Below are 56,060 nucleotides of genomic sequence, written 5' to 3'. Positions count from 1 at the left end.
TCATCGCCTTTTCGGTGAAGTTGAAAGTCGCGTCGCTGAGGTTCCAGGCGTTAAGGAAATAGGGCGAGGCGAAGCTGTTGGCGATGAAGATCGCCACGGCGACGAGGAAGAGCAGCAGCTCCCAGCTCTTCAACAGTCGCGCGCCGGGGCTCTGCAGCCGGTCGGGGATGTGGCGGGGGGCCTGGTGGGGGGTGGCGGTGTCGGTCATGCGTGGCCCTCCGCGCGCTTGAGAATGATGCGGCCCTTGCTGCGGGCCGAGCGGCTGTTGAAGGCCACCGCGACGATGATCGCCGTGCCAGAGATGGCGAGCTGCCAGAACGGCGAGATGTCGACCACCGGCAGGGCGTTCTTGACGATGCCGAGGAAGAGCGCGCCCAAGAGCGTGCCGAGGATGGTCCCTGCCCCGCCGGCAATCGAGATGCCGCCGATGACGCAGGCGGCCACGACCTCAAGCTCGAAGCCGCCGGCGATGTCGACATAGGCCACCGAGTAGCGGGCGACCCAGAGATAGCCGGTGAGCCCGGCCAGCATGCCGGAGATCGTGAAGGCCATGAACTGCGTGCGGCCGACGTCGATGCCGGTGTAGACGGCCGCATGCGGGTTGCCGCCCACCGCGTAAAAGGCACGGCCAAGCGGCGTGCGGGCGATGCCGATGAAGAAGAGCCCGGTGACGAGGATGGCGATCCAGGCGAGCACCGGCAGGCCGAGGATATCGGCGCGCGGGAAGCCGGTGAAGGCGGCGCTCATCTCATGCGCATTGACCCAGGCGCCGCCGGACAGGACGAAGATGAGGCCCCGGTAGATGGTCATCGTGCCGAGCGTCACCACGATGGGCGGGATGCTCAGCTTCCAGACCATGATGCCGTTGATCATGCCCATCACTGCGCCCATGGCGAGCGCGAGGACCAGGATCACCGCCACCGGTACGCCCGGATAGGCGGCGTTGAGCATGGCGCAGACCATGCCGGTCAGCGCGAGGTTGGCGGCGACCGACAGGTCGATGCAGCGGGTGAGGATCACCACCGTCTGCCCCAGCGCCAGCAGGATCAGCGGCGAGGTGTCGGTGAACACCCGGGCAAGGTTTCCGGGCTCGACGAAGGCCGGGAACCGACTGGCGATCAGCGCCAGAAGCGCGAGGATCGCAGCCGACAGGATCGCCTCGCGCGATTTCAGGAAGGTTCTCATCGGGCAGCTCCCTGTGCCGGTGGGCGGCTGGGGGCGCTGCCCACTCTTGGCCTGACGGTCAATTCACCCCCGGGATATTTCTTTCCAGACGAAGGACAGGCGCCGGAGGCGCGGATCATGGCTGCGCCCCGATGCCGGCGGCGTGGCGGACGAGGTTTTCCGGTGTGAGCGCCGCACCCTCCAGCTCGGCGGCGATGAGCCCCTCGCGCATGACGATCACCCGGTCGGACATGCCCAGCACCTCGGGGATCTCGGAGCTGACCATGATCACCGACAGGCCCTGCGCCGCCAGCTCGGCCATGAAGCCATGGACGGCGGCCTTGGAGCCGATGTCGATGCCCTTGGTGGGCTCGTCGAGGATGATCACCTTGGGTTTCGTCGCCAGCCACTTGGCGATCACCACCTTCTGCTGGTTGCCGCCCGAGAGGGTGCCGACGTCCTGATCGAGCGCCGCGGCGCGCAGGTCGAGCCGTTCGGTATAGGTGCGCGCGAGGGCGAATTCCTCGCTGAGGCGCAGGAAGCCCCGGCGCGAGGTCTGCGCCAGCGAGGGCAGCGTGACGTTCTGGAAGATCGGCAGGCCGATCACCGCGCCCTGCCGGCCGCGGTCCTCGGGGACGTAGACGATGCCGTTTTCCACAGCCTCGGCGGGAGAGCGGATCACCCGCACCTGCCCGTCGATGCGCACCGCGCCCTTGCTGGGTTTCGTCACGCCGAAGAGCGCCTGCATGAGCTCGGAGCGCCCTGCCCCGACCAGCCCGTAGAACCCGAGGATCTCGCCGCGGCGCAGGGTGAAGTTGATCTCGTCGAACTCGGTGGGATGGGCGTAGCCGACCACCTTCAACACCTCATCCCCGACATTATGGGCACGCTGCGGGAAGATCTGGTCGACCGCGCGGCCGACCATCAGGCGCACCAGTTCGGCCTCGTCCACATCGGCGATCAGGCCCGAGCCGACGTGCTGGCCGTCGCGGAAGACGGTGTAGCGGTCGGCGATGCGGAAGATCTCGTCGAACTTGTGGGAGATGAAGAGGATGGCGCGGCCCTCGGCGCGCAGCCGCTCGACCAGCTCGTAAAGCTCCTCGATCTCCTTGTGCGACAGCGCGGCGGTGGGCTCGTCCATGATGACGACGCGGGCATCGACCGAAAGCGCGCGGGCGATGGCCACGAGGTGCTTCGAGGCGATGCCGAGCTCGCGCAGCGGCATGTCGGGATCGAGATCGGCATCGATGCGCGACAGGATAGCCTGCGCGTCCCTGCGCATCTTCGGCCAGTCGATCAGCCCGAAGCGCCTGCGTGGGGCATGGCCGATGAAGATGTTCTCGGCGACGGAAAGCTCGTCGAAGAGCACCGTCTCCTGGTGGATCGCGGTGATCCCCGCGGCGGTGGCGTCCTGCGCGGTGGCGAACTGCACCGGCTGCCCGGCAAGGCTGATCGTGCCGGCGTCGGGCTGGTAGATGCCGGTCAGCGTCTTCACAATGGTCGACTTGCCGGCGCCGTTCTCGCCCACCAGCGCGGTGACCTGGCCGGGGTAAAGCTCGAGCGTGACGCCGTCGAGGGCCTTCGCCCCCGGGAATGTCTTGGTGATCCCCTCGAGCCGCAGCACGGGCGCGGCATCCCCCGCCGCAGCGGCGACGGGTGGGGTGGTGAGGCTGACTTGCATCATGGCCCCCGGTGTCTGGGTTTGGGTGGGAGCCCGGCGCAGAGGCGCGCCGGGGCCGGGATCAGAGCAAGATCAGAAGATGCTCTTGAACTCGTCGATGTTGCTCTCATCGTAGACGAAGGGGTCGGCCATGGCGCCCTCGTTGTTGTCGTCGAGGGTCAGCGTGCCCATGCGGCCCATGGGGATCTCGGCGCCCGGGGCGGCCTCGGCATCGCCGGTGGCCAGCTCGTAGGCGAGATAGGTCGCCGAGTAGCCCAGATCGATCGGGTTCCAGATGGCGAAGCTCTTCGATGCGCCGCTCTCGATCGCGCCGGCCATCTCGGACGGCAGGCCGAGACCGGTGACGTTCACCTGCCCGACCTTGCCGGCGTCCTCGACGGCGCGGGCGGCGGCGACGATGCCCACCGAGGTCGGCGCGATGATCGCGTCGAGATCGGGGTAGGTCTGCATCAGGCCCTGCGCCTCGCGGTAGGATTTGTCCGCCAGATCGTCGCCGTAGACCGTGCCCACCACCTCGATGCCCGGGTAGTCGCCCATGACCTTGTTCATCTCCTCGATCCAGATGTTCTGGTTCGTCGAGGTGGTGGTGGCCGAAAGCACCGCGACCTCGCCACCCTCGGGCAGGTTGTCGGCGGCAAGCTTGATGATCATGTTGCCGATGAGCGGGTTCGACGAGGGGTTGAGGTGCATCTGACGGCCCTCGGGCGCGACGCCGCTGTCCCAGGAAATCACCGTGATGCCGCGCTGCATCGCCTTCTTCAGGGCGGGTACCAGCGCGTCGGTGTCATTGGCCGAGACGGCGATCGCATCGACGTTCTGCGCGATCAGCGCGTTGATCACTTCGATCTGGCCCTCGGCGGTGGTGTCGGTCGGGCCGGTGTAGATCACCTCGACATTGCCCAGCTCGGCGGCGGCTTCCTCGGCGCCCTTGGCGGCGGCTTCGAAAAAGCCAATGCCGAGCGCCTTCACCACCAGCGCGATGCGCACGTTGTCCTGTGCCTGCGCGGCGCCGCCGGCCAGCAGCATCGCGGCCAGCGCGGTTCCTCCGAAAAGTCGTCTCGTAATGCCCATGGTATCCTCCCTGAATTTATGAGCGTTCACGTGTCGCGCGGTGCGGTCACCCTGCCCCGGCGGTTTTCGCCCGTCCCGTCTGCGCCACGATCAGCCGGATCTCGGCTGCCTCCAGCATCGAGGCGGTGCGGTCGGAAATCCCTTCATCGGTGATGACGATGTCGATGCGCTCGAGCGGGCAGAGCACCAGGCTCGAGCGGTTGTCGAACTTCGAGCTGTCCACGAGCACCACCAGCTCGTCGGCCTGATCGATCAGCTTTTCCTCGGCCTGAATGAGCAGCGGGTCGGCCTCCATCAGGCCGATCGGCCCCAGCGCATGGGCGCCCATGAACATGCGCTTGGCGTAATAGTGGCGCGTCATGTCGCTCGCGAAGGGCGACAGGATGATGTTCTGCTCGCGGTAGAGCGCGCCGCCGGGCAGCATCACCGTGTTCTTGGAGTTCTTCAGCAGGTGCTCGGCGATCGGAAAGCTGTTGGTCAGGACCTGCAGCCGGCGGTTGGCCAGCGGGTGCACCATCTGAAAGGTCGTGGTGCCGCCGTTGATGATGATCGCCTCGCCGTCGTCGCAGAGCGCGACGGCCTCGCGGGCGATGGCCTGCTTCTGGTCGATGTTGATCGACTGGTTGACCGCGAAGGGCCGCCCGGCCAGCCCCGGCAGCGGCGGCGGGGTCAGCGCCTCGGCGCCGCCGCGCACCCGGCGCAGGCGCTTGGCGGCGTGCAGCGTGGCGATGTCGCGGCGGATCGTCGCCTCGGAGGTGCCGGTCAGCGACACAAGTTCCGACACCGTCACGATCGGCCGCTCCTGGACGGCGGAAAGTATGATCCTGTGGCGTTCCGTTTCGTGCATCTGGTCCTCCCGTTCGGTTCAGATTGGACGAATCCCCTCTCAAGTCAATCATCATTTTTCATCTTCAATCATGCTGCGTCGCCGCATGATTGTTTTTGATCGTTTCTGGTTGACAGATCGCAGGCCGAGCCGCAGCTTTCTGGGCGAGGAGGCGGCCATATCGGACCGCGACAACGGAGGATCACCATGCTGGCAAAGCCCAAGGACCGCCTGCAAAATCTGTGGGATAGCGGCAAGGCTGCGGGGATGAGCGAGCCCGAGAAGCTGCTCTACCGGTCCAACCTTCTGGGGTCGGACAAGCGAATCACCAACTACGGCGGCGGCAACACCTCGGCCAAGGTCATGGAGCACGACCCGCTCACCGGCGAGCAGGTCGAGGTGCTCTGGGTGAAGGGCTCGGGCGGCGACGTCGGCTCGATGAAGCTCGATGGGTTTTCGACCCTCTACATGGACAAGCTGCGGGCTTTGAAAGGGGTCTACCGCGGGGTCAAGTTCGAGGACGAGATGGTCGGCTACCTGCCGCATTGTACCTTCAACCTGAACCCGCGCGCCGCCTCGATCGACACGCCCCTGCACGCCTACGTGCCCCGCGCCCATGTGGACCACATGCACGCCGACGCGATCATCGCCATCGCCGCCTCGAAGGACTCAAAGGCTCTGACCCGGGAGATTTTCGGGGACCGCATCGGGTGGCTGCCCTGGAAGCGCCCCGGCTATGAGCTGGGTCTCTGGCTCGAGCAATTCTGCCTCGAGAACCCCGAGGCGGACGGCGTCGTGCTGGAAAGCCACGGGCTCTTTACCTGGGGCGACACCGCCGAGAGCTGCTACGCCACCACCATAGACATCATCAACGAGGCCATCGCCTGGCTTGACGCGAAGACCGAGGGCGTGCCCGCCTTCGGCGGCGCCAAGCTGCAGAGCCTTGCCCCCGAGGCGCGGCGCGAGGTGGCGGCGGCGCTGATGCCGGCGATCCGCGGCTTGGTGTCGGGCAACCAGCACATGGTCGGCCATTTCGACGACCAGGAGGCGGTGCTGGACTTCGTCAACTCGAACGCGCTCGAGACGCTGGCCCCGATGGGCACCTCCTGCCCGGATCACTTCCTGCGCACCAAGATCGCGCCGCTGGTGGTGGATTTCGACCCTGACAAAGCGGATCTGGACTCCGTACTGGCCGGCCTCCCCGCCCAGGTCGAAGCCTACCGCGACAGCTACGCCGCCTATTACGCCCGCTGCAAGCGACCTGGCTCCCCTGCCCTGCGCGACCCTAACGCGGTGGTTTATCTCGTTCCCGGCGTCGGCATGATCACTTTTGCCAAGGACAAGGCGACGGCCCGCATCTCGGGCGAGTTCTACGTGAACGCCATCAACGTGATGCGCGGCGCCTCGGCGGTCAGTGCCTATCAGGGCCTGCCCGAGCAGGAAGCCTTCGACATCGAGTACTGGCTGCTGGAAGAAGCGAAGCTGCAGCGCATGCCGAAACCGAAGTCGCTGGCCGGTCGCGTGGCGCTGGTTACGGGCGGCGGCGGTGGCATCGGCGCCGCCACCGCAGAGCGACTGCTGCGCGAGGGCGCCTGCGTGGTGCTGGCCGATATCGACCTTGCGGCAGCGGAAAATGTGCAGAAGCGACTTTCCAGTGTCTATTCCAGCGATGTCGTGCGCGCGGTGGCGGTCGACGTGACGCAAGAGGACGCGGTTGCCAGAGCCTATTCAGAGACTGCCGTAGAGTTCGGCGGAGTCGATGTTCTTGTCTCGAACGCGGGGATCGCCTCCTCAGCGCCCGTCGAAGAGACCACTCTGGCGCTCTGGAGCCGCAACATGGACATCCTCTCAACCGGCTACTTCCTTGTCTCGCGCGAGGCATTCGGGCTGCTGCGCAAGCAGGGTCTGGGTGGCTCCATCGTCTTTATAGGGTCGAAGAACGGCCTCGCGGCCTCGCCCAATGCCTCGGCCTATTGCACCGCCAAGGCGTCGGAGCTGCACCTGGCGCGCTGCCTTGCGCTGGAAGGCGCCGAGCTCGGCATCCGGGTGAACGTGGTGAACCCCGACGCGGTGCTGCGCGGCTCGCGCATCTGGGAGGGAGAATGGCTCGACCAGCGCGCCTCGACCTACGACACCGACAAGGCGGGCCTCGAGGAAATGTACCGCAACCGCTCGATGCTGAAGCGGTCTGTGCTGCCCGAGGACATTGCCGAAGCCGCTTATTTCCTGGCCTCGGACCTTTCGGCCAAGTCGACAGGCAATATCCTCAACGTCGATGCGGGCAACAAGGAAGCCTTCACGCGATAAGTCTCTAATTCGGCGGCACGGGGATCCCGCGCCGCCTTTTTCACGCCGCCCGGGAGAGGCGGCACGGGAGGATTTCATGATCGACAACGATCTCATCGCCGCGCAGAACGCGGAGCGCGCCGAGGCGCTCACCTACGACTATGAGGCCCTGGGCGCGCAGCTCGCCCGCCGCGGCGTCGATATCGACACTATCACGCGCAAAGTCGCCGCCTATGGCGTGGCCGTGCCGAGTTGGGGCGTGGGCACCGGAGGGACGCGCTTTGCCCGGTTCCCCGGTGGCGGCGAGCCGCGCGACATCTTCGACAAGCTCGACGACTGCGGCGTGATCCACCAGCTGACCGCGGCCACGCCCACCGTCTCGTTGCACATCCCCTGGGACAAGCAGGACCCTGATGCGCTGCTTGAAAAGGCCGCCTCGCTGGGCTTGGGGTTCGATGCCATGAACTCCAACACCTTCCAGGACCAGCCTGGCCAAAACCTCAGCTATAAGTTCGGCTCTTTGTCGCACACCGACGCCGCGGTGCGGGCACAGGCCATCGAACACAATCTCGAATGCATCGAAATCGGCTCGAAACTGGGGTCAAAGGCTCTGACGGTCTGGATCGGTGATGGGTCGAACTTCCCTGGTCAGACCGATCTGACGGCCCAGTTCGAGCGCTATCTCTCGGCGATGCAGGAGATCTACAAGGGTCTGCCCGAGGACTGGCGGCTGTTTTCCGAGCACAAGATGTTCGAACCCGCCTTCTATTCCACCGTCGTGCAGGACTGGGGCACGAACTATCTCATCGCCAGGGAACTCGGTGAGCGCGCCTTCTGCCTTGTCGATCTTGGCCACCATGCGCCGAACACCAATATCGAGATGATCGTCGCCCGGCTGATCCAGTTCGGCAAACTTGGCGGCTTCCACTTCAATGACAGCAAGTATGGCGACGACGATCTCGACACCGGGAGCATCGACCCGTTCCGGCTGTTCCTCGTGTTCAACGAGTTGGTCGCGGCCGAGGGCAAGGAGGGCTTTGCGCCCGCCCATATGCTCGACCAGTCGCACAACGTCACCGACCCGATAGAGAGCCTTGTCTCCTCGGCCAACGAGGTCCGCCGCGCCTATGCGCAGGCGTTGCTGGTGGACCGCGCCGCTCTGAAAGGCTTCCAGGAAGAGAATGACGCGCTGATGGCCGCCGCGACGCTGAAGGCCGCCTACCGGGTCGACGTGGAGCCGATCCTCGGCATGGCCCGCCTCGAGGCCGGCGGGGCAATCGATCCCGTTGCGACCTACCGGGCGTCGAACTACCGCGCGAGGGTCTCCGCGGAGCGGCCCGAAGTCTGTGGTGCGGGGGGCGGGATCGTCTGATCCGGAAAAACCCCGCTTCTGAAGCAAATTTCCCGTCCCGGCAGCGAAATCTGTCGGGATTTTTCGTTCTGAGTCATGCAGTTAGAGCAGAGTCGCGCCAGATTTTCGCGCCTAAACCCCTGATTCGGAGGCAAATCCGGCCGAATCACCCTCAAAAATCCGGATTTTGGCACGCACCCGATCATCAGCTTTCTGAATCCGCGTCGCGTGGCTCTGGCATGGACACCGCAACGCGTTCAGCTTGGTGAAACCCGCTGGTCCCCTGCCCCGGCGTCTGCGCTGATTCCCACCAAGTCACGCTGAAATTGCGCATCCTGCGACGAAGGCCCGGCCGATGCTGCGGCACTTGCGCGGTCTTGGCAGAACGACTCTGGGTAACCCATGGGTTACCCAGAGTCGCTCTGCACTCGTCCGGGGAGCGCCTCCCGGTGGATCGTGCCGAACATACCTTTGATTTGGGCGGTGGCATCTCACGCCACACGGGAGCACCAGAAGCGCGCGTCATCGCCCCGAGATGGCCGCCAATGCTGACGTGGACCCTCCCAAGCAAAAGGCCGGTAACCCATGGGTTACCGGCCTCTCATCCCCTTTGTTTTCGGGTCGGGTTACCACTCCCAACCCCGTAACCCATGGGTTACCCGTCGCGCAGTGCCGCCTCGAATGCCTCGACTGCGCGCTGCAACCGCTTGCGGTCCACGGAGGAGAAATCGATCTCCGACAGGATGCGGCACTCGCCCTTTCGCGCGGTGACTTTCGACAGCCCGACATGGAATTCGTACTTCACGCTGCGCTGCCGCGGCGTGTCCTGGGACTTCGCCTCGGCCCGCTCGGCGCTTTGCACGAACTTCTTCAGGATCTCTGCCTGTTCTTCGGCCGAACTCACGGTGGACAAAACGCTGCGCAGCGCCCCTACCCGCTCCGGCGCCGCCTGCAATTTGCGCGCCACGTCGACGCCGAGGTTCCGCGAGACCGACTTGGGATACGGCAGTGCCTCGTCGAGCTGCTCGAGCAGATAGACAAAGCTTCGGATATAGGAGCGCTTCATCTTGTGCAGCGAAGCGTAGATGCGCCCGACGAGTTCCTCGGCGCCCATGCCGTCGAGGCCGGAATCCTGCGCTGCGGTGATCGCGACCTGCGCCATCTCGGCAAAGCTCAGGTCCTCGCGGATCACGTTCTCCTCGACCATGTCGATGTAGAGATCGATCCGCGTGCCCGCCTCTTCCGCCACGCGCGCGACCGCCTTGGCGAAACGGGCGTCGCCGGTCTCTGTGAGAAGCTGTTCCAGAGCGGTGATCCGGCGCCACCCCTTTTTCAGCTGGTAGCCGTTCTCGGTGCGGTAGACCTCAATCGGCTCCTTCTGGCCGCGCTCGCGGATCGAGGCCTTGAGTTCCTCCATCTCGTCCGAGGTCGCCACGCCGGTGAGGTCGAGGCGGTCGCGCGGAAGATCGTCGGTGCGGATGTCTTCGAGCGGGATCGCGACCAGCACGCGGCCTTCTTCCTGCGCAAGGCGGAAAGCCTTGGCATCGGTCGCGTTCTGGCGCCGCTGCTCCACGAGGTTCTCGGTGCTCTCGGTCATGCTGCTGGCCGCCTCACGCACCGCGGCCCCCATCGGGCCCACGTCGCGGCGGCGCGGCTTGACCTCTGCGGTCTCGATCGGGCCGAAGCCGAACTTGTTCTTGCTGCTCATGCTTCAACCTCTTCCTTGGCGTTCTTCGCTTCCCAGGCGCGCAGCACCACTTCCTTGAATTCGTCGTAGGCCGAGTCGAAGCTCTGGCGCGCCCGCTTCCAGGTCTCGCGGGTCATTTGCCGATAGTCCTGCTCGTAGACCGACTGCTGGAAGCGGCCGGACTGTTCGACCGCGCGGGTCATCTCGATGGCGTGCTTGCAGACGTCGGCGCCGAACACGTTGCGGAAGGCATCCATCATCGCGACGTGAAGCGGGTTGGACTGCTCGAAGCGGGTCATCAGGAGGCGCACGTCGTCGAAGCGCTTGGGCAGACGGATGCCGGCATCCTCGGCGACCTTGGCGAAGCCGTCCGAAATATCCTCGAGCGCGTCGCCGAGCTGGCCGAGGAAGCTGGTGGTCGAGTCATATTCCCAGTAGCCGGGGCCCGACGGGATATAGAGGATGTCGGCGGCGAAGGCTGCGTTCAGCGACTGGTAGCCGATGGCCGGCGGGCAGTCGAAGATGATGAGGTCGTATTGATCCTCGGGCAGCTCGTCGAGGTAGCGCGACACGCAGCCGAAGAAGCTCCAGGCCTTGTGCATGGCGCGGTACTGCGCCGATGCGAACTCGACGAAGGCGGCGTTGGCACAGGAAGGGATGATGTCGATGGTCGGCCAGGCGGTCTTCTGGATGAAGTCCTGGATGCGCTGCGCGCCGATCGACTGCACGTCCTCGGGCAGCTCGTCGGCGGTGGGGTAGGGGCAGTCGGCCGGATCGTCATAGGCCGCGGCGATACGGTCTGCCTCGCGGCAGAGGTCGCGGCACATGATGCCCCAGACCGTGTTCCATTCCTTGACCTCGGTGAGCCCCATGGAGTGGGTCATCGTGGCCTGCGGGTCGAAGTCGATCACCAGCACGCGGTAGCCGTCGAGCGCCGCTGCGTTGGCCAGGTGCTGGGCCACAACGGTCTTGCCGACGCCGCCCTTGAAGTTGGAGACCGCAACGCGCATCGCCCGGCCGCCGGGGCGGTGGGGCAGGAGCGGCTTGCCCCGGAAGCGCAGGCGCCGGCGCAGCTCGTTGATCTCCTGCAGCGAGAACCAGCGCTGGCGCCCGTCCTCTTCTACGGTGCCCTGCGGCAACGAGGGGTCGTCGGCCAGCTTCTTGCGCAGCGTGTCCGCGGGCACATCGAACATGAAGTGGCTGATCTCCCAGATGGAGAAGGGGCGCAGGATCTTCTCCTCGGCCGGGGAGAAGGTCGCGCGGCGCACCGCAGCCTGCTGCGCAAGGCTGCGTTCGTTCATGGATTGAAGGTCGGAATGATCTCTCATGAGCCTGCTCGTGTTTTCTGATACTGTCCCTTCAATAACGCGAATTGCGGAAAGGGCAAAACCCAGAGTTCGCATTTCTCGTATTTTGGCGAAGATTTTCAGGATTACGGGATTTCTGCACCGTCCAAGGCGTGGACTCGGTGACAGCTCTGGGGCCAAAATGGTGGATAAGGTGACAATCCCCCCCCATAATGGTGTCACCATGCCTGTCACCCATTACCAATAAACCGATTTTTTCCAAATAAATTTGGATAAGGGTTCCGGTCCCGCTTTTTTGTCCACATTGACAAACGACGGGAAAATCGAGCAGTCTCGAAGCCAATGGGGAATCGGCCAATGAAGCCGGACCCGAAGCGGCGGCAGAGCAGACGAACATGGACTTCAAACGATTTACGGGACCTCAGGCAGGATCCCAGAAATATGACCTGTTGACGGCCTTGGCCCTTGCCGGGCTGAACGGATCACCGGGATTCCAGACCTCGATGCTGCGCCTCGTGGCGCTTGTCACGGCGCGCTACAACTGGCGAAACGACGAGCTGACAGTCGGCCAGCGCGAGATGGCGCGGCTCTGGTCGGTCGATGAGCGGACGGTGAAACGTGAGATCAAACGCCTGACAAAAACCGAAATCCTGCTCCAGCTCAGGCCCGGCGTGCGGGGCAGGGTGGCGGCCTACCGGCTCAATTATTCCGAGGTCTACCGGCTTTCGGCGCCGCATTGGGAGAACGTCGGCCCCGATTTCTCTGCCCGCATGGAGGTCCAGCACCCCGAGCCTGCCGCCACTGGGGAAAAGGTTGTCCGCGTCGATTTCGGTGCCCGTGCGGCGGAAACCCCTGCGCCGAGCGCCGACAGCGGCCCCTGGTCGCGCACGCTGGCACGGCTGGCGCAGAGCGATCCCGGGTTGCACCGCAGCTGGTTCTCGGGGCTCGTCTTCGACGAGTTCGAGCAGGGGCTGCTGATGCTCAAGGCGCCCTCGGCCTTTGCGGCGCAATACGTGCTCACCCACCACCTGCGCCCGCTGCAGGGCATGGCCGCGCAGGAGTTTCACGGCCTGCGCCGCATCGAGATCACCGGCTGACCTCAAGGCGTGTCGAGGCGCTGTCTTCCAGGGCCAGGTGTCTCGGGGGTGGGGCCTCGCTTCTCTCGGCGCCCGTCGCGCGCGTCCGGTCTTCCCCGAGTCGCGCCCCCGCATCCAAGATGCCCCTGCGGCATCTTCTCAACCCACTGATAAATAAAGCTCCTTTCGGTCACCCACACAGGGCGCTTTACAATAGTAATAAAGTAATACTTAATATTCCAAGGACCTGAGGAGAGGTCCATGGGAGGACATCATGAACATTCTTAAGAGCTTGCTCGCAAGCGCCGCTATCCTTGTGCCCGCCGCCGCCATGGCCGAGGGCGAAACCATCGGCTTTTCGCAGATCGGATCCGAATCCGGCTGGCGCGCCGCCGAGACCACGGTCACCAAGCAACAGGCCGAGGAGCGTGGGTACGACCTGAAATTCGCCGACGCGCAGCAGAAGCAGGAGAACCAGATCAAGGCGATCCGCGGCTTCGTCGCGCAGGGGGTCGACGCGATCCTGCTCGCGCCCGTGGTCGCCACCGGCTGGGAGGACGTGCTCGAAGAGGCCAAGGACGCCGATATCCCGGTGATCCTTCTCGACCGCAACATCGATGCGCCGGAAGATCTCTACATGACCGCTGTGACCTCGGACCAGGTGCACGAGGGCATGGTGGCCGGCAATTGGCTCAAGGACGCCGTCGCCGGTGAGGAATGCCCGATCGTGGAGCTTCAGGGCACCACAGGCTCGTCGCCCGCGATCTCGCGCAAGAAGGGCTTCGAAGAGGCCATCGCCGATGCGCCCAATCTCAAGATCACCCGCAGCCAGACCGGCGATTTCACCCGCGCGCAGGGCAAGGTGGTCATGGAGAGCTTCCTCAAGTCCGAGGGCGGCGAGAACATCTGCGCGCTCTATGCGCATAACGACGACATGGCGGTGGGCGCCATCCAGGCGATCAAGGAAGCCGGGCTGAAGCCGGGCGAGGACATCAAGATCGTGTCGATCGACTCGGTGCCGGACATCCACCTTGCCATGCAGGCCGGCGAGGCCAATGCGACGGTCGAGCTGACGCCGAACATGGCAGGCCCGGCCTTCGACGTGTTGGAAGCCTACTGGAAGGACGGCACCATGCCGCCGAAGTGGATCCAGACCGAGTCCAAGCTCTACACGAGCGACGACGACAATGCGGCCATTTACGAGAGCAAGAAGAATCTCGGATACTGACGCTGCGCGGCGGGGGCAGGACCCCTGCCGAACGCGCCTTCCGGAGGGGGTCCGGGAGGCGCACAACCCTGTCTAGGGGAGGGGACTTCGGGATGGCCATGCCAGAACCGGTGCTGCATGCGCGCGGCATCAGCAAATTCTTTCCGGGCGCCATCGCGCTCGATGACGTCGAGCTGGCGCTCTATCCCGGCGAGGTGCACGCGCTTCTGGGCGAGAACGGCGCGGGGAAATCGACGCTGATCAAGTGCCTCACCGGTGCCTACACCCGTGACGGCGGCACCATCGAGCTTTCCGGGGCCGAGATCGATCCGCGCGATCCTCTGGACAGCCAGGCGCTCGGCATCGGAACAGTGTATCAGGAGGTGAACCTGCTGCCCAACCTGACGGTCGCCGAGAACCTCTTTCTTGGCCGGCAGCCGATGCGCTGGGGCATGGTCGATCACCGCAGGATGCGGGACGAGTCACGCGAGATCCTGCGCGACTACGGGCTCGACATCGACCCAAGCCGACTGCTCGACAGCTATTCCATCGCCATCCAGCAGATCGTCGCCATCGCCCGGGCCGTCGAGCTTTCCGGCAAGGTGCTGATCCTCGACGAGCCGACGGCCAGCCTCGACCACGACGAGGTGCAGTTGCTCTTCTCCGTGATCGAGAGGCTGAAGGGCAGGGGGCTCGCCATTGTCTTCATCACCCATTTTCTTGACCAGGTTTTCGCCATCTCGGACCGCGCCACGATCTTGCGCAACGGCCGTGTCGTGGGCACGCGGCGGCTCGCCGAGGTGAGCCAGACCGAGATCGTCACCCTGATGCTCGGCCGCCAGCTCGAGGCGGCGACCCATCATCGCGCCCATTCCGAGCCGGGCGACGTGCTGCTCTCGCTCAAGGGATACGGCAAGCGCGGCAGCATCGAGCCGTTCGACATGGAGATCCGCGAGGGCGAGGTTGTCGGCCTTGCCGGGTTGCTCGGTTCGGGCCGGAGCGAGACCGCAAACGTGGTCTTCGGAGTGGTCGCGGCGGATCAGGGCAAGGCCGAGCTGCGCGGCCAGCCGCTGCGCATCACCAACCCGCGCGAGGCGATCCGTCACCGCTTCGCGCTCTGCCCCGAGGACCGCAAGACCGACGGCATCGTCGGCGATCTGTCGGTGCGCGAGAACATCATCCTGTCGTTGCAGGCCCGGCAGGGTTGGCACCGTCCCATTCCCCGCGCCAAGGCCGAGGAGATCGCCCAGCACTACGTGAAGGCGCTGGATATCCGCCTTGCCTCGCTCGACATGCCGATCCGGCTGCTGTCGGGCGGCAACCAGCAAAAGGCGCTTCTTGCGCGCTGGCTGGCGACCGAGCCCGAGCTACTGATCCTCGACGAGCCCACCCGCGGCATCGATGTCGGTGCGCACGCCGAGATCATCGCCCTCATCGAGGACCTGCGCGAGAAGGGCATGGCGCTGATCGTCGCCTCGTCGGAAATGGAGGAGTTGGTGGCTTATTCTTCGCGCATCGTCGTGCTGCGCGACCGGCGGCAGGTGGGGGAACTCACGGGCCAGGAGATCTCGACCAAATCCATCGTCGAGGCCATCGCGGCGGAGGACGCGGCATGATCAAATCCACGCTGAAACGGGTCATGCCGCAGATCATCATCCTCGCTCTGGTGCTGGCGGCCAACTTCCTGGTCTTCCCGGGGTTCTTCAACATCGAGTTCCAGCACGGGCGGCTCTTCGGCAACCTTATCGACGTTCTCAACCGCGGCGCGCCGACGGCGCTGCTGGCAACCGGCATGACGCTGGTCATCGCCACGCGCGGGATCGATCTGTCGGTCGGGGCCGTGATGGCCATCGCCGGGGCTGTCGCAGCCTCCGCCGTGGTGGGCGGCGCGCATTGGACGCTGGCGGTGCTGCTGGCGCTGACGGCGGGCGCGGCCTGCGGGCTCTGGAACGGACTTCTGGTGGCGATCTTCCGCATTCAGCCCATCGTTGCCACGCTGGTGCTGATGGTCGCCGGGCGCGGCATCGCGCAACTTCTGACCGAGGGCGCGATCCTCACCTTCAACGACCCCGGGCTGATCCGGCTCGGCGCGGGCACCATCGCCGCCGTGCCGACACCGATCTGGCTGTGGATCGCCGTGGCCTGCGCGGTCGGTCTGGTGATCCGCCGCACCGCGCTCGGCCTGCTGATCGAGGCGGTGGGGATCAACGAGACCTCCTCGCGCCTCGCCGGGATCAACGCCCGGGTGCTGCTGATCGCGGTTTACCTTGTCTCCGGCCTTTGCGCCGCCCTCGCCGGTGTCATCGTCGCCGCAGACATCAAGGGCGCGGATGCCAACAACGCCGGGCTCTGGATGGAGCTTGACGCGATCCTCGCCGTGGTGATCGGGGGGAACTCGCTGCTCGGCGGGCGCTTCTCGATCACCGCATCATTGCTCGGTGCGCTGATCATCCAAGGGGTGAACTCGCTGATCCTGCTCTCGGGCATGCCGGTCGAATTCAACCTCGTCATCAAGGCGCTGATCATCATCGCCATCCTCGTCATCCAGAGCCCGCGGGTCCGCCACAGCCTCTATCTGCTGCGCGCTTCGACCGGGCCGGTGCTGCGGGAGCGGCCCAAGCCCGCGCCCCGGACCCCCCAGGAGGAGGGCCAGTCATGAGCCAGTCCACCAAGCTTCCGCTCTACATCACGCTCGCGACCTTCGTGCTGGCCTTCGTGCTCTGCGCCGCGCAGTACCCGGCGATGGCCTCGACGCGGGTGGTCGCCAACCTGCTGACCGACAACGCCTTCCTCGGCATCACCGCGGTCGGCATGACCTTTGTGATCCTCTCGGGCGGGATCGACCTCTCGGTCGGCTCGGTGATTGCCTTCACCGGAGTCTTCCTTGCGGTGATCCTGCGCGACACCTCGATCCACCCGCTGGTCGCCTTCGCGCTGGTGCTGCTGATCACCACCGGCTTCGGCGCGGCCATGGGCGGGATCATCCATTATCTCGAGATGCCGCCCTTCATCGTCACGCTGGCGGGCATGTTCCTGATGCGCGGGCTGGCCTACGTGCTGTCGACCGAGTCGGTGCCGATCACCCACGAGTTTTACGACTGGCTGCAGTCGCTCTACTGGAAGGCAGCGGGCGGCGGCCGCTTCCGGCTGACCGGCGGGCTCATGCTGCTGACCTATCTGGCGGCGATGATCGTGCTGCACCGGACAAGGTTTGGCCAGAACGTCTATGCCATCGGCGGCTCGGCGCAGACGGCGCAGCTCATGGGCGTGCCCCGCGCGCGGACCACCATCGGCATCTACGCCGTCTCGGGCGGTCTGGCCGGGCTCGCGGGGATCGTCTACACGCTCTACACCTCTGCAGGCTATTCGCTGGCGACCGTCGGCGTCGAGCTCGACGCCATCGCCGCGGTGGTCATCGGGGGCACGCTGCTGAGCGGTGGCAGCGGATTTGTCGCGGGCACTTTCTTTGGCATTCTGATCATGGGGCTGATACAGACGTACATCGTCTTTGACGGCACGCTTTCGAGCTGGTGGACGAAGATCGTGATCGGGGGCCTGCTCTTCGCCTTCATCATGCTGCAAAAGGGTTTGGGTTGGGCAACGACGGCGCGCATAAGGCATCTGACCGCATCAGACGCGCGATCATGACATTGACGGCGGGCGGCGGGTTCTCGGACCGCGCCCAGAGCCATACCACCCACGTGGTGGACCAGCTGGGGCTGGCCATCGTCGCGGGGGAATACCCCGAGCGGGCGATGATCCCGCTCGACCCGGATCTCGAAGAGATGTTCGGCGTCTCGCGCACGGTCATCCGCGAGGCCAAGAAGACGCTGATCGCGAAGGGCATGCTGGCCTCGAAGGCGAAAGTCGGCACGCGGGTGCAGCCCTCGTCCGAATGGAACATGTTCGATCCGGACGTGCTACGCTGGCATTCCGAGCAGAAGACGCCGGGGCGCTTCGTGGCCGACCTCAACGAGATCCGGCTGATCATCGAGCCCTCGGCGGCGGCGCTTGTGGCCGAGCGGGCGGGACCGGCAGAACATGCGCGTCTCGAGGCGAGCTGCGAGGCGCTGGCACAGGCCCCGAGCCGCACCGCCTTTGCCATGGCCGACCTCGAATTCCACAAGCTCATCCTGCATCTCTCCGACAACCGCTTCCTGCAATCGCTGGGGGATCTGGTACAGGCGGCGCTTTACTCGCAGCTCATCGCCGAGGCCGAGGAAGCGCGCGATCCCTGCGACCTTGCGCGCAGCGTCGACAAGCACCGCGCCATCGTCGATGCGATCCGCGCCGGGGCGCCCGACCGGGCGCGCGCCTGCATGGAGAAGGTGGTGATGGACGCGCCCTCCGGCGACGTGCGCCGGGCAAGCTGAAACATGCCCGGGAAATTTTCCCGGAACCGGGACCAGCCTCAGAAACTCCGAATGCTCTCCTGCACCATGCCGAGCAACCGCTCCGCGGCCTTCGAGATGTGCCGTCCGCGCGCCTGGATGATCAGGTAGGGTTCCACCGTCACCAGCCGGTTCAGCTGCAGTCGCCGCAGTTCGGCCGAGACCGGCGGCTCCAGCATCAGGTCGATCACCTCCTGCGACATCGGGGCGACGGCATCGGAGTCCTTGAGCAGCGCGATGATCGCCAGCAGCGAAGAGGTGGTGATCACGTCCGGCGGGGCGGTCATTCCCTCGTCGTGAAAGGCGGTCTCGATCGCCGCGCGGATCGGCGCGCCGCGCTGCTGCAGGATCCAGCGGGTGCCGTGCAGGTCGGCGATGGCCACTGGGCTGCGCCCGAGCATCGGGTGTCCCTCGCGTACCAAGAGTTGCACGATCTCGTCCCGAGCCGGTTCAAGGATGAACTCTCGCTCGTTGACCTGTGGTGGCAGGCGAGCGAGGGCGAAATCGAGCTCGCCGCGCTCAAGCGCCTGCACCAGCGCCACCGAGGGGGCGACCTCGATAGAGACATCCACCGAGCTCGACAGGGCCTTGAGGCGCTGCACCTGCGGCACCAGCTGACCGAGCGCCGGGCCTGTCACCGCGCCAACCCGCACCGCGCCGCCGAGGCCGGAATGCAGATCGTCGAAATCCTCGGCCATGCGGCGCAGGTCATGCTCGATGCGCCGCGCATGCTGGGCGAGGAGCGCGCCGGTGGGTGTGGGCTCCATTCCCTTGGGGGTGCGCTGGAACAGCCGGGCACCGATGGCACGCTCCAGTTCCGCCAGCATCCGCGAGGCGCCGGGCTGGGTCATCCGGCAGGCGGTGGCGGCAACCTGCAGCTGCCCGTGTTCGGCAATCGCGGCGATCAGGCGGATTTGCGCGGGGCGCAGGTTTCTCAGCAGCTCGGACATAACACATACCGATCCAGTTATGCAGATGACGGATAATGGTATTTGTTCGGTATGTCACCATTAAGTAGGACTTTTGGCGTCCCCACAGGGGAACAGCGGGGTGCGGGAGACGCCCCCTCAACGGGAGGATACCGATGAAACTGACGAAACTCGCGGGTGCGCTCGCGGTAAGCCTCGTTGCGCTTTCCAGCGCCGCCTTCGCCCAGGACAAGGGCACCGTGGGCATCGCCATGCCGACCAAGAGCTCGGCGCGCTGGATCGACGACGGCAACAACATGGTCAAGCAGCTGGAAGAAGCCGGCTACGAGACCGACCTGCAGTACGCAGAGGATGACATCCCCAACCAGCTCGCGCAGATCGAGAACATGGTGACCAAGGGCGTAGACGTGCTGGTGATCGCCGCCATCGACGGCACCACCCTGTCGAACGCGCTGGCCAATGCCGCCGCCTCGGGCGTGCGTATCGTGGCCTATGACCGCCTCATCCGTGACAGCGGCGACGTCGACTATTATGCCACCTTCGACAACTTCAAGGTCGGCGTGCAGCAGGCAACTTCGCTGGTTGAGGGGCTCGAAGAGCGCTTCCCCGACAGCAAGCCGTGGAACGTGGAACTCTTCGGCGGCTCGCCGGACGACAACAACGCTTACTTCTTCTACGACGGCGCCATGTCGGTGCTGCAGCCGATGATCGACAGCGGCGACATCGTCGTGCAGTCCGGCCAGATGGGCATGGACAAGGTCGGCACGCTGCGCTGGGACGGCGCGGTGGCGCAGGCGCGCATGGATAACATCCTGTCGGCCAACTACACCGACAAGGACGTGCACGGCGTGCTCGCTCCCTACGATGGCCTGTCCATCGGCATCCTCTCGTCGCTCAAGGGCGTCGGCTACGGCTCGGGCGATCTGAAGATGCCGATCGTCACCGGACAGGACGCCGAAGTGCAGTCGGTGAAATCGATCCTCGCCGGCGAGCAGTACTCGACCATCTTCAAGGACACCCGAGAGCTGGCGCGCGTCACCGTCGGCATGGTCAACGCGGTGATGGAAGGCTCCGAGCCCGAGATCAACGACACCGAGACCTATGACAACGGCGTGAAGGTCGTCCCGTCCTACCTGCTCGAGCCGGTTCCGGTGGACGCCTCGAACTGGGAAGAGGTCCTGGTCGGCTCTGGTTACTACACCGAAGACCAGATCAAGTAAGCACTCCTCCCGAGCGCCCCATTTGCTCCCGGGGCGCCGAACAGGGGGAGGCCTTTGGGCCTTCCCCGACCTTCACTTCATACAAGGCAGGTACGGGTCATGACTCTTCTGCTCGAGATGCGCGGTATCACCAAGGAATTCCCTGGTGTGAAAGCGCTCGACCAGGTGAACCTTCAGGTCCGCGAAGGCGAGATCCACGCGATCTGCGGCGAGAACGGTGCCGGCAAGTCGACCCTGATGAAGGTGCTCTCCGGGGTCTATCCCGTGGGCAGCTACGACGGGGAAATCCACTACGATGGCGGGCTCGCCGAGTTCAAGACGCTGCGCGACAGCGAGGACAAGGGCATCGTCATCATTCACCAGGAACTCGCGCTGGTGCCGCAACTCTCGATCGCCGAGAACATCTTTCTCGGCAACGAGCGGCAGACCGGTGGCGTGATCCAGTGGCAGGAAACCTTCCGCCGCACCGAGGAGCTGCTGGCCAAGGTCGGGCTGCGCGACGCGCCGGGCACGCTGGTCGACAGCATCGGGGTGGGCAAGCAGCAGCTGGTCGAGATCGCCAAGGCGCTCAGCAAGGACGTGAAGCTGCTGATCCTCGACGAGCCGACGGCGGCGCTGCAGGAGAACGACAGCCGCAAGCTGCTCGACCTCATGCTCGAGCTGAAGGCGCAGGGCGTGACCTGCATCATCATTTCCCACAAGCTCAACGAGGTGCGCTACGTCGCCGACACGGTGACCGTGATCCGAGACGGCATGGCGGTCTCGGAGCTCGACGCCTCGCAAGGGCTCTCGGAAGACCGCATCGTCCGCGACATGGTGGGCCGCGACATGTCGCAGCGCTACCCGGACCGCACCCGGCGCGCCGGTGAGGTAGTGATGGCGGTGAAAGACTGGAACGTCTGGCACCCCGAGCACGCCGAACGGCAGGTCATCAAGAACATCAACTTCAACGTCCGGGCCGGCGAGGTCGTCGGCATCGCCGGCGTCATGGGGTCGGGCCGCACCGAGCTTGCCATGTCGATCTTTGGCCAGAGCTGGGGGCGGAACATCTCGGGCGAAGTCTCGCTGCACGGCAAGCCGATCGACGTGTCGAAGGTGGACCGGGCCATCGAGAACGGGCTCGCCTACGTCACCGAGGACCGCAAGTCGCTGGGACTGATCCTCGATGAGAGCATCCGCTTCAACACCACGCTGTCCAACCTGAACGGCGTGTCCGAGAAGGGCGTGCTGAACGAGGCCGAGGAAACCGAAGTGGCAGAGCGCTACCGCAAGGCGCTGGCCACGCGCACACCGACGGTCATGCAGAAAGTCGGTAACCTGTCGGGCGGCAACCAGCAGAAGGTGGTGCTGGCCAAGTGGCTGTTCACCGAGCCCGAGGTGCTGATCCTCGACGAACCCACGCGCGGCATCGACGTCGGCGCGAAATACGAAATCTATTCGATCATCAACGAGCTCTCTGCCGAAGGCAAAGCCGTGGTGATGATCTCGTCGGAGATGCCCGAACTCTTGGGCATGTGCGACCGTATCTATGTCATGAACGAAGGCGCTTTCGTCGGGGAACTCTCTGCCGAGGAAGCCAGCCAGGAGCGCATCATGTCGCTCATCGTCAGCGAGTGAGAGGGGAGGGGACATGTCCACTCAAACGGCAGAAACCGCAGGGCAGTCCGAAGGCCAGGGCCTGAAGCACTACCTGCGCAACCACATGCGTGAATACGGCCTGCTTTTCGCGCTCATCGCCATCATGGTGTTCTTCCAGGCGGTGACCGGCGGCACGCTGATGCGCCCGGTGAACATCACCAACCTGTTCCTGCAGAACAGCTACGTCATCATCATGGCGCTGGGGATGCTCATCGTCATCGTCTCGGGCAACATCGACCTCTCGGTCGGATCGGTGCTCGGCTTCATCGGCGCGCTGGCGGCGGTGATGATCGTGCACTGGGGCTGGCCCGTGCCGCTGACCATCCTCGCCTGTCTCGTCGTCGGCGGCCTCATCGGCGCGGCGCAGGGCTATTGGGTGGCCTATTGGTCGATTCCGTCCTTCATCGTGACACTGGCCGGGATGCTGGTGTTCCGCGGCGCCTCGCTCTGGCTGCTGCAGGGGCAGTCGGTGGGGCCGTTCCCGCCGGGCTTCCAGATGCTCTCGACCGGCTTCGTGCCGGACCTCTTCCCGCGCGAGATGACCGCCGGATTGGCCGAGATCGCCGGATCGCGCAACTTCAACCTGCTCGCAATGGGCGTTGGCATCATCGCCGCCGTCGCCATCGTCTGGCTCGGCCTGCGCGAACGTGCCCGTGACAAGGCCTATGGCATCGAGGGCGAGCCCGCGAACTTCTTCTGGGTGCGCAATGCCATCGTCTGCGGCGCGCTGCTGTTCCTGACCTTCAAGATCGCCACCTTCCGCGGCCTGCCCAACGTGTTGGTCACCATGGGCGTGCTGATCATCATCTACGCCTTCATCACCCAGAAAACCGTGATCGGCCGCCGCATCTACGCGCTTGGCGGCAACCGCAAGGCGGCCAAGCTCTCGGGCATCAAGACCGAGCGGCTGACCTTCCTCGCCTTCGTCAACATGGGCGTGCTGGCGGCGCTGGCGGGCCTGGTGTTTGCCGCACGGCTCAACACCGCGACCCCCAAGGCCGGTTTCGGCATGGAGCTCGACGTGATCGCGGCGGTCTTCATCGGCGGCGCGTCCATGGCGGGCGGCTCGGGCAAGATCGTCGGCGCGGTGGTCGGCGCCTTTATCATGGGCGTGATGAACAACGGCATGTCGATCATGGGCATCGGCATCGACTACCAGCAGATGATCAAGGGCCTGGTGCTGCTCGCCGCCGTGATCTTCGACGTCTACAACAAATCCAAACAGGGCTGAGCCGCGCGCTCAGCCCCAATACAAGCCGCACCGGAGGCACCCATGTCCGCCAAGGATTTCACTCCCGCCCCCTGGCCGCGCAAGCTGCGCTCGACCCATTGGTACTCGGGCAACTCGCGCGACACGATCTATCACCGCGGCTGGCTGAAGAACCAGGGCTACCCGCACGACCTGTTCGACGGGCGGCCGATCATCGGCATCCTCAACACTTGGTCCGATCTCACCCCCTGCAACGGCCACCTGCGCGAGCTGGCGGAGAAGGTGAAGGCCGGCGTCTGGGAGGCCGGCGGCTTCCCGGTCGAGGTGCCGGTCTTCTCGGCGTCGGAAAACACCTTCCGCCCGACGGCGATGATGTTCCGCAACCTCGCTGCGCTGGCCATCGAGGAAACGCTGCGCGGCCAGCCGATCGACGGCGCGGTGCTGATGGTGGGCTGCGACAAGACCACGCCCTCGCTGATGATGGCTGCCGCCTCCTGCGACGTGCCGTCGATTGTAGTCACCGGCGGGCCGATGCTGAACGGCTATTTCCAGGGCGAGCGCGTCGGTTCCGGCACGCACCTTTGGAAATTCTCCGAGATGGTGAAGGCCGGCGAGATGACGCAGGAGGAGTTCCTCGAGGCGGAGCAATCCATGTCCCGCTCCTCGGGCACCTGCAACACAATGGGTACGGCATCGTCGATGGCGTCGATGGCCGAGGCGCTCGGCATGGCGCTTTCGGGCAACGCCGCGATCCCGGCGGTGGACAGCCGCCGCCGCGTCATGGCGCAGCTTTCGGGCCGGCGCATCGTGCAGATGGTGAAGGACGATCTGAAGCCGTCGGACATCCTGACCAAGGAAGCCTTCGAGAACGCCATCCGCACCAATGGCGCGATCGGCGGATCGACCAATGCGGTGATTCACATGTTGGCGCTGGCGGGCCGGGTCGGCATCGACTTGACGCTGGACGACTGGGACCGCTGCGGCCGCGACGTGGCGACCATCGTCAACCTGATGCCCTCGGGCAAATACCTCATGGAGGAATTCTTCTACGCGGGCGGCCTGCCGGTGGTGCTGAAGCGCCTCGGCGAAAGCGGCCAGTTGCACAAGGATGCGCTGACGGTCTCGGGGCTCAGCATCTGGGATGAGGTCAAGGACGTGGTGAACCACAACGAGGACGTCATCCTGCCGCTCGAAAAGGCGCTGACCCAGCAGGGCGGCATCGCCGTGCTGCGCGGCAACCTCGCGCCCAAGGGCGCGGTGCTGAAGCCCTCGGCGGCCTCGGAGCATCTGCTCAAGCACAAGGGTCGCGCCGTGGTCTTCGAGGACATCGACGACTACAAGGCTAAGATCAATGATGACGCGCTCGACATCGACGAGACCTGCATCATGGTGCTGAAGAACTGCGGGCCAAAGGGCTACCCGGGCATGGCCGAGGTCGGCAACATGGGCTTGCCGCCGAAGGTTCTGAAGAAGGGCATCACCGACATGATCCGCATCTCGGATGCGCGCATGTCGGGCACCGCCTATGGCACGGTGATCCTGCACACCTCGCCCGAGGCGGCCGCGGGCGGGCCGCTGGCGGTGGTTAAGAACGGCGACATGATCGAGCTCGACGTCGAAAGCCGCCTGCTGCACCTCGATATCCCGGAGGCGGAGCTGGAGGCGCGGCTTGCCGCATGGCAGCCGACGCATGACCTGCCGGGCAGCGGCTACGCCTGGCTGCACCAGAGCCACGTCGAGGGCGCCGACACCGGTGCCGATCTCGACTTCCTCAAGGGCTGCCGCGGCAACGACGTGGGCAAGGACAGCCACTGATGGAGGTCTTCGACGCCCGGATTTGCGCGCTTGGCGAGGGGGTGCTCTGGCATCCCCTGCGCGAGGAACTTTTCTGGTTCGACATCATCGGCAGGCGCCTGCTGTCGCACCACCCGGCCTCGGGGCACACCCGCGCCGTGCCGCTTACCGAGATGTGCTCGGCGGCGGCCTGGATCGACCGCGACCGGCTTCTGATCGCCTCCGAGACCGGGCTCTGGACGTATGACCTGACCACCGGGGTCTTCGGGCATCTCGCGGATCTCGAGAAGGACAACCAGGTGACCCGCTCGAACGACGGGCGGGCGGATCCCTGGGGCGGCTTTTGGATCGGCACCATGGGCAAGCAGGCCGAACCCCACGCCGGGACGATCTACCGCCACTATGGCGGAGCCCTGCGCAAGATTGCCGACGGCATCTCGATCCCTAACGCCCTCTGCTTCGATGCGGCGCGCGGCTGCGGCTACTTCGCCGACACCCATGCGCAGCTGCTCTTCCGCGTGGCGCTGGACGAGGCGGGCTGGCCCAGCGAAGCGCCCGAGGTCTTCGTCGACTTCAGCCATACCGGGCTCAGGCCCGATGGCGCGGTGACCGATGCGGCCGGTAATCTTTGGCTGGCGCTCTGGGGGGAGGGCGCGGTGATCGAGATATCGCCGGATGGCAAGCTCGGCGCGCGCCACGAGCTCGCCGCGCCGCACAGCACCTGTCCGGCCTTCGGCGGGCCCGATTTCGCCACGCTCTACTGCACCAGCGCGACGCAGGGCCTCGGCCGCGAGGCGCTGGCAGAGGCGCCGCACTCCGGCGCGGTCTTTGCCGAGCTCGGCGCAGGGCAGGGCAGGGCGGAACCCGCCTTCATCCTCGACACGGGAGACGCCTGATGAGCGATCCGATCCAGCTTGGCCTTGTCGGCCTCGGCACCATTGCGCGCAACCAGCACCTGCCCTCGCTCGAGGATGTGCCGACGCTGAAGCTGGCCGCCATCGCCAGTCGCCATGCCGGGCATGACACGCTGCCCTCTTTTCACGACATCGAAGAGATGATCGCCAAGGCGCCGGGACTGCAGGCCGTGTCGCTCTGTACCCCGCCGCAGGGCCGTTTCGCCCAGGCCGCGGCGGCGATCCATGCGGGCAAGCACGTGATGCTGGAAAAACCGCCGGGCGCGAGCGTCTCGGAGGTCGAGGGGCTGGCCCGGCTCGCGCGCGACAAGGGCGTGACGCTCTTTGCCACCTGGCACTCGCGCGAGGCGGCGGCGGTCGAAGACGCGCGGGATCTGCTGGCCGGGGCCACGGTCAAGCGGGCGACGATCACCTGGAAGGAAGACGTGCGCCACTGGCACCCGGGGCAGGAATGGATCTGGCAGCCGGGCGGGCTTGGCGTGTTCGATCCGGGCATCAACGCGCTGTCGATCCTCACGCGCATTCTGCCCGAGCCGGTGCACCCCGTTTCCGCGCAGCTCGACGTTCCCGAGAACAAGCAGGCCCCCATCGCCGCGAAGCTCGAGATGGAAACCGCCTCCGGCGCGCCAATCGCGGCCGAGTTCGACTGGCGTCAGACGGGCCCGCAGACCTGGGACATCCTCGTGGAAACCGACGGCCCCGACGTGCTGCTGCGCGAGGGCGGGGCGAAGCTCTTCGTCGGCGGCGAGGCGCGGATCTCGGCCGAGGACCGCGAGTACCGACGTCTCTACGCCCGGTTCGCCGAGTTGATCGCGGCGGGGCAGTCCGATGTCGACCTCGCGCCGCTGCAGCTGGTGGCCGATGCCTTCCTGCTGGGCGCCCAGACCCGTGTCGAGGCCTTCCATGACGATCCCTGAGCGCCATTCCTTCGGCCACGTCCGCTCGAGTACCCCGGTCGAGCGCATTGTGCTGCGCGCGGGCGCGGCGCGTGCCGAGGTGCTGACCTACGGCGCGACGCTGAAATCGCTGCATGTGCCCGACCGCGAGGGCCGGCTGGACGACATCGTCCTCGGGTTCGACGACCTGCAGGGCTATCTCGACAACCGCATGTTCTTCGGCGCCTCGGTGGGACGGGTGGCGAACCGCATCGCCGGTGGCCGGTTCGAACTTGACGGGCACAGCTACCAGCTGGCGCAGAACGAGGGAGAGACCACGCTGCACGGCGGGCCCGACGGGTTCGATCGGCGCAACTGGGCAGTGGCCGAGATGGGCGACGGTTCGGTGACGCTCGAGATGGTGAGCCAGGCGGGGGACCAGGGGTTTCCCGGCACGCTGACAGCCCGCGCGACCTACACGCTGCGCGAGACGCCTGCCGGCCCCTGCCTCGGCATCACCTACGAGGCGGAGACCGAGGCGCCGACCATTGTTTCGATGACCAACCACAGCTTCTTCGCTCTGGCCGGGCTCTCGGCGCTGCCGGACCGCCCGCGCTCGGCGCTCGAGTACCGGCTGAAGGTGCCCGCCTCGCGCTACCTGACAGTGGATGAGGCGCTCATCCCCTCCGGCGTCGCACCGGTCGGTGCCAGCCCCTTCGACTTCCGCGAGGGGCGGCAGCCGCTGACCGCGGTGCGCTCGGGGGCCCTGGATGGCTATGACCATTGCCTTTGCCTCGATCCCGGAGAGATCGAGCTGCACGATGCCGCCAGCGGACGGCTGATGCGGATGACCACCAACCTGCCGGGGCTGCAGGTCTATACCAGCAACTTCCTCGACGGCTCGGTGCCGGGCAAGGGTGGCTACGCCGCGCGCAAGCATGACGCCATCTGCCTCGAGCCGCAGATCTGGCCCGACGCGATCAACATGCCCGAGAGCTGGGGCGCGCAGAGTCCCGTGCTGCGCCCGGGCGAGACCCGCCGTGCCGAGATGAGCTTTACCTTCGGCATCCGCTGAGGCGGGAGCCCCTCGCAAGAGCCCCGTGAGCTGTGCCATCCTCGCGCTGGGGGGCGCCCGGACGGGGGCGCAGCCCGCGCAAGGCATCTGCTTGACCCGACGGGACACGCGGTGTCTATGTCACGCGAAGCTTTTGGAGGAGCTGGACAAATGAACTTTCTTGGCAAGGCCGCACTGGCGGCAGGGCTTGCATTGCTGGCAGCTGTGCCGGCGCAGGCGGAAACCCGGGTCACGCTGAAGGCGGCGAAGTCGGGCTCCTCCTATTACCAGATGAGCGTGCAGATCGCCGAGGCGATGAAGGCGGGCACCGATGGCGGCGTGATCGTCACCGTCGAGGAAAGCCAGGGCAGCCAGCAGAACGTGATGGAAGTGCGCGCCCGCGGCGGCGACTACGTCTTCACCTCGCCGCCCGCGCTGGTCGCGGCGGCCCGTGATGGCAAGGGCGCCTTCGAGGGCAAGGAGACCCCCGCCTTCGGCGAGATCCGCGCGCTCTTCCCGCTGCCCTCGCTTACCATGCATTTCGTCATGTCCAAGGCCAGCGGCGTCACCGATTTCGCCGGCATGGACGGCAAGAACATCCTGCTCGGCAAGGGCAGCTTCGGCGCAACAGAGGGCGAGAAATACCTCGGTCTCTTCGGCCTCGACGGCAAGGTTAAGATCGCCGATGTCGAGCTGTCGAACGCCGTGCCGGCGCTGAAGAACGGCCAGATCGACGGGTTCGTCACCGCGGGCAGCTTTCCGGCGCCGAACGTCGTCGAGGCCGCCGCCTCGACCGATGTGACCGTGCTGTCGCTGACCGATGAGCAGGTCGCGCAAACCGGCCGCGCCAAGCTGGTGATCCCGGCGGGCACCTATGCCGGTCAGGACGCGGACATCGTCACCACTTCGCTGCCGGTGGTGACCTACACCACCACCAAGATGGATGACGAGACCGCCTACCAGCTCACCAAGACCTTCTGGGAGGAAAAGGCGCGCATGGGCGAGGAATCGCCCTGGTGGACCGGCGTCGATGCGGCGCTGCTCGAGAACGTGACCGGCAAGCTGCACCCCGGCGCGGTGCGCTATTACGAGGAAGCGGGCATTGCGCTGAGCGACGCGCAGAAGTAACCCGGCGGAAAGACAAGGCAGGCGGGCCGGGCAGTTCTGCCCGGCCCGCGCTCATTGAGACGAGGGCAGGTGATGGGGCTTGAGACGCAAATGCCACAAGCGGCATGGCAGCGGGCGGTGTGGATCGGGCTGGCGGCGCTGGTCGTGGTCTATCACCTCGGGCTGGTGTTCTCGGGGCTCGTGCCCAATCTCGTCAGCCGGCCGCTGCACATGGCGGTGATCCTGCCCTGGGTCTTCCTCTTCGGCGCAACCGGACGTTGGCAGGTGATCTCGGGCGCGGTGCTGACCGTTCTGGGCGTCGGTGCCGCGGGCTGGATCGCGCTCAACCACGAGATGCTGGGCGACCAGTACGGGTTTCTCGAGAGCAATTTCCAGATCGGCGTCGCGGCGGTGCTGCTGCTCTGCGTGATCGAGGCAGCGCGGCGGGCCATCGGCTGGCCGCTGCCGCTGGTCGCGGTGATCGCGCTCGCCTATGCGCTTCTCGGGCAGTACATCCCGGGCGAATTCGGCCACGCCGGCACGCCGATCCAGAGCTTCCTCGGCACGATGACCATCGCCGAGGGCGGGATCTGGGGCTCGCTCACCGCGGTCTCCGTCGGCGTGGTGTCAATCTTCGTGATCTTCGGCGCTGTCCTCAACGCCGGAGAGGCGGGGCAGGGCTTCATGAACGTTGCCGCCGCCGCCGCGGGGCGGCTGACCGGCGGCGCGGCCAAGGTTTCCGTGCTCAGCTCGGCCCTCTTCGGTTCGATCTCGGGCTCGGCCAGCGCCAATGTCGCCTCCACCGGCGCGATCACCCTGCCGGCAATGACCCGGCTCGGCTACCCCAAGCGGCTGGCCGCCGGGGTCGAGGCAGTGGCCTCCTCGGGCGGGCAGATCATGCCGCCGCTGATGGGGGCAGGGGCTTTCGTCATGGTCGAGCTGACCGGCACCCCCTACACGCAGATCATGGGCGCGGCGATCCTGCCGGCGATCCTCTATTTCTGGGCGGTCTGGGTCGGCATCAACGCCTATGCCACGCGCTTCGAGCTCAAGGGCATCCGTGACGAGGACCGCCCGGCGAAGCGCGACGTGGTGATCACCGCGCTGTTCTTCCTCGTGCCCTTCACCGTGCTGATGATCGGCATGTTCGGAGTTGGCTACACGCCGCAATACGCCGCCTGCCTCGCGATCCTCGCGGGCGCGCTGCTGCTTCTGACCAATGGCCGGCTGACCTTCGATCCGCGCCAGACCGCGGAGCGCGTCACCGAGGCGCTGCTCAACTCGGCCAAGCAGGTTGCGATGATCGCCGCGATCATCCTCTGTGCTTCGATCGTGATCGGGGTGCTCGGGGTGACGGGCCTCGGGGTCAAGATCACCTCGCTGATCCTGTCGGGCTCGGGCGGCCTGCTCTGGCCATCGCTGATCCTCACCGCGCTGGCCTGCCTTGTGCTGGGCATGGAGGTGCCGACCACCGCGGCCTATGTGATCTGCGTCTCGATCGCGGGACCGGCGCTGACCCAGCTCGGCCTCGCGCCGCTGCAGGCGCATCTCTTCGTCTTCTGGTTTGCGCTGCTGTCGACGATCACGCCGCCGGTCTGCGGCGCGGTGTTCATCGCGGCGGGGATGATCGGCGAGAACTGGGTGAAGGTGGCGGGCACCGCCATGGCGCTGGGGATCGGGCTCTACATCATCCCGCTCGGCATGATCGCCAACCCGGGCATCCTCGAGCTGACCACGGCCCCGTCGCTGGCGCTCTTTGCCTTCGTCCGGATCGGCCTTGGCCTGGCACTTATCTCCCATGGGCTGATCGGCCGGCGCCCGGCATTTGTCAGGGCGCTCTGCATCGTCTCGGGGCTGGCCGTCGTCTTCGGCGGAATCCTGCTTCAACCTATGCTATAGACGCTACGGAAACTTTCTCTCTGGCCTTTCATGCAATCCCGTGTTCACATTGAGGTGGGATACGCAAACGAAGACGTGAGTGACATGGTTTCGACTCGTTACGCGAAGCTGTTGATCGACACGGCTGACACCCTTGCAGGGGCGCAAAGCGCGCAGGACTCCTGGGATGCGGCGGTGCGGATCGGGCGCAGGATCGGGGCCACGGACCTCAATTGCGGCGCGATCATGCGCGACTCGCGCGAGGTGGCGTGGCTGCGTAGTTCGATGGATATGCGCTGGTTGCGGCACTACCATCAGGCCCGTTTCTACGAAGTCGATCCCGTCCTGGCCGCCTGCAAGGCGGGCGTCAGGAGGCAATTCGTCGATGTCTCGGAGAGGTACCGCCGGTCGGGCGGCACGCGTCAGCGCGACCTGTATGGCTGCCTGATGGACTTCGAGTACCATTATCTGCTCACTCAGACCTGGATCGTCGGTGCCAGCGAGCGCACCATCGTGCTTGGTTGCGCCAGCGACCCGAAGGATTTGTACGGTCCGGGAACGGCGCGCGCGTTCCGCGCGATCTCGGCGATGCTCAACGACGCGATCCTGCCGCCAGGCGAGGAGACCGCGCAGGAATGGATCTGCGAGTCGCCCTGGGCGCAGCTGAGTGCGCGGGAGCGCGACGTGCTTGGCTATCTCGCGCACGGGCTGCGGCTGCATGAGGTGGCCGAGCGCTTCACGATCACCGAGCAAGAGGCCGCCCGCCACCTGCTCAGCGCCTGCAGGACGCTGGGCGTCGCCGCGCCCGAGCAGGCGCTGTCGATGGCCATGGCGCGGGGCTTGCTCTCGCTCTGAGGGCGGCGCCCGATCACCGTCCCTTGATCTGGATCGTGAAGCTCGTCTGCGCCCCCGCCGGTGGCGCGGGGAAGGGCGAGGCGCTGCGCACAACACGCAAAGCTGCCTGGTCCAGCGTCGCCGAGCCGGAGCTGCGCGCCACCGAGGCTCCCGCAAGACCGCCGTTGCCGGAGACCTTGAAGGCGATGACGGCCGCGCCGCGCGCGTTCACCCGGGGCCGCGGCACCCGCGAGAGCTTGCGCATCACCAGCCCGGGGTAATTGCTGACGGCGGCATTGCCGGCCTCCTGCGCCTTGCCGCCGTTGCCCGCGGTGGCCGAGCTGCCTCCGGCGCGACCGGTCGCCGCCCCGGCGGTGGCGTTCTGCTCGGCATTGCCCTGCGGACGCGCGGCCTGACGGCGCGGCTCGGGGGCTGGCTCGGGCTTGCGTTGGGGCTGCGGTTCGGGCTCCCGCGCGCGTTGCGCGACATCGGGTGTGCGCAGTTTCGGACGCGCGGACTGCTCCGGCGCGGTCTCGGTGACGTCTTCGGGCTCGGGCTCTTCGGCGGCGAGCGTCTCGGGTTCCGGGGCCTCGGCGGTGAGCGTTTCCGGCTCGGGCTTCGCGGGACCGGCGATCTCCGGTTCGGGCGTATCTACTGTCTGCGGCGGCTGCGCCTCCAGAAGCTCAGGCTCGGGCTGGTCCTCGGGCTCGACAGGCGCCACCGGCGCGACTGGCAGCACCGGCTCTGCCTCGAGCGGGGGAACCACGGGCAGGGCGGCGGTCAGCTCGGCCTCGCGAGGGGGCTCGGGTGCGGGCACAGGGGCAACGGGCTGCGCCTTTTGGATCTGCTGCGGCTGGATCGGCTCCGGCTGGTCGGGCTCGACCGTCTCGGCGGTCTCCTCGACCGGATCGGCGCTGATCGTACCCACGGCCATGTCGGCGAAATCCGTGCCGAGGGCGAGGTCGCTGCCACCGGCCATGCCCTCCATCTCGGCCTGCATCTTCGGCGGCATCACCGCCAGCAATGCGCCGCCATGAGCAGAAAGCGCCAGCACTGCGGCGGCCAGCTTCACCTTGCGCGAGGATGCGATCATTCAAGCCCCCTTTCGGTGACGATCATCACCTTCTCGGCCCCGGCGGCACGCAGGGCACGGCCGATCTCCACCAGCCTTGCGGCGGGCAGGTCGCGGTCGGGCACAAGACGCGCGAGCGTCATCGCCTCGTCGCCGAGCGCTTCGAGGAAGGCCTCGGGCGCCTCGATCGCTTCGCCGCGGACGGACATGCTGCCATCGGCGTTGATCACCAGCGCGTCGGCGGGCGCGGCACCTTCGAGATCGGCGGTGTGCACGAGGTTCAGCGCCGGATCGAGCGGCCGCGCGACGGTGCCCGCGACGAGGAAGAAGACCAGCATCAGGAAGACGATGTTGATCAGCGCGATCGTTGGTTCGCGCTCGGATTTCTGTTTCCTGCGGCGCATCACGACGCTCCCAGAACCGTGGCGCGGAAGCCGCTGACGCCGCGCAGGGCCACCAGCAGATCCGTCAGCCGTTGCGATGAGACCTCGCCGCGCAGCGCCACGATGAGCGGCTGCGGGGGTGTGTTCTCGGCGACTTCGCCCCGCGTCTCGCCCAGCTTGGCCGGAAGCTCCTCGAGGGTCATCTCGGCGCCGTTGAGCCGGACCGTCTCGGGCCCGAGCTGCAGGAACAGCGGGCGGGTGTCCGCGGCAGTGGCCCCGGATCCGGCGGCGGCGAGTTCCACCTCGGCGAAGCGCGTAAAGGTCGAGGTCAGCATGAAGAAGAGCAGCAGCAGGAAGATCACGTCGATGAGCGAGGTCATCGACAGCCTCCGCCGCCGGCGGATCTTACGCATGGCGTGCGGCACCCTCGGCCAGCCGCGCCTCGGCGGTGCTGCCGGTGGGCGACAGGATGGTGTGCACCGCGCGCTCGGCCAGCACGCGCTCGGATTCCATGCGCGCCTCGAACCAGCTCAGGATCACGGCGGTGGGCATGGCGACAACGAGGCCGACCGCCGTGGTCAGCAGCGCCACCCAGATGCCGCCCGCAAGGATCGACGGGTCGACCTGGCTGCCCGCGTCCTGCAGCGACTGGAAGGCCGAGATCATCCCGAGCACGGTTCCGAAGAGACCCAGCAGCGGCGCCAACTGCGACACGGAGTCGAGCAGTCGGAACCCTTTTTCGAGCCGGGCGAAACGGGTCTCGGCCTCGGCTTCGAGCCGTGCCGGATCGGTCTGGCCGGACATGGCCATATCGATCACCGGGCGCAGGTAGGAGCGCGAGCGGTTCAGCGCCTCGCGCGCGCCGGCGCGGTCGCCGCGGTCCCAGGCGTTGACCGCCTCGCGCAGCGCTGCGTGGCGGCCGACGCCCGAGGCAGCGAACTGCCAGAGTTTGTAGAGCACCACCGCCAGCGTCAGCAGCGAGATGGCGACCAGCAGCAGAACCACCGGTCCGCCGAGGTCGGCGATGCGGCGCAGGCCGTCCAGGATCGTATCGATCATCCGATCACCTCCACGTCGCTGCGCGACCTAAGCTCGAGCCCCTTGGTGCAGAGGTTCGACTCGGTGCCGCCCGCCTCGCACCGGTTGGCACCATTGATGAGAATTTGTCCGAGGCCCTCGCAACCAGTGCCGGGCACCACGAACTGGCGCACGCGCGGACGGCCGGCGGGCAGGGCGCCGAAATCGAAGAGGGTCAGCCGGTCGACTTGCCCTTCGGTGTTCAGCAGCACGGTCTCGTAAACCGCCGCGTCGATGTCGGTGTCATGGCCGTTTTCTATGAGGAAGCTGAGCTGGCAGCCGCTCTCGACGCTCTTGGTGGTGTTGAGCTCGAGCGAGAGCGTTCCGGCGGTGCCGGTCCCGGCCTGCTGGGCGGCGAGCGGCACCGGCAGCAGCATGAGAAGCGGCAGGGTCATGCGGAGAATACGCAAAACTTGGGTCTCCTGACTTTGGCTAGAAGGGCTCGCCCGCGGGGGTCCGGAGGCTGGCATGCACGGGGAGATAGGACTCCATTCTCGCTCTGTCTGGCACGAACGCAAGCGATGCTCAATACCTGACTAAATCAATCCAGAATAAAGCTTCCCTAGGGGCTGGGCTGAACACGCCCATTCCCGGCGAAGCCGCCGCGCCAGCAGGGCGTACTTGCGGCGGCCGGAGGCGCTCGTGCCGCGCGGTGCAATATCTCGCGCAACCGGGGGCTTACCTCCGCCACTTCCGCAGCGTAAGGAGGTTGCAAGTGCCCTCCAGACAGCAGGACAGACCATGGCTGCCCGTATTCCCCCCGCCGCAGAGCCGCGCCGGCCGCACCCTTTCGAGATCCTTGCCGCCCTCTGCGCCGGAAGCTTGCTGACGCTCATGCTGCTCAGCAACGGCATGATGGCCGCGCATACGACGCCGATCTTCGCCTCGCTGACCGCCCATGGCGTCGGCACGGTGGTGGCTGTGGTGCTGCTCCTGCTGTTCCGGCTCCGCAAGCCGGTGCAGGCCCGTGCGTCTGTGGGTCGGGCGCCGCTCTGGGCGTATCTCGGCGGCATCTCAGGCGCGCTGACGGTGGTCGTCTCGACGGTGGTGGTGAACTCGTCCTTGGCGCTGACCGGTACGATGGCGCTGGGGCTCGCCGGTCAGGTGCTGCTGGCGCTGCTCTTCGACGCCACCGGCGCACTGGGGCTCGAGCGGCGGCTGCCGCGGCGCAACGACTTGCTGGCGCTGGCGGCAATCGTCGGGGGCACGCTGCTGATCATCTTCGCACGGGCGGGCGCGGCATGATCTGGATGATCCTTCTCGGCCTCTGCTCGGGCATGCTGGTGGCGCTGTCGCGCCAGCTCAACGGGCGGCTCGCGCTCTCGACCTCGGCCATGCAGTCGTCGTTCTGGAACCACCTTGTCGGCTTCGCGGTGCTTGTGCCCTGCGCGCTGATCGCGGGCAGCTTCTGGCCCGCCGAGGCGGCCTCCGCCCATTGGTTCGCCTGGGTGGGCGGGGCAATCGGTGTGGTCTTCGTGGCCAGCGGCAGCTGGCTCATCCCGCGGCTCGGTGCGGCGCTGACCGGCGGTCTGTTGGTCGCCGGGCAGATGCTCTCGAGCGTCGCTCTGGATTTGCTGCGCGGGGTCGAGGCCGTGCTCTGGATGCAGCTCGCCGGGGTCGCCCTGATCCTGCTGGGGGTCTACCTGAGCCGGAGGGGCTGAAGCACGCGTCAGGGAACGGCGCTGAATTCCCGACTCAAATACACGGGCTTGTAAGTTGACTGTTTTTGTAGTGATTGGTAGCGCAAAGGCGCGATCCGACGCGCGGTGCAGGAACAGTCAGAGGCGACAAGACCATGAGCATCCCCCAGCAGATTTGGCCCGAAGACTTCGCGAAACGCTATGTGGACAAGGGCTATTGGCAGGGGGAGACCTTCGGTCAGATGCTGGACCGGCTGGAGGCGACTCACGGCGCGCGCCTTGCGCTGGTCGCCGGTGAGGCCCGCTGGAGCTACGCCGAGCTGGCCCGCCGCGCCCGCATCGCTGCCGAGGGCTTCGCAGGTCTGGGGCTGGTGCCGGGCGAGCGCGTGCTTGTGCAGCTGCCGAACCGCGCCGAATTCCTCGTCGCGGTCTTCGGCCTTTTCTACGCCGGGCTGGTGCCGGTCTACGCGCTCCCCGCGCACCGCGAGACCGAGGTTCTGCACCTTGCCGCCAAGTCCGGCGCCCGCGCTTATGTGGTTGCCGACCGGCACGACGGTTTCGACTACTTGCCGATGGCGCGCAAGGTACTGGCCGAGATCGACAGCGTCGCGCATGTGATCGTGGCGGGTGAGGCCGCAGAGTTCACCGCCCTCGACAGTCTCGGCGACCAGGGGCTCGCCGCCCCGGTCGCGCGCGACCCGCGCGCGGTCGCCTTCCTGCAGATCTCCGGCGGTTCCACCGGTCTGCCGAAGCTGATCCCCCGCACGCACGACGACTATCTCTACAGCGTCCGCGCCTCGGCCGAGATCTGCGGGCTGAGCGCCGACAGCGTCTACCTGTGCGCGCTGCCCGCTGCGCACAACTTTCCGATGAGCTCTCCCGGCTATCTCGGCACCCTGCATGCGGGCGGCACGGTGGTGATGAGCCCCAACCCGCAGCCCGAGGTCGCCTTCAGGTTGATCGCCGAGCATGGTGTCACGATCACCGGCCTCGTGCCGCCCCTCGCGCTCCTGTGGATGCAGGCCGCGCCGCGCAGCAAGCACGACCTTTCGAGCCTTGAGGTGCTGGGCGTCGGCGGCGCGAAATTCATCCCCGAGGCGGCGGCGAGGGTGCGACCCTTGCTTGGCTGCACCCTGCAGCAGGTCTTCGGCATGGCCGAGGGGCTGGTGAACTACACCCGGCTCGACGACCCCGAAGAGATCATCATCAATACTCAGGGCCGGCCGATCAGCGCCGACGACGAGGTGCTGGTGCTTGACGATGCAGGCAATCCGGTCCCCGAAGGCGAACCCGGCAACCTTTACACCCGAGGGCCCTACACCATTCGCGGCTACTACGAGGAGCCTTCGGCCAACGCCCGCAGTTTCACTGCCGATGGATTCTACCGCACCGGCGACGTGGTGCGCCGCCTGCCCGGCGGCTATCTCGAGGTGCGCGGCCGGGCAGGCGATCACATCAACCGCGCCGGCGAGAAGATCTCTGCCGAGGAGGTCGAGGATCATCTGATCGCCCACGAAGGCGTCTTCGACGCAGCGGTGGTCTCGGTGCCCGACCGCTTCCTCGGCGAGAAGACCTGCGCTTTCGTGGTGCGCAGCGATGCGGTCGAGGTGCAGTCAAAGGACCTCAAGGCCTTTGTCCGCAGCCGCGGCATCGCCGAGTTCAAGGTGCCCGACCAGATCGTCTTCGTGCCCGCTTTCGAGACCACCGCAGTGGGCAAGGTCAGCCGCAAGGCCCTGCGCGCCGCGCTGAAAGATAAATACCTGGAAAAAGGAGAGACCGCGTGAGCCTTACGCAGGACAAGATGCGCGCCGATATCGCCGAGGCGCTGGAGATCACTCCCGAGGAGATCACCGCCGAGGCCAACCTCTTCGATCTCGGGCTCGACTCCATGCGGCTCATGTCGCTGGTCATGACCTGGCAGGAGGCGGCCGAGGAGGCGGATCTCTCAGAGATCTGGGAGCACCAGACCTTCGCCGCCTGGTGGGGCGTGGTCGCGGCCCAGCACGCCGGGGCCTGACATGGCGACGGGGCGCGCGGCTTTCCCGCTGACCGAGGCGCAGGAGGGCCTGTGGTATGCACAGGCGCTCGACCGCGCGAACCCGATCTTCAACTGCGGCCAGTACATCGAGCTGCTCGGCCCGCTCGACGTGGACCGCTTCGCCCGCGCCTTCGAGACGGCGGCGGCTCAGAGCCCGGCGCTGCGTCTGCGCTTCGGCATGCAGGGCGGCGCGCCGCGGCAATGGCTCGCAGAGGTGGGACCGCGGCTCGAAGTGGTGGACCTTTCGGGGCTGGACGATCCCGAGGGAGAGGCCCGGGCCCGGATGATGGCTGACAGTGGCCGCGCTGTGGATCTTGCCGACGAACAAGCCGGGCGCTTCGTGCTCTACCTCCTCGGCGGGGCCCGGGCCTTTTGGTACGAGCGCATCCACCACCTTGCCACCGATGGCTTCGGCATCGTGCTGCTGACCAACCGCGTGGGCGAGATCTATTCCGCAGAGGCGACCGGCAAGACCCCCGCTGCCTTCCCGGCGCTGGACCCGGTTCTGGAGGACGACGCGGCCTATCGTCAGTCCGACCGCCGGGCCGCCGATGCCGCCTTCTGGCTGGCCGAGATGCGGGGCCTCGAGACGGTCGCCGGACCTGCCGAGGGGCGCGCGGTCACCTCGGCGCGCTTCGACCGCGCGCGATTGGACCTGCCGCCCGAGTTTTGCGAGGCGTTGAACTCCGTTTCCAAGGCGGCGGGCGTCGGCTGGCCGGATGTGCTCACGGTGCTCAGCGCGGCCTATTTCTCGCGCGTCTCGGGTGCGGGCGAGCGGGTTTACGGCCTGCCCTTCATGGCCCGCATGGGCACCAGAGCGGCCCGCGTGCCCTGCATGTGGATGAACGTCCTGCCCTATCGCTGCGACCCCGACGAGGACAGGCCGCTCCTTGAGCTTCTGAAAGCCGAGGCGAAGCGGCTCGGCGCGCTACGCAAGCATGGCCGCTATCGGTCGGAACAGCTGCGCCGGGACCTGCGGCGCACCGCCATCGACGCGCGGCTCTACGGCCCGATGATCAACGTCCAGCCCTTCGACATGCCGCCGCGCTTCGCCGGGCTCGAGGCGCATCTGCATATCCTCGGGGCCGGGGCGGTGGACGATATAACCGCCACCTTCCGGGGCGACGCGACCGCCTCGCTGTCTTTGGAGATCGACAGCAACCCGGAACTCTATTCGGCTGACGCGGCGCAGCGGCATCTCGACCGGCTGGCAGCGTTCCTGACGGCGGCGCTGAAGGCTGAGCGGCTCTCCGAGGTGCCGACACTGACGGCGGACGAAGAACGTTGGGCGGTCGAGGAGGTCAACGCCACCGATCATGAGATTCCCGACACCACGCTCACCGAGCTGATCCTCGCGCAGATGCGCGCCGCGCCCGAGGCGCCGGCGGTTGTCTATGGCAAGAAGACGCTCAGCTACGCCGAACTGGACCGCCGCTCCGCCGCGCTTGCCGCCGCGCTGCGCGCGCAGGGCGCCGGGCCGGGCAAGGTGGTGGCCACGGCGCTGCCGCGCTGCGAACATCTGGCCGTCGCGCTGGTGGCCATCCTGCGCGCCGGCGCCGCCTATGTGCCGCTCGACCCCGAGAATCCGCCCGCGCGGCTTGCCGCGCTGCTCGAGCGCACCGGCGCGGTCGCGCTGCTGGCGGAGGGTGATCTTGACGCCGGGGGCATGGCCGCCTTTGCGCCCGGGTCATGGCTCGCGACCGGCGCGGCGCCGGAGCCCGGCACCACGCCGGACGATCTGGCCTATATCCTCTTTACCTCCGGCTCCACCGGCGAGCCCAAAGGCGTGATGATCGAGCACCGCGCGATCGTGAACCGGCTTCTGTGGATGCGCGACCATTACGGTATCGATACCACGGATCGCATCCTGCAGAAGACGCCGACCACCTTCGACGTCTCGGTCTGGGAGCTGTTCCTGCCCTATCTCTGCGGCGGCACGCTGGTCTTTGCCGAGCCGGGTGCGCATCGCGATCCCTCGGCCATCGCCGGGCTGGTGCGCACGCAGGGCATCACCACGATGCATTTCGTGCCCTCGATGCTCTCGGCCTTCCTCGAGGCCCCGGCCTCCGAGGGGCTGTCGCTGACCCGCGTCTTCTGCTCGGGCGAGGCGCTGACCGCCGAACACCGCACGCGGTTCCACGCGCGGGTAACGGCCCAGCTCCACAATCTCTACGGCCCGACCGAAGCGGCGGTGGACGTGACCTATTGGGAGGCCGCCCCCCAGGACGACAGCCTGCCGCTGCCCATCGGTTTCCCGGTGTGGAACACCCGCGTCCAGGTGCTCGACGCGCGCCTGCGCCCGGTGCCGCCCGGGGTGCACGGACAGCTCTACCTCGGCGGGGTGCAGCTGGCGCGGGGGTACCTCGGCCGCCCCGACCTGACCGAGCAGCGTTTCATCCCCGATCCCTTCCGCCCCGGCGAGCGGCTCTATGCGACGGGCGACTTGGCCTATCTGCGGCCCGACGGCGCGGTGGTCTACGCGGGCCGGGCCGATCATCAGGTGAAGATCCGCGGCATGCGCATCGAGCCGGGCGAGATCGAGGGCGCGATCAAGGCGACGGGGCTGGTGCGCGATGCGGTGGTGATCGCCCGCGCCGACGGCGGCGCGGACCCGCGTCTCGTGGCCTATGTGCTGACGGGGGCGCGCTTCGACAGCGCGCCGCTCATGGCGGAACTGGCGACCGCGCTGCCCGCGCATATGGTGCCCTCTGCGGTGGTGGCGCTCCAGAGCTGGCCGATGACCAGTTCGGGCAAGCTCGACCGCAAGGCGCTGCCCGCGCCGGTGCTCGAGATGCCCGTCGGCACACCTCCGGTCGGCCCGGTCGAGGAGCGTCTCGCCGCCCTCTACCGCGACGTGCTGCACCTGCCCCAGACACCGAGCCGCGAGGCGGATTTTTTCGACCTTGGCGGCGACAGCCTGACCGCGCTGACCCTCAGTTTCCGCATCGAGGCCACCTTCGGGCAGGATTCGGGGCTGGGGCAGATCTTCGAAACCCCGGGGCTTGCCCAGCTCGCCCGGGCGCTCGAGATGGCGGAGACGGCGCAGGCGGGGCTCGCGCCGCTGCTGCCGCTGGCCGAGGGGGAGGGCGCGCCGCTCTTCATCCTGCATCCGGCGGGCGGGCTCGGCTGGGGCTACCGGCGACTGGCGCGGACGTTGACGACGCCGCGCCCGGTCTTCGCCGTGCAGTCGCCGCTGCTGACCGGCGCGCCGCTGCCTGGCACCCTGCGCAGGCTCGCCGTAGATTACGCCGACCGGATCGAGGCGCAGGCGCCGCGAGGCGTGATCCATCTCGCCGGGTGGTCGGTGGGCGGTATCCTGGCGCAGGAGATCGCGGTGGAGCTGGCGACGCGCGGCCGCGCGCCGGGGCTTGTCGCCCTGCTCGACAGCTACCCCGCCGAGTGCTGGCGGGCCGAACCCGAGCTTTCGGACGCCGAGGCGCTGCGCGCCCTCTTGGCCATTGCCGGTCACGACCCGGACAGCCATCCCGAACTCGACAGCCGCGCGGCGGTGGTGGGCTTTCTCAAGCAGGGCGGCACGCCGCTCGGCAGCCTGCCGGAGGCGGTGCTCGACGCGGTGGTATTGCTCGTTACCGGCACCAACCGGTTGATCCGGGGCCATGAACACCGGCGCTACTCGGGCACGCTCACCCATGTGCGTGCGGCGCGTGACCACGCCGGGCGCGACCTGCATGCCGGGCTTTGGGACGCCCACGCAGCGCGGGTCGAGCCGCTCGATCTGCCGCTGCTGCATCCCGAGATGGTCTCGCAGGTTGCGGCCGAGGCACTGGGGCCGGAATTCTCGGTGCGCATGGCGCAGGCCGAGGCGCTGCTGCGGGAGAGGGCTTGAGCCAGGGCCCGGTTTCGCTTTCTACCGGGCCGCCAACGCCAGCGTCCCGGGCAGCGAGGCCGGGAGCGAGGCGATATGCACCGCGCCGGGGTAGACCTGGGCCGAGATCTCTAGCCCGGCGGGCGCACCGCGAAGCTGCTCGATGATCCGCTGGGTGGGCGGGGGCGGTCCCTCGGGCTGCGGCCCGGCGCTGCCTGTGCGCTTCTCCTTGTCGCCCATGCCGAAGTGCAGTGCCCGGGGCGGGCCTGCGGCGATGCCGCGCTGCGAGACAAGCCGGGCGACCAGCGTCTCGTCCCACCAGACCGACGGGCTGATTGCGGCGAAGCGGGCAAAGCTGTCTGGCCTTGTCAGCGCGGTATAGAGCGTGAAGAGCCCGCCGAAGCTGTGCCCCCAGAGCGTTCGCCTTGCGGCGTCGACCGGCAGGCCATGCTCGACCTCGGCGCGAATGCCACCGGTCAGCCGGGCGAGATAGGCCTCGGCGCCGCCGGCGCGCCGCTCGGGGTGGTGCGGGTCGGGCCGCGGCGCGGCGCCGGGCGCCACGGGCGGAGAATAGTCGAAGATGCGATGGCTGCGGGCAAACTGCTTGTCGGTGTCGTAACCGATCCCGGCGACGATCAGCCCAGGTGCTCCTTCGAGCAGCGCGGCCGTCAGGAAGTCGAAGGCCGCATTCCCGTCGAGCAGGTAGAGGATCGGCCAACCTCTCTTCGGCGCGGGTGCCTTGGGAACCGCAAGGAAGAGCCGCGTTGCGGGCACGTCGGGAGCGTCCGGGCCGCAGGTTTCGCGCGGCAGAACGCGACTGGTGAGGACGTGCGAAGAGACTGGCGTCGCGAGGATTTCCAGCGTTGCGTCCCGTCCGCGATGCGGCGGCAACGGGGTCTGCGGGGCAGTTTCGCACATGGGATCCGCTCTCGGGCTTATTAGTTGACAATACCACTCAAGTAATTTCCCTTGGCCCCGGCTGCAATGGCCGATCATGCCGAAGAAAGGACTCTCATGACGCCGCGTCTCAGGCATCCGTGCATTCTTACCTCGAGCTGGCTTTTGATGGGTCTTTCCGTGGTTCTGGCGTCGCTGCTGCTCGGGGCGGGCTCGGCGCGCGCCGAGATTCGGGTGACCGACCTGGCCGGGCGCGAGGTGGTGCTGGAAGAACCGGCGCGGCGGATCGTGCTGGGCGAGGGGCGGCATCTTGCGGTGCTGGGCATGCTGCACGCGGACCCGGTGGCGCTGCTGGCGGGCTGGCGGCAGGACAAGGGACTCGATCCGGCGACCTATGAGGCCTATCTCGCGAAGTTCCCGGCGCTGGCTGACGTGGCGCCGGTGGGGGCAGGCAACCGTCTGCTCTCGGTCGAGAGCACGATCGCGCTGATGCCCGACCTCGTGTTGCTGAGCCTGATGGACGCGACGGACCCGCAGATGGAGATGCCGCTGCGCCAGCTGGACGCGGCGGGCATTCCGGTGGCCTTTGTCGACTTCTTCACCGCGCCGCTCGAGAACACCCTGCCGAGCCTGCGGCTGATCGGTGCGCTGACCGGGGCCGAAGAGAGGGCAGAGGCGTTTGCCGGTTTCTACCAGAGCCACCTCGACAAGGTCCGGGCCACGCTGAAGGCCGCTCAGCCTGCGCCGCCGCGGGTCTTCATCCACGTGCATGCCGCGCCGACCAACTGCTGCGCCACCGTGGGGCCGGGGGTCTTTGACGAGTTCGTCGAGGCCGCGGGAGGCTACAACATCGGCCGTGACAGCGTGCCCGGGGTGATGGGCAACGTCGGGCTGGAGAACCTGCTGGCCTCGGACCCGGATGTCTACCTCGCCACCGGCGGCGCGCATATGAAGGCCCGCGGCGGGTTGGTGCTGGGCGCGGGGATCGGCGCAGAGACGGCGGCGCAGAGCTTCGCCGCGCTGCTCGCCACCCCCGGCTTCGCCGACCTCCGGGCGGTGCGAGAGGGGCGGGCCATCGGCATCTGGCACCTGTTCAACGATTTCCCGGCGCATATCGCGCTGATCGAGGCGCTGGCCAAGCGCTTCCACCCGGACCTCTTCCCGGATCTTGACCCGATGGCCACCATGGCCGAGTTCGAGGATCGCTTCTCGCCGGTCGAGATGACCGGAAGCTACTGGACCCCTGCCGAATGAGCGCGGTCCAGGCGATCCTTGCCGAGCAGTCGCGGCGCAGCCAGCGCCGGGTTCTGCTCGTCGCCCTGCTGGGACTGGGCGCGGGGTTCTCGGTGCTTCTCGATCTGGTCTCGGGGCCGTCGGGCTTGCCGCTCGGGCAGGTGCTTGGCGCTTTGACCGGGGCAGGCGAGGTGCCGAAGGCCGCAGAGGTGATCGTCTGGCAGGTCCGCCTGCCGGTCGCGATCATGGCGCTGCTCGTGGGCGCGGCGCTGTCACTCTCTGGGGCCGAGATGCAGACCGTGCTCGACAACCCGCTGGCCGAACCCTTCACGCTCGGCATCTCGGCCTCGGCGGCGCTTGGCGCGGGGGTGGCGATCGTGCTGGGGCTGTCCTTGCCGGGCATCCCGGCGCTCTGGTCGGTGTCGGGCAACGCCTTTGTCTTCGCGCTTCTGGCGCTGGGGCTGCTGCAGCTGGCATCCGCCTTGCGGGGCGGCGGCTCCGAGGTGGTCATCCTGCTCGGCATTGCGGTCAACTTCACCGCCGCGGCGCTGCTGGCGCTGGTGCAATTTGTCGCCTCGCCGGATGCGCTGCAGCAGCTGGTGTTCTGGACCATGGGCAGCCTCGTCAACGCGCGCTGGGAGGGCATCGCAATGCTGGCGCTGGTGCTGGCGGCCTGCCTGCCTTTCTCGCTCGCCGCGTCGTGGCGGCTGACGGCGCTGCGGCTCGGGGCCGATCAGGCGCAGGGCTTCGGGCTCGACGTGGCGCACCTGCGGCGCTGGACGCTGGTGCGGGTGAGCCTGCTGGCGGCGGCGTCGGTCTCCATGGTCGGCGTGATCGGCTTCGTCGGCCTCGCCGGGCCGCATATTGCGCGGATGGCAGTGGGCGAGGATCACCGTTTTCTGCTGCCGGCAAGCCTCTTCACCGGGGCACTGCTGATGTCGCTCGCCTCGGTTGCCTCGAAGCTGCTGGTGCCCGGGATCCTGCTGCCGGTGGGGATCGTGACCTCGCTGGTCGGCCTGCCGGTGTTCTTTGCTCTCGTGCTGCGGAGGGAGGCGCGATGAGCCTTGATATTCGCGATCTGACCGTCGCGCGTGGTCCGCGCCGGGTGATCGACGGTCTGAGTTTGCCGCCCTTCGCCATGGGGGAATTCGCGGTGATCGCCGGGCCGAATGCGGCTGGCAAATCGACCCTGCTGCGGGCGATTGCCGGGCTGCTGCCCTCGACTGGAGAGATCACGCTGGAAGGTCGGGCGCTGCACGCCCTGCCGCGCGCCGAGCAGGCCCGGCTCGTGGGCTTCATGCCGCAGAGCCTCGAGAGCCGTTCGGCGCTGACAGTGCTTGACAGCCTGATGGTGGCGATGAACGCGGGCGGCGGTCTCGCGGGGCGCGCGCTGCGCGGCCCTGCGGCGGGGCGGCATGCGCTGGAGGTCCTGGCGCGCTTCGGTCTGGCCGAGCTGGCGCTGCGCCCCATGGCGGCGCTTTCTGGCGGGCAGCGGCAGGCGGTGGGGCTGGCGCAGGCGATGATCCGCGATCCGAAGCTCCTGCTGCTCGACGAGCCGACTTCGGCGCTTGATCTGGCACGGCAGTTCCAACTGCTGTCGGAGGCGCGAAAGCTGGCCCGCGAGGGGCGCATCGTGATCGCCGTGCTGCACGATCTGGCGCTGGCGGCGCAGTGGGCCGACCGGGTGGTGCTGCTGGAAGGCGGCGCCCTGCGCGGTTCGGGCGCGCCCTCGGACGTGCTGACACCGCGGAGCCTGTCGCAGGTCTATGGCATCGATGCTCGGGTCGAACGCTGCTCGGAAGGGCGGGTGATGGTCATGGTCGACGGGCTCTCGCAGCCCTGACTTTCAGGAGAGATTACGATGCAGATTTTCGACAGCTCTGACCGCTACGGCGCGGTCTCGCGGGGGCTGCACTGGGCGGTGGCGGTGCTGATCCTCTGGCAGTTCCTCGGCATGGGGCTGAAGCTGATCTTCGGACGCAATGATTTCGTCGGCTTCTTCGTCGGCACGCACCAGACGGTGGGCTTTGTCATCTTCTGGCTGGTGATGTTCCGCGCGCTGTGGGCGCTGGCGAGCCGCAAGCGCCGCCCGGATCATGGCACGGGGATGCTCGCCAAGGCCGCGGCCGCGGGCCACGGGCTTCTCTACGCGTTGATGATTGCCATCCCCACCCTGGCCCTGCTGCGCGCCTGGGGCGGAACACGGGGGTTTGCGCCGTTCGGGTTCGAGGTCTTTGCCCCGCGCGAGGTTGAGATCGCATGGGCCACGAGCCTGGCCGGACTGCTGCACGGCGAACTGGGCTGGGTGCTGGCAGTCTTGATCGTCGGACATATCGCCATGGTCGCCGTGCACGAGAGGTTTTGGCGCGACGGCACGCTGCGGAAGATGGCGGGGCGGCGCTGAGCCGCTCCGGCACGAAGCTAAATCACTGATACAGGGATAGAAAAAGCCCCGCCGCGCGGGTGCGCTGGCGGGGCAAGTTCGTGCCTGCCGAAGCAGGCACCGGCGGTCGTGAAACCTTTGTCTTGTTCCTGAAACTCAGTTCGGACGGTCGGCCATCTCGTCGCGGATCTGCTGGCGCAGCACGTCGATTGGCACAAGCTTGCCCTCGCGCTTGAAGTGCCAGTAGGTCCAGCCGTTGCACGAGGGTGCGCCCTCGAGCTGGGCGCCGACCTGGTGGATCGAGCCTTTAACTTCGTCGCCGATCAGCGTGCCATCGGCGCGCACCTTGGCGCTCTTGCCCGAGGAGGACACCAGCATCTCGCCGGGGCTCAGCATGCCGCGCTCGACCACCTGGCCGAAGGGCACGCGGGGCTCAGCGCGCTTGGCGCGGGTCACTTCCAGCGACGAGCGGTCGAAGGGGCGGATCGAGGCGATGCGCTTCTCGGCGACCTCGCGGTAGTCCGCCTCGCGCTCGATGCCGATGAAGTCGCGGCCCAGCATCTTGGCGACGGCGCCGGTGGTGCCGGTGCCGAAGAACGGGTCGAGCACTACATCGCCGGGGTTGGTCGAGCCGACAAGAACGCGATGCAGCAGCGAGGCGGGTTTCTGCGTCGGGTGCGCCTTGTCGCCGTTGGCGTCCTTCAGCCGCTCGCCGCCATTGCAGATCGGCAGCACCCAGTCGGAGCGCATCTGCACGCCTTCGTTCAGCGCCTTCAGCGCCTCGTAGTTGAAGGTGTACTTGGCGCCCTCGCTCTTCGAGGCCCAGATCATCGTCTCATGGGCGTTGGTGAAGCGCTTGCCGCGGAAGTTCGGCATCGGGTTCGACTTGCGCCAAACGACGTCGTTGAGGATCCAGTAGCCCGCATCCTGCAGCGCCGCGCCGACGCGGAAGATGTTGTGATAGGAGCCGATGACCCAGAGCGCACCGTTCGGCTTCAGCAGGCGCTTGGCGGCCTTGAGCCAGTCGCGGGTGAAGCGGTCGTAGACAGCGAAGCTGTCGAATTGGTCCCAATGGTCGTCGACGGCATCGACGCGGGAGTTGTCGGGGCGGTGCAGATCGCCCTTCAGCTGAAGGTTGTAGGGGGGATCCGCGAAGATCAGGTCAACCGACGCCTCCGGCAGCGCATTCATCTGCTCGATGCAATCGCCGGAAAGAATCGTGTTGAGCGGGAGCGCAGTTGCGCCCTTGGTTTTCGTCATTGCTGTCATTCTCTGCCTCTGCCCCGGCGCATTTTTGCGCTCTTGGATTGGGGATAAAATGAGGGAACAGCGAATCGGGGTCAATTTGTTTTTTTAAATCAGGACCTTACGTTTGCGTCTTGATACAAGATATTGTGTATGGGTGCGAAGGATCTTCTATGGTGTGGGGTCACACCGAAATCTCGAAGGCCATCCATGTGTCTTTTGGAGCCGTAGCCTGCGTTCGTTTCCCAGCCGTAATGGGGATACTGTTGCGCCAAGTCCCGCATCAGATCGTCGCGCCAGATCTTCGCGACGATCGAAGCAGCCGAGATACTCACAGACTTACCATCCCCCTTAACCACAGCCGTCGCGGGGCAGGGCAGATCGGACGGCAGGCGGTTGCCGTCGATCAGCAGATGCGCGGGGGCGGTGGGCAGTGCCGCAACGGCACGGCGCATGGCGAGGTAGGTGGCCTGCAGGATGTTGATCTCGTCGATCTCCTCGACCGAAGCCACGCCCAGGCCGACCTGCGCCTGTGCGCGGATGATCGGCTCGAGCGCCTCGCGGCGCTTGAGGGTGAGTTTCTTGGAGTCGTTGAGCCCGAGGGGGATCAGCGCCGGATCGAGGATAACCGCGGCGGCGACCACCGGCCCGGCGAGCGGCCCGCGGCCGACTTCATCCACCCCGGCGACCAGCGCGCCTTCGGCCCAGAAGGGCGACTCGAAAGATGTATCAGGTGCTGTCATGCCGGTGTTCTGCGCCCTTGGGCGCAGCAGGGCAAGCTCAGCCCGCCTTGGGATGGGTGGCCTCGTAGACCTTCATCAGGTGCACGCTGTCGACCGAGGTATAGGCCTGGGTGGTCGAGAGCGAGGCGTGGCCCAGCAGCTCCTGGATGGCGCGCAGGTCGCCCCCGGCCGACAGCAGGTGCGTGGCGAAGCTGTGGCGCATGGCATGGGGCGTGGCACTGGCGGGCAGGCCAAGCTGCATGCGTGCCTTTTCGGTCACCGACTGGATCAGCCGGGCATTGAGCTTGCCGCCGCGGGCGCCCCGGAAAAGCGGGCTGTCGGGGGTGATCTCGAAGGGGCAGAGCCGCAGGTAGATCTCGACCGCGCGGCGTGCCACGGGGAGCACGGGCACGATGCGCTCCTTGCCGCCCTTGCCGAGAATGCGCAGCGACTCGTCGAACGGCCAGTCGGCGCCAGTCAGCCCCAGCGCTTCGGAGATCCGCAGGCCACAGCCGTAGAGCAGGGTGACCACGGCCGCGTCGCGCGCCCCGACCCAGCCCTCGCGCGACTGCATCTCGACGGTGTCGATCATCGCGCGGGCGGCGTCCTCGGTGAGCGGACGGGGCAGCTTTTTTTGGAACTTGGGCGCGCGCGCCGAAAGCACCGCGGTGGGCTCGAAGCCCTCGCGCTCGGCGAGCCAGCGGTAGAAGCTTTTCACCGCCGAGAGCTTGCGTGCCATGGAGCGGGCGGCGCAGCCATTGCCATGCAGGTGGGCGAGGAAGGCGCGCATGTCCGGCGTGGTCACCCGCGCCAGGGGCTTCAGCCCCTGCGGCTCGGCGTGGTGCATCGTCTGGAAGGCGATGAACTCGGCCACGTCGCCACGATAGGCGGTGATGGTGTTCTCCGAGGCGTTCTTCAGCGCGCGGGCGTGCTCGAGCCAGGTCTGCAGCGCGTCGCGCGCGGCGGGTGTGAGCGCGAGGCTCACGACAGCCAGCGCCGCATGGTGCGCTCGAAGACCCCGCCGAAGAAGGCGAGCAGATCGGTGCCCTGCTGCGGCGTGAACATCTGCGGATCCTCGGAGCCCATGACCAGCAGGCCGGGCAGGCGGCGCGGGCCGAAGTCGAGCTTGAGGCAGGCCTCGGAGCGGATCAAGTCAGCGCGCGGTCCGAAGATGCGGGTGTCGCCGGCGCCGAGCTGGCGCAGGGTAACCTGCCGCAGCGGCGCGTCGGTGCGCTCGGTAAGGTAGCTCGAGACGAAGCCGGGCTCGGCCAGGGACAACACGTCGCCGAGCTTGCTGACGGCGCGGGTGTCGTCGGGGTGGCCGGTTTCCAGCACCAGCCGCATGACGTCAACTCGCAGGATCGCGGCAACCTCGCCGTTGAGATCGCGCAGGAAGGGCTCGAAAGCCACCGGATCGAGCATTCGCAGGATGGCGCGATGGATCTGGTTGGTGCCGGCGAGGTTCTCGTAGGCGGCCGCGATGACGCTGCGGTGGGTGTCCTCGAGCCGGTCGAGGCGGGACTCCAGCCGCTCCATGGCGATGCCGCGCAGGTCCACGATATTGGAGCCCATGGCGCGTTCGTTCGACGCGATGAGCGCCTGCATCAGGTCGCGATCATCGAGAATCATGTCGGGGCGAGAGAGCAGCTGCTCGCGCAGCGTCTCGTCGATACGGGGACTGCTCATGCCTGTTCCGGTCTGTCCGTGCCTGTTCCGGGTGATCCGTGTTTTGTGCAGACCCTATCAGGTCCAACGCGTGATTGCGCCCCCTTTCTTGGACGACCGGCGTGTTTCCGCGAGGTGTGATGACCGCGCCGCGCGGCGAAGGGAAGGCTTTGGCGGCGCGGGGATTTCTGGCAGACTGCACGGGGCACAGGAGGAGGATCTCATGCCCACCATCACCCACCCCAGCTCCGCCCAGACGGTCGTCACCACATTCGAGACCAGCCCGGGCACCTGCCAGGACCTGCTCGAGGCGCTGGAAGAGGCCTATGACGCCTTTATCTCGAAGCAGCCGGGGTTCGTGGGGGCGGGCTTGCACGTGAACGACGCGCAGACCCGTATCGCCAATTACTCGCAATGGGAGCGGCGCGAGGATTTCCTCGCCATGCTGCGCAGCTCCGAGATGCGCGCCTGGAACCGCCGGTTCAACGATCTGTGCCGCAGCTTCGAGCCGGTGCTCTACGAGGTGGCGGCGGTCTACTGACCTTGCCACCCCGCCGCAGGGGGGCTCAGGCAGCCATCGTTCGCGCAGTGCCGCGGCGCTCGGAGACACGCAGCCGGTAGCCCTCGCCGCGCACCGTCTCGATGGCGAGCGCTGCCTCGACCGGGGCGAGATGGGCGCGCAGGTTGCACATGTAAACGTCAAAGACCCGCGGCGCCGGCTCGTTCTCGAAGCCGTAGACGTGGTTCATCAGCGTCTCGCGCGTGGCGAGGCGGCCGGGGCGCAGGGCGAGGAACTCGAGGATCTCGTAGAGCTTGGGCGAAAGCGAGAGCGTCGTGGCGCCGAAATGCACCCGGCGTTTCTCGAGGTCGAAGCGCAGCGGGCCGCAATCGCTGACCGGCAGCGACACGCCATGCGCGCGCCGCGCCACTGCGCCGAGGCGGGCAAGGATTTCTTCGGAGGAGGCTTCGGAGGGCAACACGGTGTCGGCGCCAGCCATCAGCCAGGCGGCGATCTGAGCGCCGTCCGCCTCTCGCGAGATGACCGCGATCGGCACCTCGGGATTCCGCTCGCGCAGACGGGTCAGCGTGGTCTGGTTTCGCAGCACGCTGGCCTCGATCACCAGGAGGTCGTGCGCGCCGATGCGGTGGAACTCTTCGATGTCCTCGGCGGCCTCGCAGCGGGTCAGCAGCGTGCCGGTCTGCGCCAAGGCGTGACCGAGGCTCATCATCTTCCAGGTGGTTTCAGCAATCAGATAACGCATGGGCGGGCTCCTCTTATGCACCGCGGGCGCTGGCCCGGCGGAAAATCCGTTCTCTTGGGGGCGAGGGTGACCATTCTTGCAGGTCTGCCGGGAAACCCGGGCCTCCCATGGATCTGGGCGGATCCGTCGGGGGAGGGCGGCGCGTTCTGCGGCCCGTTCCAAGGAGTAGCGCGCAATTGTGCCCGAAATGTGTTGCCAGCTTGGGGCGGGGAGGATGATTTGTATCAAGGCGCTATACCTTCGAAGAGCCCAAGATGCCGTCAGGTCAGGAAAGGAGAACTTTCATGTACAAGAACATTCTGGTGCCGATCGCATTCGACAGTGACTCGAAGGCGCAAAAATCCCTCGAGGTCGCCAAAGCGCTTGCCGAGCCCGGCGCGACGATCACCTTGCTGCATGTGCTGGAGCACATCCCGGGCTATGCCGTCACCTACCTGCCGCCGGACTATCTCGCGCAGTCCCGGGCCGCGCTGGAGAAGGAGCTCGGCGACATGGCGGCGAAGGTGCCGGGGGCCAAGGGCATCGTGATCGATGGGCACTCTGGGCGGTCTATTCTGGAATATGGCGAAGAGAACGCTTGCGACCTGATCGTCATTGCCTCGCACCAGCCGGCGATGAGCGATTACCTGCTCGGCTCGACCGCGGCGGTGGTCGTGCGCCACGCCCATTGCGCGGTGCATGTGCTGCGCTGAGGCAGGGGCAGGGAAACAGGCTGCGCGGGCGCCACGGGGCGGCCCGCGCGGGGGTATGGACCGCGGCTAGGAAATGCGCCGCAGATCGCCCGAGGCGAGCGAGGACTGCGACCAGTCGTTGGTGCCGTAGTAATCGCGGTACCAGTCGACGAAGGCCTGCACCCCCTTGGCGAGATCGGTGTCGGGGCGGTAGCCGGTCAGCCTGTGCAGCAGCGAGGCATCGGCCCAGGTCGCCGGCACGTCGCCGGGCTGCATGCACATGGGGTTGCGCCGAGCTTCGAGGCCGGTGGCCCGCTCGATGGCGGCGATGAACTCGCCGAGCGGCACGGCCTGCGAATTGCCGATATTGATCACCCGCCACGGCGCGACCGGGGAAAGCGAGTCTCCCTCGGGTACGATGCCGCCCTCTGGCCGCTTGGGCACCACGTCGATCAGCATCCGGATCCCCTGCACCAGGTCGGTGACATAGGTGAAGTCGCGCATCATCCGCCCATGGTTGTAGACGTCGATCGGCGCGCCGCTGAGGATCGCCTTGGTGAACTTGAAAAGCGCCATGTCCGGGCGGCCCCAGGGGCCGTAGACTGTGAAAAAGCGGAACATGGTGGTCGGCAGATCGTAAAGATGCGCATAGCTGTGCGCCATGCACTCGGTCGCCTTCTTGGTTGCCGCGTAGAAGGACATCTGGTGATCGGTGCGCTCGGATTCGGTGTAGGGCATTTCCTTGTTGGCGCCATAGACAGAAGAGGTCGAGGCCAGCAGCATGTGGCCCGGCTGATAGGCACGCGCCGCCTCGAGCAGTTCGAAGGTGCCCATCATGTTGCTTTCGAGATAGCTGCGCGGATCCTCGAGCGAGTGGCGCACCCCCGCCTGCGCCGCCAGATGCACAACGACGTCGGGCCTCTCGCGCGCGAAAATCTCGTCAAGCAAGCCTTTGGTCTCGATGGCGCTGTTGAGAACTGAGAAATCAGCGTGCTTCTGTAGTAGGGCCTGTCTGCGCCGTTTCAGCTCCACGTCATAATAGTTGGAAAGATTGTCGACCCCTACGACGCGAAACCCATCGTGCAGCAGTCGTTGACACAGATGGTACCCTATAAAGCCTGACGAGCCAGTGACCAAGGCCGTGCGCATCAATGAACTCCTACCAAAAAAAATATTTTAAGAAATCAATATCTATTGTCTTGTGGGCAGCTTGCGCACAACGCAAGAGCTTTCTGTTTTGAGGCCGGCTTTGCTCGGTGCACCGCCGGTCCCGGCCTATTCAAGCGGCGACTTGCCTTACGCGCGCTCGATCGATTTGCGAGACGCTAATGGCCCCTCGCGGAGTGCGAAGAGTGCACGAAACGGGTGATTCGAGCGAGCGGCTTGGCGCGCGGACAACCGGTTAAAGGGCCGTGCAGCGTGACGGCGCGGCGGCCCGGCCGGGCGTTCGCGAAATGTTGCCAGAGTGGAGAACAGAGATTTGCCTATTTTTTGGGCATCACCACCTCTGCAGCGCGTACGATCCGATCTGTCTCATAGGACTGTTACAGCAGTCTATTCTCTTGCAACGAAACGGCTTTGCCGCGCCGGCTGAAGATAATCCCGCAGCGCTCGCGTCGGCGCGCGGTGAAGTGTGTGTGCAGCCTCGGTTAACGCAGCCTTAAAGATAATTGGCACAACCAGCGGGCTGCGCTATAGTTCGAATCATTGGAAAAAGGAGTTTTAAAATGACTGACAAAACCCCCATGGGGGATTCTCTCGAGTCTCCTGGCCGTCGTGAATTGCTTGGCAAGGCCGGGAAATATGCAGCGGTGACGCCGCTGGCTGTGACCGCGCTGCTGTCGACCTCGATGCAGGCAAATGCCGGCGGCATCTTCCGTTCGGGCGGCGTGAACTGCAAACCCGGTCGCAAGTACAAGATGAAGAAGAGATACGGCTCGCATTAAGCCGGCCGGGCGTTTGTTTTACCCGGCTTCCTGATTTTCTTCATTTTCGAGAAGACGTAATTTGTTGAGTGAACCCCTTTTTGTCCTCCCCGCTGCAGGGGTCACGCTGGCGCAAGTGAACCGTCAGCATCTTCTCTTGGTCCCAGAGAAGGAACTTCTGTTTTCGGCCACTCCCCCGGTGGCCGAGGCTTGGGCAGGGTTTGAACTTGGCGTTGCGTCCGTGACATTGGATGCCGCTGCCGAAACAGGTGGCGGCATTCTTCTTGACCTGATGCAGATCGGCGCGCTCGAGCCGCTTGCGACCACCAGCGGCCCGGCACGGGTCGGCTGTTCCGAAACGCTCGATTTGGCCGGCGTTCATGTCGTGGTGGCCTTCGAGGATGACGCCCTGCGCACGGAGCTCATGCCCTGTTTCGCCCATTTGGCCGTGGCGCCCCGACGGGGCGATGCGCATCTGGTGGTGCAGCGCGACGGAGACCGCATCGGGATCGCGCGCCGCGATGGGGACATGGAGTGGGTGGCGCCGCACGAGGCGGTGCCCCTGCTCAAGATCAAGATGACCGAGACCCTCTTTGATCATACGCAATACATCATGCTGCACGCCGCGCAGCTTGGCAGGGATGGGCGGTGTCTGCTGCTGCTGGGCGACGCGGGAGCGGGCAAGAGCACGCTTGCGACCGCGCTAGAAGGCGCCGGATTTGCCCTGCTGAGCGATGACATCGTGCTGCTTTCGCAAAGCGGCGAGGCCTCGGCCCTGCCGTTCCCGGTGACGCTCAAGGAAGGATCGTGGTCCTTGCTCGACCACCGCCGGGCCGAGATTCAGGACGCCGGGCAGCACTTGCGCCCGGATGCGCTGAGCGTGCGTTACCTCGGCCTGTCGGGTGAGGCTGGCTGGAAGGACGTGGGCTGGGTGCTGAAACTTGACCGGCAGCAAGACGGCCCGGCCTCGGTCTCGGAGCTGTCGCTTGCCGAGACCTTCTCGGTGCTGCTCGGGGCCGCCTGGTCCGGCGAGGAGGCGATGTCGCCCGAGGTCTTCGAGGCCATGGCGGGTTGCCTGAATGGCGCGCGCTACGGGCGGCTGACCTATTCGGATTTGCAGCGGGCCCTCACCGAGGTGTCCCGCTTCTGCGAAGAGGGATGACCGGACCGCGAAGGGGGTATGAACTACTTGGAATTTCTGTTGAAAATGATTGTTGATAAGTGATTTTTAAGAATTCGATTTCAATTTACTGCGGTTTTTTTCAATCGCGTTGCGCCAATTTATAACGGCAATGGGACAGGCACATGAAAGCAGGCGTCGCAGCGTCCTCCCCGCTGGAACATCTCGGTCGTGCGCTCTGCGGCGATCTCGGGCATGTGCCGGATTGGCCGGGGCTGATCGGAACGGCGAACGACGAGTTTGTCACCCCGGCCCTGTTTCAAAGGCTGCGCCAGGACGACGTCCCGGCCGCCGAACCCGAGGCGATGGCCTATCTCGGAGAACTCGATTCCCTCAATTGTCGGCGGAATGGAAATCTCTGGGCCATGGTGACGGAATGCACGGGCCTGCTCAACGCCGAGGGCATCGTGCCGACCCTGATCAAGGGCGCCAGCGAGATGGCGCTCCAGGACGATCCGGCGCAATTCTACAGGCTGATGATCGACGTCGATCTGCTGGTCGAGCCCAGCGAGATCGCCCGCGCGCAGCAGCTGCTGACACAGGCGGGGTTCGAGCGGATCGAAGACAGCGAATACGCGCATTCCCCCGGCAGCTTCTGGAAGGCGGGGTACGTCGGCACGCTCGATCTGCATGCCGGTCTGCAATCCGACATCGGGCGCTTCCTGTCCGAGGGCGATTGGCTGGGCCGGCGCGAGCTGCGCAGCCGCGACGGGCTGCGGTTCTACGTTCCTGATGCGTCCATGCGCCTGTTGATCAACATCAGCCACGACATGCTGCATCACACCGGCCTCGCGCGCGGGGGTATCAGTTTGCGCTACCTCCTGCCGCTCCGCGCACTGCTCCGCAACGAGGGCGGCGCGCTCGACTGGCCCTGGCTGCTCTGGCTGCGCCGAGACCGCGGCTTCCGCCTCGCCTTCGATTTGCAGATGCTCATGCTGCAGGAACTCTTCGGCCTGCCACTTCCGCAGGGAGTACAGCCGGATCTTGCAACACGGGCTCTTCACCGGCGCCGCCTGATCAAGGCACGCCATCCCCGCCTGGCCGATCTGGAATGGGCCGTGGTGAAACCGATCTACTCCCGGCTGAAAAGGCATTGACCAATACAGCCATACGGCTGGTGCCTGCCCGTCTGGCACCACTTCCTCCCCTCATGAGGCCGCCAGCAGGCACAGCAAAGCGAATCTGCTTTGAGTTGTGCCTTGAGGGCGGTACATCATGCTCATTGTTATTGCTTTTCTGAGGATTGTTGCGATGAAGATTGCCATTATCGGCACCGGTTACGTGGGCCTTGTCTCGGGCGTGTGTTTCTCCGACTTCGGCCACGAGGTGGTGTGCGTCGAC

53 protein-coding genes (1 of these 53 running past the window's edge) are annotated in these 56,060 nt (G+C 66.6%); 33 read left to right on the top strand and 20 right to left on the bottom strand.

What is annotated here, in order from left to right; translation table 11 throughout:
• The 5 genes from G0D83_RS11655 to G0D83_RS11635 all read right to left on the bottom strand — a co-directional run.
• On the bottom strand, window positions 1-208 hold the 5' end (the start) of the coding sequence (locus G0D83_RS11655; RefSeq protein WP_164193778.1) for an ABC transporter permease. 794 nt of this gene lie to the left of the window's left edge; the window shows 208 of its 1,002 coding nt (coding positions 1-208); the start codon lies at window positions 206-208; its stop codon lies off the left edge, out of view.
• Entirely contained in the window at window positions 205-1,185 is a 981-nt protein-coding gene (locus tag G0D83_RS11650; protein ID WP_164193775.1) for an ABC transporter permease, read from the bottom strand. Before G0D83_RS11650 ends, G0D83_RS11655 begins: the two co-directional genes overlap by 4 nt.
• 115 nt (window positions 1,186-1,300) lie before the next feature.
• Entirely contained in the window at window positions 1,301-2,845 is a 1,545-nt protein-coding gene (locus G0D83_RS11645) for a sugar ABC transporter ATP-binding protein (protein WP_164193913.1), read from the bottom strand.
• 72 nt (window positions 2,846-2,917) lie between these two features.
• Window positions 2,918-3,916, bottom strand: coding sequence for a rhamnose ABC transporter substrate-binding protein (gene rhaS / locus G0D83_RS11640; protein ID WP_164193772.1), 999 nt, complete (start codon window positions 3,914-3,916; stop codon window positions 2,918-2,920).
• Window positions 3,917-3,962: 46 nt separating this feature from the next.
• Window positions 3,963-4,763, bottom strand: coding sequence for a DeoR/GlpR family DNA-binding transcription regulator (locus tag G0D83_RS11635; RefSeq protein ID WP_108968214.1), 801 nt, complete (start codon window positions 4,761-4,763; stop codon window positions 3,963-3,965).
• Window positions 4,764-4,949: 186 nt separating this feature from the next.
• On the opposite strand from G0D83_RS11635, the gene G0D83_RS11630 reads away from it, so the two are divergent.
• Together G0D83_RS11630 and rhaI are read left to right on the top strand one after the other, a co-directional pair.
• Window positions 4,950-7,049, top strand: coding sequence for a bifunctional rhamnulose-1-phosphate aldolase/short-chain dehydrogenase (locus tag G0D83_RS11630; protein ID WP_164193767.1), 2,100 nt, complete (start codon window positions 4,950-4,952; stop codon window positions 7,047-7,049).
• 76 nt (window positions 7,050-7,125) lie between these two features.
• On the top strand, window positions 7,126-8,400 hold the full coding sequence (gene rhaI / locus G0D83_RS11625; protein ID WP_164193762.1) for an L-rhamnose catabolism isomerase: 1,275 nt from the start codon (window positions 7,126-7,128) through the stop codon (window positions 8,398-8,400).
• 634 nt (window positions 8,401-9,034) lie between these two features.
• On the opposite strand, the gene G0D83_RS11620 is transcribed toward rhaI, so the two are convergent.
• Both G0D83_RS11620 and G0D83_RS11615 read right to left on the bottom strand, forming a co-directional pair.
• Window positions 9,035-10,087 (bottom strand): ParB N-terminal domain-containing protein, encoded by a 1,053-nt coding sequence (locus G0D83_RS11620; protein WP_108968219.1) that lies wholly within the window; start codon window positions 10,085-10,087, stop codon window positions 9,035-9,037.
• On the bottom strand, window positions 10,084-11,394 hold the full coding sequence (locus tag G0D83_RS11615) for an AAA family ATPase (RefSeq protein WP_095883792.1): 1,311 nt from the start codon (window positions 11,392-11,394) through the stop codon (window positions 10,084-10,086). Before G0D83_RS11615 ends, G0D83_RS11620 begins: the two co-directional genes overlap by 4 nt.
• Window positions 11,395-11,768: 374 nt before the next feature.
• Between G0D83_RS11615 and G0D83_RS11610 the strand changes: the two genes are divergently transcribed.
• From G0D83_RS11610 to G0D83_RS11585, 6 genes are all read left to right on the top strand, one after another.
• The gene (locus G0D83_RS11610; RefSeq protein WP_108968221.1) at window positions 11,769-12,470 is read left to right on the top strand and encodes a hypothetical protein; all 702 of its coding nucleotides are present in this window, start codon (window positions 11,769-11,771) and stop codon (window positions 12,468-12,470) included.
• A gap of 253 nt (window positions 12,471-12,723) precedes the next feature.
• The gene (ytfQ, locus tag G0D83_RS11605; RefSeq protein WP_108968223.1) at window positions 12,724-13,677 is read left to right on the top strand and encodes a galactofuranose ABC transporter, galactofuranose-binding protein YtfQ; all 954 of its coding nucleotides are present in this window, start codon (window positions 12,724-12,726) and stop codon (window positions 13,675-13,677) included.
• A 92-nt stretch (window positions 13,678-13,769) separates the two neighbouring features.
• Window positions 13,770-15,272, top strand: a complete 1,503-nt coding sequence (locus tag G0D83_RS11600) for a sugar ABC transporter ATP-binding protein (RefSeq protein WP_235939638.1) — start codon at window positions 13,770-13,772, stop codon at window positions 15,270-15,272.
• Complete coding sequence (locus G0D83_RS11595; RefSeq protein ID WP_108968224.1) at window positions 15,269-16,315, top strand: ABC transporter permease; 1,047 nt, start codon at window positions 15,269-15,271, stop codon at window positions 16,313-16,315. The genes G0D83_RS11600 and G0D83_RS11595 overlap by 4 nt, the downstream gene beginning before the upstream one ends.
• The gene (gene yjfF / locus G0D83_RS11590; RefSeq protein ID WP_108968226.1) at window positions 16,312-17,304 is read left to right on the top strand and encodes a galactofuranose ABC transporter, permease protein YjfF; all 993 of its coding nucleotides are present in this window, start codon (window positions 16,312-16,314) and stop codon (window positions 17,302-17,304) included. The genes G0D83_RS11595 and yjfF overlap by 4 nt, the downstream gene beginning before the upstream one ends.
• Window positions 17,301-18,029, top strand: coding sequence for a FadR/GntR family transcriptional regulator (locus G0D83_RS11585; RefSeq protein ID WP_164193759.1), 729 nt, complete (start codon window positions 17,301-17,303; stop codon window positions 18,027-18,029). Before yjfF ends, G0D83_RS11585 begins: the two co-directional genes overlap by 4 nt.
• Window positions 18,030-18,067: 38 nt before the next feature.
• Here the strand turns inward: G0D83_RS11585 and G0D83_RS11580 are convergent, their stop codons facing one another.
• On the bottom strand, window positions 18,068-18,997 hold the full coding sequence (locus G0D83_RS11580; protein WP_108968230.1) for a LysR family transcriptional regulator: 930 nt from the start codon (window positions 18,995-18,997) through the stop codon (window positions 18,068-18,070).
• Window positions 18,998-19,131: 134 nt separating this feature from the next.
• On the opposite strand from G0D83_RS11580, the gene chvE reads away from it, so the two are divergent.
• The 10 genes from chvE to G0D83_RS11530 all read left to right on the top strand — a co-directional run bounded on the left by chvE (window position 19,132) and on the right by G0D83_RS11530 (window position 31,521).
• The gene (chvE, locus tag G0D83_RS11575) at window positions 19,132-20,196 is read left to right on the top strand and encodes a multiple monosaccharide ABC transporter substrate-binding protein (RefSeq protein WP_164193756.1); all 1,065 of its coding nucleotides are present in this window, start codon (window positions 19,132-19,134) and stop codon (window positions 20,194-20,196) included.
• Between the two features lie 99 nt (window positions 20,197-20,295).
• Window positions 20,296-21,813, top strand: coding sequence for a multiple monosaccharide ABC transporter ATP-binding protein (mmsA, locus tag G0D83_RS11570; RefSeq protein ID WP_164193751.1), 1,518 nt, complete (start codon window positions 20,296-20,298; stop codon window positions 21,811-21,813).
• A 13-nt stretch (window positions 21,814-21,826) separates the two neighbouring features.
• A complete protein-coding gene (gene mmsB / locus G0D83_RS11565) occupies window positions 21,827-23,065 on the top strand; it encodes a multiple monosaccharide ABC transporter permease (protein ID WP_108968236.1) in 1,239 nt (412 codons plus the stop codon).
• Window positions 23,066-23,107: 42 nt separating this feature from the next.
• Entirely contained in the window at window positions 23,108-24,859 is a 1,752-nt protein-coding gene (gene araD / locus G0D83_RS11560) for an L-arabinonate dehydratase (protein WP_164193747.1), read from the top strand.
• Entirely contained in the window at window positions 24,859-25,734 is an 876-nt protein-coding gene (locus G0D83_RS11555) for an SMP-30/gluconolactonase/LRE family protein (RefSeq protein ID WP_164193743.1), read from the top strand. The genes araD and G0D83_RS11555 overlap by 1 nt, the downstream gene beginning before the upstream one ends.
• The gene (locus G0D83_RS11550) at window positions 25,734-26,669 is read left to right on the top strand and encodes a Gfo/Idh/MocA family protein (protein ID WP_164193739.1); all 936 of its coding nucleotides are present in this window, start codon (window positions 25,734-25,736) and stop codon (window positions 26,667-26,669) included. The genes G0D83_RS11555 and G0D83_RS11550 overlap by 1 nt, the downstream gene beginning before the upstream one ends.
• Window positions 26,656-27,702 (top strand): aldose epimerase family protein, encoded by a 1,047-nt coding sequence (locus tag G0D83_RS11545; RefSeq protein WP_164193736.1) that lies wholly within the window; start codon window positions 26,656-26,658, stop codon window positions 27,700-27,702. Before G0D83_RS11550 ends, G0D83_RS11545 begins: the two co-directional genes overlap by 14 nt.
• Before the next feature lie 150 nt (window positions 27,703-27,852).
• Window positions 27,853-28,809 carry a TAXI family TRAP transporter solute-binding subunit gene (locus G0D83_RS11540; protein WP_164193733.1) on the top strand — a complete coding sequence of 319 codons (957 nt, stop codon included), beginning with the start codon at window positions 27,853-27,855 and terminating at the stop codon, window positions 28,807-28,809.
• Window positions 28,810-28,899: 90 nt separating this feature from the next.
• Window positions 28,900-30,687: a TRAP transporter fused permease subunit gene (locus tag G0D83_RS11535; protein WP_164193730.1), complete on the top strand. Its 1,788-nt coding sequence runs from the start codon at window positions 28,900-28,902 to the stop codon at window positions 30,685-30,687.
• Between the two features lie 84 nt (window positions 30,688-30,771).
• Window positions 30,772-31,521 carry an autoinducer binding domain-containing protein gene (locus tag G0D83_RS11530; protein ID WP_164193726.1) on the top strand — a complete coding sequence of 250 codons (750 nt, stop codon included), beginning with the start codon at window positions 30,772-30,774 and terminating at the stop codon, window positions 31,519-31,521.
• A gap of 13 nt (window positions 31,522-31,534) precedes the next feature.
• Here the strand turns inward: G0D83_RS11530 and G0D83_RS11525 are convergent, their stop codons facing one another.
• The 5 genes from G0D83_RS11525 to G0D83_RS11505 are packed head-to-tail and all read right to left on the bottom strand — an operon-like array spanning window position 31,535 to window position 34,442.
• Window positions 31,535-32,593 carry an energy transducer TonB gene (locus tag G0D83_RS11525; protein WP_164193723.1) on the bottom strand — a complete coding sequence of 353 codons (1,059 nt, stop codon included), beginning with the start codon at window positions 32,591-32,593 and terminating at the stop codon, window positions 31,535-31,537.
• Window positions 32,590-32,976 carry a biopolymer transporter ExbD gene (locus G0D83_RS11520; protein ID WP_108968248.1) on the bottom strand — a complete coding sequence of 129 codons (387 nt, stop codon included), beginning with the start codon at window positions 32,974-32,976 and terminating at the stop codon, window positions 32,590-32,592. Before G0D83_RS11520 ends, G0D83_RS11525 begins: the two co-directional genes overlap by 4 nt.
• On the bottom strand, window positions 32,976-33,368 hold the full coding sequence (locus G0D83_RS11515) for a biopolymer transporter ExbD (protein ID WP_255455546.1): 393 nt from the start codon (window positions 33,366-33,368) through the stop codon (window positions 32,976-32,978). Before G0D83_RS11515 ends, G0D83_RS11520 begins: the two co-directional genes overlap by 1 nt.
• Window positions 33,361-34,014 carry a MotA/TolQ/ExbB proton channel family protein gene (locus G0D83_RS11510; protein WP_164193715.1) on the bottom strand — a complete coding sequence of 218 codons (654 nt, stop codon included), beginning with the start codon at window positions 34,012-34,014 and terminating at the stop codon, window positions 33,361-33,363. The genes G0D83_RS11515 and G0D83_RS11510 overlap by 8 nt, the downstream gene beginning before the upstream one ends.
• Window positions 34,011-34,442, bottom strand: a complete 432-nt coding sequence (locus tag G0D83_RS11505) for a hypothetical protein (protein ID WP_370457228.1) — start codon at window positions 34,440-34,442, stop codon at window positions 34,011-34,013. The genes G0D83_RS11510 and G0D83_RS11505 overlap by 4 nt, the downstream gene beginning before the upstream one ends.
• 331 nt (window positions 34,443-34,773) lie before the next feature.
• Between G0D83_RS11505 and G0D83_RS11500 the strand changes: the two genes are divergently transcribed.
• From G0D83_RS11500 to G0D83_RS11480, 5 genes are all read left to right on the top strand, one after another.
• Window positions 34,774-35,277, top strand: coding sequence for a DMT family transporter (locus G0D83_RS11500; RefSeq protein ID WP_164193713.1), 504 nt, complete (start codon window positions 34,774-34,776; stop codon window positions 35,275-35,277).
• Complete coding sequence (locus G0D83_RS11495) at window positions 35,274-35,693, top strand: DMT family transporter (RefSeq protein WP_164193710.1); 420 nt, start codon at window positions 35,274-35,276, stop codon at window positions 35,691-35,693. The genes G0D83_RS11500 and G0D83_RS11495 overlap by 4 nt, the downstream gene beginning before the upstream one ends.
• Before the next feature lie 134 nt (window positions 35,694-35,827).
• Entirely contained in the window at window positions 35,828-37,456 is a 1,629-nt protein-coding gene (locus tag G0D83_RS11490) for a (2,3-dihydroxybenzoyl)adenylate synthase (RefSeq protein ID WP_164193706.1), read from the top strand.
• Window positions 37,453-37,689, top strand: a complete 237-nt coding sequence (locus G0D83_RS11485) for a phosphopantetheine-binding protein (protein WP_203594906.1) — start codon at window positions 37,453-37,455, stop codon at window positions 37,687-37,689. Before G0D83_RS11490 ends, G0D83_RS11485 begins: the two co-directional genes overlap by 4 nt.
• 1 nt (window position 37,690) lies before the next feature.
• Complete coding sequence (locus tag G0D83_RS11480; protein ID WP_164193702.1) at window positions 37,691-41,557, top strand: non-ribosomal peptide synthetase; 3,867 nt, start codon at window positions 37,691-37,693, stop codon at window positions 41,555-41,557.
• A 21-nt stretch (window positions 41,558-41,578) separates the two neighbouring features.
• On the opposite strand, the gene G0D83_RS11475 is transcribed toward G0D83_RS11480, so the two are convergent.
• Window positions 41,579-42,454 (bottom strand): alpha/beta hydrolase, encoded by an 876-nt coding sequence (locus G0D83_RS11475; RefSeq protein WP_164193698.1) that lies wholly within the window; start codon window positions 42,452-42,454, stop codon window positions 41,579-41,581.
• Between the two features lie 96 nt (window positions 42,455-42,550).
• On the opposite strand from G0D83_RS11475, the gene G0D83_RS11470 reads away from it, so the two are divergent.
• The 4 genes from G0D83_RS11470 to G0D83_RS11455 are packed head-to-tail and all read left to right on the top strand — an operon-like array spanning window position 42,551 to window position 46,070.
• A complete protein-coding gene (locus G0D83_RS11470; RefSeq protein ID WP_203594905.1) occupies window positions 42,551-43,687 on the top strand; it encodes an ABC transporter substrate-binding protein in 1,137 nt (378 codons plus the stop codon).
• A complete protein-coding gene (locus tag G0D83_RS11465) occupies window positions 43,684-44,727 on the top strand; it encodes an iron ABC transporter permease (protein WP_164193694.1) in 1,044 nt (347 codons plus the stop codon). Before G0D83_RS11470 ends, G0D83_RS11465 begins: the two co-directional genes overlap by 4 nt.
• Window positions 44,724-45,509, top strand: a complete 786-nt coding sequence (locus G0D83_RS11460; RefSeq protein ID WP_164193691.1) for an ABC transporter ATP-binding protein — start codon at window positions 44,724-44,726, stop codon at window positions 45,507-45,509. Before G0D83_RS11465 ends, G0D83_RS11460 begins: the two co-directional genes overlap by 4 nt.
• Window positions 45,510-45,527: 18 nt before the next feature.
• Window positions 45,528-46,070, top strand: a complete 543-nt coding sequence (locus G0D83_RS11455; protein ID WP_164193687.1) for a cytochrome b — start codon at window positions 45,528-45,530, stop codon at window positions 46,068-46,070.
• Window positions 46,071-46,205: 135 nt separating this feature from the next.
• On the opposite strand, the gene G0D83_RS11450 is transcribed toward G0D83_RS11455, so the two are convergent.
• The 4 genes from G0D83_RS11450 to G0D83_RS11435 all read right to left on the bottom strand — a co-directional run bounded on the left by G0D83_RS11450 (window position 46,206) and on the right by G0D83_RS11435 (window position 49,702).
• On the bottom strand, window positions 46,206-47,318 hold the full coding sequence (locus G0D83_RS11450) for a site-specific DNA-methyltransferase (protein WP_164193684.1): 1,113 nt from the start codon (window positions 47,316-47,318) through the stop codon (window positions 46,206-46,208).
• Window positions 47,319-47,407: 89 nt separating this feature from the next.
• Window positions 47,408-48,037: a ribonuclease HII gene (locus G0D83_RS11445; RefSeq protein ID WP_164193681.1), complete on the bottom strand. Its 630-nt coding sequence runs from the start codon at window positions 48,035-48,037 to the stop codon at window positions 47,408-47,410.
• A gap of 37 nt (window positions 48,038-48,074) precedes the next feature.
• A complete protein-coding gene (locus G0D83_RS11440) occupies window positions 48,075-49,001 on the bottom strand; it encodes a tyrosine recombinase XerC (protein ID WP_164193677.1) in 927 nt (308 codons plus the stop codon).
• Window positions 48,998-49,702, bottom strand: coding sequence for a DUF484 family protein (locus G0D83_RS11435; RefSeq protein WP_095883756.1), 705 nt, complete (start codon window positions 49,700-49,702; stop codon window positions 48,998-49,000). The genes G0D83_RS11440 and G0D83_RS11435 overlap by 4 nt, the downstream gene beginning before the upstream one ends.
• A 202-nt stretch (window positions 49,703-49,904) precedes the next feature.
• On the opposite strand from G0D83_RS11435, the gene G0D83_RS11430 reads away from it, so the two are divergent.
• On the top strand, window positions 49,905-50,222 hold the full coding sequence (locus tag G0D83_RS11430) for an antibiotic biosynthesis monooxygenase (RefSeq protein WP_095883755.1): 318 nt from the start codon (window positions 49,905-49,907) through the stop codon (window positions 50,220-50,222).
• Between the two features lie 25 nt (window positions 50,223-50,247).
• Here G0D83_RS11430 and G0D83_RS11425 read toward each other — a convergent pair whose 3' ends face one another.
• A complete protein-coding gene (locus G0D83_RS11425) occupies window positions 50,248-50,943 on the bottom strand; it encodes a winged helix family transcriptional regulator (RefSeq protein ID WP_164193674.1) in 696 nt (231 codons plus the stop codon).
• 284 nt (window positions 50,944-51,227) lie between these two features.
• On the opposite strand from G0D83_RS11425, the gene G0D83_RS11420 reads away from it, so the two are divergent.
• Entirely contained in the window at window positions 51,228-51,635 is a 408-nt protein-coding gene (locus tag G0D83_RS11420) for a universal stress protein (RefSeq protein WP_164193671.1), read from the top strand.
• 66 nt (window positions 51,636-51,701) lie between these two features.
• Here G0D83_RS11420 and G0D83_RS11415 read toward each other — a convergent pair whose 3' ends face one another.
• Complete coding sequence (locus tag G0D83_RS11415; RefSeq protein ID WP_164193668.1) at window positions 51,702-52,763, bottom strand: SDR family NAD(P)-dependent oxidoreductase; 1,062 nt, start codon at window positions 52,761-52,763, stop codon at window positions 51,702-51,704.
• A 578-nt stretch (window positions 52,764-53,341) separates the two neighbouring features.
• Here G0D83_RS11415 and G0D83_RS11410 point away from each other — a divergent pair.
• The 4 genes from G0D83_RS11410 to G0D83_RS11395 all read left to right on the top strand — a co-directional run.
• Window positions 53,342-53,560, top strand: coding sequence for a hypothetical protein (locus G0D83_RS11410; RefSeq protein ID WP_203594904.1), 219 nt, complete (start codon window positions 53,342-53,344; stop codon window positions 53,558-53,560).
• 64 nt (window positions 53,561-53,624) lie between these two features.
• Window positions 53,625-54,701 carry a hypothetical protein gene (locus G0D83_RS11405; RefSeq protein ID WP_164193647.1) on the top strand — a complete coding sequence of 359 codons (1,077 nt, stop codon included), beginning with the start codon at window positions 53,625-53,627 and terminating at the stop codon, window positions 54,699-54,701.
• 143 nt (window positions 54,702-54,844) lie between these two features.
• Window positions 54,845-55,816: a nucleotidyltransferase family protein gene (locus G0D83_RS11400; protein WP_164193643.1), complete on the top strand. Its 972-nt coding sequence runs from the start codon at window positions 54,845-54,847 to the stop codon at window positions 55,814-55,816.
• 154 nt (window positions 55,817-55,970) lie between these two features.
• On the top strand, window positions 55,971-56,060 hold a 90-nt coding region (locus tag G0D83_RS11395), incomplete at its 3' end, for a hypothetical protein (protein WP_164193639.1).

Origin of the sequence: Salipiger sp. PrR003, assembly GCF_010500785.1 — a bacterium.
In the GTDB taxonomy this organism is placed as follows: Bacteria; Pseudomonadota; Alphaproteobacteria; order Rhodobacterales; family Rhodobacteraceae; genus Salipiger; species Salipiger pacificus_A.
Note: the sequence above shows the minus strand (reverse complement) of the source record. Positions and strands in the feature narration are given on the sequence as shown.

Coding starts and splice junctions, on each gene's coding strand:
- G0D83_RS11630 (WP_164193767.1), top strand. CDS start 4,950: ATGCTGGCAAAGCCCAAGGACCGCCTGCAAAATCTGTGGGATAGCGGC.
- G0D83_RS11400 (WP_164193643.1), top strand. CDS start 54,845: ATGAAAGCAGGCGTCGCAGCGTCCTCCCCGCTGGAACATCTCGGTCGT.
- G0D83_RS11425 (WP_164193674.1), bottom strand. CDS start 50,943: ATGCGTTATCTGATTGCTGAAACCACCTGGAAGATGATGAGCCTCGGT.
- G0D83_RS11450 (WP_164193684.1), bottom strand. CDS start 47,318: ATGACAGCAATGACGAAAACCAAGGGCGCAACTGCGCTCCCGCTCAAC.
- G0D83_RS11460 (WP_164193691.1), top strand. CDS start 44,724: ATGAGCCTTGATATTCGCGATCTGACCGTCGCGCGTGGTCCGCGCCGG.
- G0D83_RS11480 (WP_164193702.1), top strand. CDS start 37,691: ATGGCGACGGGGCGCGCGGCTTTCCCGCTGACCGAGGCGCAGGAGGGC.
- G0D83_RS11490 (WP_164193706.1), top strand. CDS start 35,828: ATGAGCATCCCCCAGCAGATTTGGCCCGAAGACTTCGCGAAACGCTAT.
- G0D83_RS11470 (WP_203594905.1), top strand. CDS start 42,551: ATGACGCCGCGTCTCAGGCATCCGTGCATTCTTACCTCGAGCTGGCTT.
- G0D83_RS11515 (WP_255455546.1), bottom strand. CDS start 33,368: ATGCGTAAGATCCGCCGGCGGCGGAGGCTGTCGATGACCTCGCTCATC.
- yjfF (WP_108968226.1), top strand. CDS start 16,312: ATGAGCCAGTCCACCAAGCTTCCGCTCTACATCACGCTCGCGACCTTC.
- G0D83_RS11635 (WP_108968214.1), bottom strand. CDS start 4,763: ATGCACGAAACGGAACGCCACAGGATCATACTTTCCGCCGTCCAGGAG.
- G0D83_RS11420 (WP_164193671.1), top strand. CDS start 51,228: ATGTACAAGAACATTCTGGTGCCGATCGCATTCGACAGTGACTCGAAG.
- G0D83_RS11495 (WP_164193710.1), top strand. CDS start 35,274: ATGATCTGGATGATCCTTCTCGGCCTCTGCTCGGGCATGCTGGTGGCG.
- G0D83_RS11415 (WP_164193668.1), bottom strand. CDS start 52,763: ATGCGCACGGCCTTGGTCACTGGCTCGTCAGGCTTTATAGGGTACCAT.
- mmsB (WP_108968236.1), top strand. CDS start 21,827: ATGTCCACTCAAACGGCAGAAACCGCAGGGCAGTCCGAAGGCCAGGGC.
- G0D83_RS11510 (WP_164193715.1), bottom strand. CDS start 34,014: ATGATCGATACGATCCTGGACGGCCTGCGCCGCATCGCCGACCTCGGC.
- G0D83_RS11410 (WP_203594904.1), top strand. CDS start 53,342: ATGACTGACAAAACCCCCATGGGGGATTCTCTCGAGTCTCCTGGCCGT.
- G0D83_RS11600 (WP_235939638.1), top strand. CDS start 13,770: ATGGCCATGCCAGAACCGGTGCTGCATGCGCGCGGCATCAGCAAATTC.
- G0D83_RS11435 (WP_095883756.1), bottom strand. CDS start 49,702: ATGAGCAGTCCCCGTATCGACGAGACGCTGCGCGAGCAGCTGCTCTCT.
- rhaS (WP_164193772.1), bottom strand. CDS start 3,916: ATGGGCATTACGAGACGACTTTTCGGAGGAACCGCGCTGGCCGCGATG.
- G0D83_RS11550 (WP_164193739.1), top strand. CDS start 25,734: ATGAGCGATCCGATCCAGCTTGGCCTTGTCGGCCTCGGCACCATTGCG.
- G0D83_RS11545 (WP_164193736.1), top strand. CDS start 26,656: ATGACGATCCCTGAGCGCCATTCCTTCGGCCACGTCCGCTCGAGTACC.
- G0D83_RS11475 (WP_164193698.1), bottom strand. CDS start 42,454: ATGTGCGAAACTGCCCCGCAGACCCCGTTGCCGCCGCATCGCGGACGG.
- G0D83_RS11620 (WP_108968219.1), bottom strand. CDS start 10,087: ATGAGCAGCAAGAACAAGTTCGGCTTCGGCCCGATCGAGACCGCAGAG.
- ytfQ (WP_108968223.1), top strand. CDS start 12,724: ATGAACATTCTTAAGAGCTTGCTCGCAAGCGCCGCTATCCTTGTGCCC.
- G0D83_RS11500 (WP_164193713.1), top strand. CDS start 34,774: ATGGCTGCCCGTATTCCCCCCGCCGCAGAGCCGCGCCGGCCGCACCCT.
- G0D83_RS11595 (WP_108968224.1), top strand. CDS start 15,269: ATGATCAAATCCACGCTGAAACGGGTCATGCCGCAGATCATCATCCTC.
- G0D83_RS11465 (WP_164193694.1), top strand. CDS start 43,684: ATGAGCGCGGTCCAGGCGATCCTTGCCGAGCAGTCGCGGCGCAGCCAG.
- G0D83_RS11610 (WP_108968221.1), top strand. CDS start 11,769: ATGGACTTCAAACGATTTACGGGACCTCAGGCAGGATCCCAGAAATAT.
- mmsA (WP_164193751.1), top strand. CDS start 20,296: ATGACTCTTCTGCTCGAGATGCGCGGTATCACCAAGGAATTCCCTGGT.
- G0D83_RS11650 (WP_164193775.1), bottom strand. CDS start 1,185: ATGAGAACCTTCCTGAAATCGCGCGAGGCGATCCTGTCGGCTGCGATC.
- G0D83_RS11530 (WP_164193726.1), top strand. CDS start 30,772: ATGGTTTCGACTCGTTACGCGAAGCTGTTGATCGACACGGCTGACACC.
- G0D83_RS11585 (WP_164193759.1), top strand. CDS start 17,301: ATGACATTGACGGCGGGCGGCGGGTTCTCGGACCGCGCCCAGAGCCAT.
- G0D83_RS11555 (WP_164193743.1), top strand. CDS start 24,859: ATGGAGGTCTTCGACGCCCGGATTTGCGCGCTTGGCGAGGGGGTGCTC.
- araD (WP_164193747.1), top strand. CDS start 23,108: ATGTCCGCCAAGGATTTCACTCCCGCCCCCTGGCCGCGCAAGCTGCGC.
- rhaI (WP_164193762.1), top strand. CDS start 7,126: ATGATCGACAACGATCTCATCGCCGCGCAGAACGCGGAGCGCGCCGAG.
- G0D83_RS11645 (WP_164193913.1), bottom strand. CDS start 2,845: ATGCAAGTCAGCCTCACCACCCCACCCGTCGCCGCTGCGGCGGGGGAT.
- G0D83_RS11520 (WP_108968248.1), bottom strand. CDS start 32,976: ATGCGCCGCAGGAAACAGAAATCCGAGCGCGAACCAACGATCGCGCTG.
- G0D83_RS11615 (WP_095883792.1), bottom strand. CDS start 11,394: ATGAGAGATCATTCCGACCTTCAATCCATGAACGAACGCAGCCTTGCG.
- G0D83_RS11445 (WP_164193681.1), bottom strand. CDS start 48,037: ATGACAGCACCTGATACATCTTTCGAGTCGCCCTTCTGGGCCGAAGGC.
- G0D83_RS11455 (WP_164193687.1), top strand. CDS start 45,528: ATGCAGATTTTCGACAGCTCTGACCGCTACGGCGCGGTCTCGCGGGGG.
- G0D83_RS11430 (WP_095883755.1), top strand. CDS start 49,905: ATGCCCACCATCACCCACCCCAGCTCCGCCCAGACGGTCGTCACCACA.
- G0D83_RS11580 (WP_108968230.1), bottom strand. CDS start 18,997: ATGTCCGAGCTGCTGAGAAACCTGCGCCCCGCGCAAATCCGCCTGATC.
- G0D83_RS11525 (WP_164193723.1), bottom strand. CDS start 32,593: ATGATCGCATCCTCGCGCAAGGTGAAGCTGGCCGCCGCAGTGCTGGCG.
- chvE (WP_164193756.1), top strand. CDS start 19,132: ATGAAACTGACGAAACTCGCGGGTGCGCTCGCGGTAAGCCTCGTTGCG.
- G0D83_RS11540 (WP_164193733.1), top strand. CDS start 27,853: ATGAACTTTCTTGGCAAGGCCGCACTGGCGGCAGGGCTTGCATTGCTG.
- G0D83_RS11535 (WP_164193730.1), top strand. CDS start 28,900: ATGCCACAAGCGGCATGGCAGCGGGCGGTGTGGATCGGGCTGGCGGCG.